The organism is Arthrobacter sp. CG_A4, from assembly GCF_035985125.1.
In the GTDB taxonomy this organism is placed as follows: Bacteria; Actinomycetota; Actinomycetes; order Actinomycetales; family Micrococcaceae; genus Arthrobacter.
Genome location: NZ_JAXCID010000002.1, coordinates 1 through 57,671, shown reverse-complemented (window position 1 = coordinate 57,671; position 57,671 = coordinate 1). Strand labels below are relative to the sequence as shown.

Genomic DNA, 57,671 nt, shown 5'->3' with positions numbered 1-57,671 from the left:
CAGAGTCCCAGATCCTCTATGACCGCAACCCGAAGGACCGGGTGGAGAAGGTGGCGCCGTACCTGACGGTGGACGGCAACGCGTACCCTGCGGTGGTCGACGGCCGGGTGAAATGGATCGTCGACGGTTACACGACCAGCCAGTACTACCCCTACTCGCAGCAGGAGCAGCTTTCGGCGGCCACCACCGACTCGCAGACAACCGCGGGACGCACCACGGCCCTGCCGAACAGCTCGGTTAACTACATCCGCAACTCGGTCAAGGCGACCGTGGATGCCTACGACGGCTCGGTCACGCTGTACGCCTGGGATGACCAGGATCCGGTGCTGAAGGCGTGGCAGAACGTCTTCCCCACCTCGCTGAAGCCGTTCTCGGAGATGTCCGGTGCGCTCATGAGCCACGTCCGCTACCCGGAGGATCTGTTCAAGGTCCAGCGTGAACTGCTGGGACGCTACCACGTGACCCAGGCGGACAGTTTCTACAAGAACGACGACGCGTGGAGCGTTCCGAACGATCCGACCGTCAAGGAGAATGTCAAGCAGCCGCCGTTCTACATGTCGCTGAAGATGCCGGACCAGGACAAACCGGCTTTCCAGCTGACATCATCCTTTATCCCGCAGGTGGTCAACGGCAACGCCCGCAACGTGCTCTACGGCTTCCTGGCCGCGGATTCGGATGCCGGCAAGGAGAAAGGCGTGAAGGCGGAGAGCTATGGCCAGCTCCGGCTCCTGCGGATTCCGCCGGAAACCCAGGTTCCCGGGCCCGGACAGGCGCAGAACAAGTTCAACTCCGATCCCACCGTCTCGCAGGCCCTGAACCTGCTGCGCCAGGGCGCGTCGGCGGTGCTGAACGGCAACCTGCTGACGCTGCCGGTGGGTGGCGGCCTCCTCTACGTCCAACCGGTCTACCTGAAGTCCACGGGTGAGACCTCCTATCCCACCCTGCAGCGTGTCCTGGTAGCTTTCGGCGACAAGGTCGGCTTCGCGGCGACCCTGGATGAGGCGCTGAACCAGCTGTTCGGAGGCCGCTCCGGCGCCACGGCAGGCGACGCCGCCAACAACGGCCAGACGCCGCCCACTTCCGCCCCGGGCGGCGGCGCGACGCCGCCGGTAGCGGGCACGGCGGACGCCAAGGTGGAGCTCAAGGCGGCCCTGGACGAGGCGACCGCGGCTATCACTGCCGGCCAGGAAGCCCTCGCCAAGGGTGACTTCGCAGCGTACGGCGAGCAGCAGAAGAAGCTCTCGGCGGCCCTGCAGCGGGCGCTGGCCGCCGAGGGCAAGGTAGCGGCGACTACGGCCCCGGCACCGTCGGCCACGCCGTCGCCGGGCGGCACCGCCTCGCCGTCGGCCACCCCGTCGCCGACGCCGAGCAGCTAACGGCGGGACATGCTCATTCTTCGCTCCCGGGACTGGGCAGAATGACACTATGTCCGCCGGCTGGCCCCGGCGCGGGGCATGTCCCTTCGGGCCGGTGTCCAGTCCGCGGGGGACATGTCCATTCTTCGCACTCGGGACTGGGCAGAATGACACTATGTCCGCCGGCTGGCCCCGGCGCGGGGCATGTCCCTTCGGGCCGGTGTCCAGTCCGCGGGGGACATGTCTATTCTTCGCTCCCGGGACTGGGCAGAATGACACTATGTCCACCCGCTGGCCCCGGCGCGGAGCATGTCCCTTCGGGCGGCCACCGCGCCCAGACCCCCGGGCCGGTGACTTGACCCCGGCGGAGGGAGATGCACATCACGCCACCTCGATTTGGCCTCCAGTTCACCGGCCGGTAGAGTTGATCTTGCGACGCGGGGTGGAGCAGTTCGGTAGCTCGCTGGGCTCATAACCCAGAGGTCACAGGTTCAAATCCTGTCCCCGCAACTGAAGAGAAGGCCCGGAACACTGGAAACAGTGTTCCGGGCCTTCGGCTTTAAGTCCTTCTGCTTTCAATCATTGTGGCGGCCATGCACCGGGCGCTTCGTCCCCGGGGGTGTGGATGGACGCGTACGCGTACGCGGACGCGGACCCGATGGCCTGAGGCAGTGTGGCGCGGGCGCCGCCAGAAATAGGGTAGTCTTGATCAAGCGACGCGGGGTGGAGCAGTTCGGTAGCTCGCTGGGCTCATAACCCAGAGGTCACAGGTTCAAATCCTGTCCCCGCAACTGAAGAAGGAAAGAGAAGCCCGGATCTGATAATCCGGGCTTCTCTTGTTGTTGGCGGAAACCCTCCCCGGCGCGGCACGGACCACGTGCCCCCGCGCACGCGGCCTACAGATCCGGACCGGCGAACCAGCGCTCAGCCGTCCTTGAGCCGCTGGTAGGTGTCCAGCGCCCGCGCACGTGATTCCGCAAGCCCGACGATCGGCTCCGGGTAGCCGGGTGCGGCGCCGTCGGCCTTCCACGGTTCATGGATTGTCTTGCCGTCCAGCCCGGCCAGCTCCGGGAGGTATTCGCGGAGATAGCGGGCCGCGGCGTCGAACTTCTTGCTCTGCGTGACCGGATTGAAGATGCGGAAGTACGGCGAGGCGTCGGCGCCGGATCCTGCCACCCACTGCCAGTTGGCCGGATTGCTGGCCGCATCGGCGTCGACCAGCGTGTCCCAGAACCAGGCCTCGCCCAGCCTCCAGTCGGCCAGCAGGTTTTTGACGAGGAAGGACGCCGCCGCCATCCGGACACGGTTGTGCATCCAACCGGTCTGCCAGAGTTGCCGCATGCCGGCGTCGACCAGCGGATAGCCGGTCCTGCCCTGCTGCCAGGCCTGCAGTTCGGCGTCCGAGGGGCTCTGCCAGGCGAAGCGGTCAAACTCCGGCCGGTAGTTCCGGGTGGCCAGGTGCGGGTTTTCGTAAAGCAGTTGCCAGCAGAATTCCCGCCAGCCGAGTTCTGAGCGGAAGATCCCGACGTCGGCCGGGGCCTGCCGTGGATAGCGTTCGCGGAGGGTGTGCCAGATCCGGAACGGGCTGATTTCGCCGAAGCGCAGGTGGGGAGAGAGACGGCTGGTGCCCTCGACGCCGGGGACGTCGCGGCCGGTGCCGTACTCCTCGGCCGGGCCGTCGACGAAGTCCACAAGACGGCTGTGGGCGCCGGTTTCCCCCGGGGTCCACGTCACCGCGAGTCCCGCGCTCCAGTCCGGCCGGCGGGGGAGCAGCCCCCAGTCTGCCAGCCTGTCGCCGGCCGGCGGCTGCCCCGTGGCGTCCGTCGCGGGCACCGGCAGGCTCTGCGGTGCGTCCAGCGGCAACCGGGGCTCCGGCGCGTCAAGGCATGCCCGCCAGAACGGTGTGAAGACTTTGTACGGCCCTCCCGCCCCGGTGCGCACAGTCCACGGTTCGAACATCAGGTTGGCCTGGAAACTCGCGGCATTGATCCCGTGCTCCGCCGCCCAGCCCTTGACGCCGGCGTCCATCGCGCGTTCCGGGCCGCCGTAACGCCGGTTCCAGAGCAGCGCCGTGGCAGCCGTTTCCTCGGTCAGCTCCCGGATGATCCCGGCGGCAGGGCCGCGGCGGAGCAGCAGCCGCGAGCCGGCGGCCTCAAGGTCCGCGGCGAGCCCGGTCAGCGAGTGGTGTAGCCACCATTTTGCTGCACCGCCGAGCGGGCGGATGCCGGGGGAGGCCTCATCGAGGATATAGACAACGGTCAGCGGTAATCCCCGCGAAGCTGCCTCCGCCAGGGCCGGATTGTCGTCGAGGCGGAGATCGTCGCGGAGCCAGACTAGGGACGAGGGCGTGGATCCAGAAGACATGAATCCACGGTACACGTGCGGCCGCAGGCAGCGCACGGCAGGCAGCGCACGGCAGGCAGTGCACAGCGCTGCCGTGCACGACGCCGTCGTGGACACCACCGAGGGGGGCCGGGACAGCAGAAGCCGGGCCCCGGAACCGTCGTGTGCCGCTGACGATGGGCCGGGGCCCGGCTTCATGAGCCCGGCCTGAGGGACCGGCGGGAGCCCGCCGGTGGTGTGCCTAGAGCTTGTCGAAGTCGGCGTCGTCCACCGTGGAGGCGGCGGAGCGGCTCTCGCCTGCCCCGATCGCCGCGGGCCCGCCACCGGACTTCAGCGCGGCAAGGCGTGCCTCGATCTCGGTCTGCTCGCCGAGGTCTTCGAGCGAGTTGAACTGCGAGTCCAGGCTGGAGGCGGAGAGTTCCTGCTGGCCGCGGACCTTGGCCTCTTCACGGCGGATCTTCTCCTCGAAGCGGCCCACCTCCGAGGTGGGATCCATGAAGTCAATGCTCTTGAGCGCATCGTGCACCTGGGACTGGGCAGCGGCAGTCTTGGAGCGTGCAACGAGCTCGTTGCGCTTGCCGGTGAGCTCGTTGAGCTTGCCCTTCATCTGGTCCAGGCCGTGCTTGAGTTTGTCCACGACGTCGGTCTGGGACGCGATGCTCGGCTCGGCGGACTTCGCCTCATTCTCTGCGGACATCTGGCGCTGCAGGGCCACCTTGGCGAGGTTGTCAAACTTTTCGGCGTCGGTGACGTCGCCCTTGGCCCGGTACTCGTCGGCTTTACGCGACGCTGCGAGTGCCTTGTTGCCCCAGTCCTTGGAGTTCTTGACGTCTTCGTTGTAGTCGTCCTGGAGCATGCGCAGGTTGCCGATGGTCTGGGCCACCGCGGACTCGGCCTCGGCGATGCTGTTGGTGTAGTCCCGGACCATCTGGTCCAGCATCTTCTGCGGGTCCTCAGCCTGGTCCAGCAGGGAGTTGATATTGGCCTTCGCCAGCTGCGCCATGCGGCCGAAAATGGACTGCTTCATGGTGTTACCTTTCGTCCTGCTCAGTGGTTCCCACTGAAGTCGGTCAACAGTGAAATGTACCGCTTCTATCCGCTGGCGGAGAGATGTCCGCCGGCGCCTAGTCCGTTATGGGTTGTGAGATGTGCATGCTGATCGGCCGGGGGCCGGGGGCCGGAGGCTAGAAGTCGCCGCCCCCGCCGCCGTCGCCGCCCCAACCGCCCCCCGAGTCGCCGCCGCCCCAACCTCCGCCGGAATCCCCGCCGCCGCCTCCCCAGCCTCCGCCGCCCCCGCCGCCGTTCAGGATGGAATTGATCAGGATGCCGCCAAGAATGGCGCCGCCCAGACCGCCGCCTCCGCCGCCGCCGAACATCCCGCCGCGGCCGTAGCCCTGGTTGGCGGCGCCGTCGAACTGGTCCACGTCGGACTGTGCCAGCTGGGCCGCCTGGGCCGCCAGCGAGTGGGCCTGCTGGGCGTACTGAAGCGCAGTGACGGGGTCGGCGCGGGAGACAGAAAGGGCATAGTCCAGGTTCCGCTGGGCCTCGGCAAGCCGGGTGCGGGCCTCGGTGCCCACGCCGCCGCGTCGGGCGGTGATGTAATCGGAGGTCGCGCTGATCTGCGCCTGGGCCGACATGATGCTCTGCTGAAGCGAAGCCTGCGCGCGGCGGGACTGTTCCTGCTGGTCCCGGATGCCTGTGAGGGAAGTGTCCAGCGACTGGCGCGCCGTTTCGACGCGCTCCAGGGTGGCGATCGGATCGATCTTGCCGCCCTGGATCTCTGCTTTGACCTGGGCCAGGGCTGCTTCCACTCCGGCGACCGGACCGGCCAGCTCAGGGTGCGCCCCGGACTGGATCATGGCCCTGGCCTGCGCGAGGTCCTGAGAGACGTCCGCGACGGCGGACTCGAGTCCGTTTCGTGCCTCACCCAGGGCGCCGCCGACCTTTGTGATTGCGCCGAGGAGGACGTTCGTCTGATGCAGGCTCTCTTCCGCGGCCCGGACCGCAACGGCCGCGAGGCCGCCCTCCCCGTCGCTGAGCTTCTCCTGAGCCGTCACGGAGGCGTTCTGCACAAATGCCAACCGCTCCTTGGCCTGGCTGATGTTGTCGGCCACCTGGACAAGGGCACTCTCGGCGTACTTGGCGCGCAGCTCGGTGAGGGACTGTTCGGCGCTGGCGATCCCGGCCGCGGTCTCGCGGGCTCCGGCAGTCACGGCGGCGAGCGCCTCGGGGGCGTTCTTTTCGAGCTCACGGAGCGAATCGAAGTCCGACTTCTGCTCCCGCAGGGAGGCGAGCGCGGCCTCGGACCGGCGGATAATTTCGCCGAGCCAGGTCCGCTGCTGCTCCTCGGTATCCGGGATATGGTCATCGAGCTGCTGCTGCAGTTTGAACGACTCGGACATATGGCCCTTGGCTTCCTGCAGGGCTTTCGTGAAGTTCCCGACGGCGGCATCCCCGTATTGCGCCTGGGCGAAACCGAGCTCCTGCTCGCTGGACTTGATTGCATCGTCCGCCTCGATCAGCAGCGAGCCGGTCTTGCGACGCAGTTCCTCAACTGTGAACCCGGCGAGCGGGTCAAGCTCGGCACCCTGCGGGCCGGAGCCGGCGCCTGCGGCCTGCCCGGCCTTTTTCCGGCGGTTGCGGAAATAGAGGTACGCACCCGCGCCGCCCGCCGCGACGACGCCGGCGCCGACGAGGACGGCGCTCCCTGCGCCGGCCCCTGATGGCACGTTGCCGGCCCCGCCGCCGGCCGCATCGCCGATGGCTGCGGCCGCGTCAATGGCAGCCTGGGCGTAGTCACCGTTTCGCAGCTGCGGATCCACTGCCGTCTTCTCAATGTTGGCGCGCTGGGTATTGGTGATCTTGCTGTTGGACGGCTTGCTTAGCAGGTACTGCTTGGCGTCCGTGGCGACCGTGAGCAACATGGCGTTCGGACCCAGGCTTGCCTTTCCAGCCACCGCAGCCGCCCAGGCCGCCCGGTCGGCAGGATTCTCGAACTTCTTCACGTAAACGACGTGCAAAGTCATGGCACGGTCGGCGCCGAGCTTTTTGATGGCCTGTTCGACGTCGACCTTGCGGTCGCCGAGGACTCCTGCGGAGTCAACAATCTTCGTGGCGGGGTCAAGGTTTACCGGATCTTCGGCCAGGGCCGGAGCGGCGGGAACTGCCAGCAGTCCGGCCACGCCAAGAACAGTGAGGAAACGCTTCAACTTAGACCGCATGTGCAACCCTTCAGCACTTCTGCGACCAGTTCGGCCGAACCAGTCGTCACAGAATGCAGCAGCGCCCCAACGCAAAAGTAAAGCCGCAGGTCGCTGTGGCGATTCCATTTGATTCTATGGTGCACCCAGTTGGCCGTCCACCGAGGGGAATATGCCACCAGCGAAAAGCGCTGAATCGTCCAAAGCGCGCCGCCGGGGGCGCCGGTCCCGGCGTTCAGGAACCTCCCAGCTAATGTCCGCTCTAGTATCAGTGTGAGCGTCCATAGTTAATGCGGACAAGGATGAAAGGAAGTCTGATGACTGAGAACCCAGCGCAGGGCGCCACACCGGAGCCATCAACGCCGAACCGCGAGGCCTCGACGCCGGATGAGGTCACTTCGGGGGACAACCGGGCTGTCCCCGCGCCGGACTCAACGCAGGAGAACCCGACCCTGAGGATGGACCGGTCCGCGGACACCCCGCAGCCGCACTACCCGCAGCATCAGCCGTCCTACGGCCGGCCCGCCGCTCCCCAGTCTCAGGCTTCCCCATCACGGAACGATGCGCCCCACACCGAGGCGCCCCAGATGGGGAAGCCCGGTCCGGAGCACACGGCCGCGTACGGCCAGGGCACCGGCTACTCGGCCTTCAGCCAGCCACACAGCCCCGGCGGCCAGCCGCAGCACGCCCAGGCCCCGTCCGGCTCCTACCCCGGCAACCAGCCGCCGTCGGGTTCGCCGTACGCCACTAATCCGGCCCACGCCCCCAAGCGCAAGGCGGCGTTCGGTGTCCCCACCCTCGTGGCCAGTATCCTGGCCGCCGGCCTGATCGGTGGCGGCGTGGTCGCCGGGACAACCCAGCTGCTGGGCGAGAGCCCCATCACATCCACGGGATCCAGCAACAGCACCCAGGCCGGCCCGGTGATCGTGAACAACAAGGACGACGTCAACGCCATCACAGCGGCGGCCGTGAAAGCCAGCCCCAGCGTGGTAACCATCAAGGCCACCAGCGGCAGCGAGGGCGGCACCGGCTCCGGCATCATCCTGGACGGCGAGGGCCACGTCCTCACCAACACCCACGTCGTAACCCTCGACGGCAAGGCGGCCAGTGCCGCGATCGAGGTCCGGACCAGTGACGGAAAGGTTTACAGCGCAAAGATCGTCGGCACTGATCCGCTGTCCGACCTCGCCGTCGTCAAGATCGACAACCCCTCCGGCCTCATCCCCGCCACGCTCGGCGATTCGGGCAAACTCAACGTGGGGGACACCGCCGTCGCGATCGGATCGCCGCTTGGCCTCACGGGAACCGTGACGGACGGCATCGTGTCGACGCTCAACCGCACCATCAGCGTCGCGTCGTCCGCGGCTCCCAAGGAAGGGGCCGATAACTCCCAGGGCGGCGACCAGGGCTTCCAGTTCGCGCCTCCAGGCGGCGGGCAGGGCCAGAGCACAGCGAACCAGGGATCAATTTCGATCAATGTGATCCAGACGGACGCTGCCATCAACCCCGGCAACTCCGGTGGCGCACTGGTGAACACCAAGGGCGAGATCATCGGCGTCAACGTCGCCATCGCGTCGGCCGGGGGTGACGCCGCGAGCAGCGGCAATATTGGCGTCGGCTTCAGCATCCCGATTAACAACGCCAAGCGCGTCGCCCAGGAGATCATCAAAAATGGCAAGGCAAGCCATGGCCAGTTTGGCGTCAGCGTGAAGCCCAAGACTGCGGGTTCCTCGGCCTCCGCCTTCTCGGTGGGGGCGGAAGTCGCCACCGTGGAATCCGGCTCCGCCGCGGACAAGGCCGGCCTTAGGGTTGGCGACGTTGTCACCAAATTCCAGGACCTGCAGATCAGCGATCCGAACCAGCTCACCGCGGCAGTGCGCGAGCAGGCTGCCGGAGCCACGGTCAAGGTCACGGTCCTCCGGGGCGGGCAGCAGAAGGAACTCGACGTGACCCTCGGCGCAGCAGCAGACCAGTAACAGCCGGGCGGGACCCGAACAGCTGAACCCAAACAGCGGGGCCCAAGCTGCGGAGCCCGGGCAGCAACCCCCGAAGGCCGGGCGGCAGCACATGCCGCCCGGCCTTCGGCCGTCAGCGAAGTCCCCCCGCGCCGGGTCCCGCACTATGGTTAGCTAGGAACAGCCCGGCATCCCGGGTGCTCCATGGCCACGACCCGCCCGGCTGGCTGCCCACCCGCATGGAAGGCTGCTGAACTCACAGTGGAAGAGACTTTGAAGATCATCGTGCTGGTCAAGCACGTCCCTGACGCTCAGTTCGACCGTCACCTTACCGGCGCGGGCCATACCACTGAACGCGCCGAGAGCATCCTGTCCGAGCTGGACGAATATGCCCTCGAAGCCGCTCTGCAGCTCAGTGAGGCCCGTGGCGGGGAAGCGGCCGGCAACAAGGTCATCGCCCTGAGCATGGGCCCCGCCGGTGCTGTCAACGCGGTGAAAAAGTCACTTCAGATCGGTGCGACCGAGGGTGTCCACCTCACGGACGAGGCGCTCGCCGGTTCCGACGCCGCGGCGACGTCCCTGGCCCTGGCCGCGGCCATCCGCCATCTCAGCGCGGACATCCCCGCGGACCTCATCCTGACGGGCATGGCCTCCACCGACGGGGAGACCTCGCTGGTTCCGGCCCAGCTCGCCGAGCGTCTGGATCTTCCGCAGGTGACCTTCGCCTCCTCGCTGGTGCTCGACGGCGCCAGGCTCACCGTCCGCCGCGACGGCGATGCACACGCCGATACTGTCGAGGCGACGCTGCCTGCCCTCGTCTCGGTCACGGACCAGATCAACGACCCCCGCTACCCGAACTTCAAGGGCATCATGGCGGCAAAGAAGAAGACCATCACCACCCTGACTCTGGCGGATATCAGCGTCGACCCCGCGCAGGTGGGACGGTCCGGTTCCTGGACCGCCGTCGAATCCGCGGAGCCACGCCCGGCGCGCACCGCCGGCACCATCATCACCGACGACGGCGACGCCGGCATCCAGCTGGTCGAGTTCCTGGCCGCCCAGAAGCTGCTTTAAGGGGATTTGCATGGCAAAAGTACTGGTATTCATTGACAACCCCGGCCTGGCCCTCAAAAAGGCCAGCCTTGAGCTGCTTACTATCGCCCGCTCCCTGGGCGAGCCCGTGGTGGCCTTCAACGGCGAACTGCACGATGGGGTCGCCGCGGCCCTGGCTGCCTACGGCGCCCAGACGCTGTACGTCCCTTCCGCGACGGACCTCGACAATTACCTCGTGGGTCCCAAGGCGTCCTATCTTGCTGCCGCGGTGCAGACCTCCGGTGCCACGGTCGTCCTGACCGAGAACTCGGCGGAAGCCAGGGAAATCGCGGCAAGGCTCGGCATCAAGCTCGGTGCCGGCGTCATCACCGACGTCGTGGCCGTGGACCCGGACGGAACGGCGCACAAATCCGTCCTGGCCGGTTCCTACACCACCACGGCGAGGGCCACCACTCCGGCCGCGGTCCTGACCGTCAAGTCCAACAGCATCACGCCGGAACCCGCAGCCACCGGCACGGCCCCGGCAACCGTCACCGTGGTGGTGCCGGACCCTGCCGCCGCGGCTTCGGCAAGGATCACGGCCCGCAGCGAGAAAGCCGCCAGCGGCCGCCCGGACCTGACCGATGCGCGGATCGTGGTGGCCGGCGGACGCGGAGTCGACGGCAACTTCGGCCCCGTGGAAGAGCTCGCGGACGCGCTGGGCGCCGCCATCGGTGCCACCCGCGCCGCAACGGACGCAGGCTGGATCGGCCACGACGCGCAGGTGGGCCAGACCGGCAAGACCGTCTCTCCCCAGCTGTATATTTCCGCCGGCATCTCCGGAGCCGTCCAGCAGAAGGCCGGCATGCAGACCGCCGGGCTGATCGTGGCCGTTAATAAGGACGCCGAGTCGCCGATTTTCGAGATCGCCGACTTCGGCATCGTCGGCGACCTCTTCAAAGTCCTCCCGCAGGCCACCGAAGAAATTAAGAAACGCCGGGGCTGAGTCCTTGGAGACCTTCGCCACACAGGTGCACAGCCCGTTCGATCCGGAACATCACCGGATTGAGCGGGTGCTTTGTTTCACCGCCCACCCCGACGACATCGATTTCGGCGCCGCCGGCACCATCGCCGCCTGGACCGCCGCCGGAGTGCAGGTCAGCTACTGCATCATGACCGACGGGGACGCTGGCGGCTTCGACCCTGACAAACGGGAGGAAGTCAGCGGCCTGCGGAATGCGGAACAGCGCCGCGCCGCCGCTCTGGTGGGCGTCACGGACATCCATTACCTCCATCAGCGTGACGGCTATCTTGAGCCCTCGCACGAGGTGATCCGCGAGGTGGTGCGGCTGATCCGCCAGCTCCGGCCCGACGTCGTACTCTCGATGCACCCGGAACGGAACTGGACCCGGATCCAGAAGAGCCACCCGGACCATCTGGCGGTGGGCGAGGCCGTGACACGGGCGGTGTATCCGGCGCTGGAGAATCCTTTCGCCTATCCGGAGCTGGCCGAAGCCGGGCTGGAGGCGTACAAGCTGCCGTATCTGTGGCTCTTCGCCGGGCCGGAGGAACGCGAAAACCACTTCGTCGACGTCACCGGGCAGGTTGACGGCAAACTCGCCGCGATCCACGTCCACGCCAGCCAACACCCCGACGTCGATGCGATGGACCGCACCGTCCGGACGCTGATGCTCCGGACCGCGGAACGCGGCGGACTCCCGGCCGGCCACAGCGCCGAGGCATTCCACGTCGTATCGGTCAACGGCCCGGGGACCATCGCCGGTTTCTAGTGTTGCGCTCTGCTGTCCGCTCCCATAAGCTGGCCTCTGTTTAAATCATATTTAATCGAGGAAGACAGACTTTAATGGCGAAGACTGCGCAGCACCCCGTCCTGGTCATCATGGGCGTCTCGGGATCAGGAAAGTCAACTGTGGCCGGCCTGCTGGCGGGCCGGCTGGGCTGGGATTTTGTGGAAGGCGATGATCTGCACCCTGCATCAAATGTGACGAAGATGCACGAAGGCCGGGCTCTGACCGACGAGGACCGCTGGCCCTGGCTGGAAATCATCGCCGGGTGGATTCAGAGGCACACCGGGTCCGGTGTCCCCGGCGTCGTAACGTGCTCGGCGCTGAAGAAGCGCTACCGGGATGTCCTTCGCGGCGAAGGCGTGGTGTTCGTGTTCCTTGACGGCAGCAGGGACCGTATCTCGGACCGGCTGGCATCCCGGCACAGTCACTTCATGCCACCGGCCCTGCTCGAGTCCCAGTTTGACGCGCTCGAGGCGCCCACGGAGGACGAAAACGCCATCACCGTTCGCGTCGGAGCGACGCCCGCGGAAGAAGCCCAGGAAATAATCGACCGGCTGCAGCTCCTTTCTGCCAGCACCGGCAGGCCCTGAGCGGCGCAGCCAGCCACTCCAGGCCAGCCATCCATGTGTCACCGTTTAAGGAAATCGTTGTGAAATTTCTGCTACCCACCCAGCTTCCGGCTGCCGTCGAGGCCTGGACTGGCTTCGACACCCGCCTTATAGTGGTCTCGGCCCTCGGCCCTCGGCATCGCCGTCATTGTGGTGCTGGCCGCCAAATGGGTGCCCGTCGGCGCCCCGCTATTGCGGGCGGCATCGACACCCGGCACGGCGCCGACATGGAGGGCGTCAAACGCCAGCCGAGCTTCCTCATCACCCTGCTGACCATCATTTTCCCGGTGGTGCTCATGCTCCTCAAGGCCGTCGCGGACACCATCTGGCCTGACGCCGCGACAGCGCCGTGGATCCGGACCTTCGTCGATTTCGTCGGCCAGCCCCTTGTCGCCATGACCCTGGCCGTCCTGCTGGCGATCTTCACATTCGGCTACGCCGTGGGATTCACGGGCAACAAGATCACTGCCAAGATCGGTGCGAGCCTGGGTCCCATCGCCGGGATCATGCTGATCGTGGGCGCGGGCGGCGGCTTCAAACAGACCCTGATCGGCGTCGGCGTCGGCGATGCCGTGAAGAAAGATGCCGTGAAGAAATGGGCCGAAGGCACCAACATATCCGTCCTGGTGCTGGGCTTCATCGTGGCTGACCTGGTCCGTGATGGAGACCCTGATCTCCCTGGTCAGCTTCGGCATCATCATGCTGCTGTCGCTCATCATCTAGCCGGTGTGGACGCCAGCATCCGTTCTCGCCTTTAAACTACAAGCCGCGCAGGCTTTTACCCTCGGAAGGTTCAAGGCCTGCGCGGCTCTGTTGACAGGTGCTCCCGGCGCTATGCGCCCAGCGGGGCGGCGGCCACGGTAGGCAGGGTCGGCGAGGTCGAGCCGCCGGCCGGTTCCACCGTGATGCCCAGAGCCGAGGCGGAACTGATGCCCTTGACGACGGCGGGCTTGGACAGCGCGTCGGCGTCCATCAGTCCCTGCGACACCGGTGCCGAGCCATCCCTGGGGATCAGCCACATCTGGTAGACCTTGCCCGCCGGCGGGGCCGGGACGTTGTTCATCCTGACCACTATGGCATCCCTCGAGCTGGAGACGGACACAGTGGCCGTACCGCCGCCGGCGACGTCGACGGTTGCCTGCCGCACGTCCCCTGCCTGCATCACCTGGTTGAGCGGGTCGTTCTGGTTTGCCATGTACGCGCCGACGCCCACTCCGCCGAAAGCGATCACGGCTGCGGCTGCGGCGCCGACCAGCCAGTTGCGCACGCCCTGCGGCCGGCGTCGTTCTTCGCGGCGCCGGCGGGCGGCGCCGAGCTCGTCGGCGTCGGGCACCTCGGTGACGGGAAGCTCGGAAGGCTCCCGGACGGGCCGGGCCTTGACTGGCGAAACCGTTCCAGGCGCCTGGTCCGGGTGGCCCCCGGGCACCCGCCCGGAGGCCTGGGCCGGCAAAGATACCATGATCCGGTCCAGCAGGCCGGCGGGCGGTTCGTCCTCGGCAGTGAAACTGATGGCGAGCGTCTCCCGGGACTGGCGGACGCGTTCGTTGAAGGCATTCCGCTCCGCCGGAGGGGCTGAGGCAACGTAGTTCTCAATGGCGGTGCGTTCGACGTCGTCGACGGCGTTCAGCGCGAAGATCTCCGCGAGGTCAACCGCGCGGCCGGAGGCGAGGTCGGTGTCGATCTCGGCTGCAAAGCCGCCGGGGACGCGGCCGTTGTTCTGTGCATTCATGTCGGTCATCTCAAATCACCCCCAGGCAGGACTTCAGTCGGATCAGTCCATCGCGGATGCGGGACTTGATGGTGGGTACCGCAGCATTGAGTTTCTCTGCGACTTCCCGGTAGGTGAGGCCGCCGTAGTAGGCGAGCCGGACGGATTCCTGCTGCGTGTCGGTCAGCGTATCCAGGCAGCGGACAACGGCCTCGGCCTCGAGCTGGCTGCCCACAGCATCGGCAACCGAATCGTGGTCGATCTCCTGGCTGCTGGCGCCGTATCTCGCTTCCCGGTCGGTGGAGGACTGGGAGGAGCGGACCTTGTCCACAGCACGGCGGTGCGAAATTGTCATGAGCCACGCGAGCGGGGTTCCGGCCTCGGGATTGAACTTGGAGGCGTTTTGCCAGACCTGGAGAAAAACTTCCTGGGCGGTGTCCTCGCTGAGTTCCACATCGATCAGGACGCGCCGGGCCATGCCGAATACACGCCGCGAGGTGAGCTCATAGAACTCTGCAAAGGCGGTCTGGTCACCCCGGGCGACCTGTTCCAGCAGCGCGCCAAGCCGGCGGTTCACGTCGGCTTGAGTGCCAGGGGGAGCAGCGGCCTCGGGGTTTGGGGCGTTGGGAGTTTCCATCACCTTCAAGCATAAGGTGCCCGCCGCCGATCGTGGGCCAGGGTGGGTTTGTCTTCTGCCGTGGCCGACCGTCGTCCTGTGGGCCGGACGTCTGTCTAACTGCGCTGATATCACCTGCCGATCCTCGCTCCCTTTCCTGCTCTGGGCCCCGTGGCCTAACCGGGCTTCAGAAGTGATTCGGGACGGCGGTGGAGGCGGATGGGCGAACAACGCAAATAGTTGCGCCGGCTAGCGCTTGGCTCCGGCGAAGCCGTTCTGTCGCCACGCCTCATAGACAGCGATGGATGCCGCGTTGGCCAGGTTCAGGGACCGCAGCGCCGGCAGCATTGGCAGGCGGACGCGTGAGGTCACATGGGGGTCGTGCTTGATCTCCTCGGGCAGGCCAGCCGATTCGGGGCCGAACAGAAGCACATCCCCGGGACGGTAGCTGATATCGGTGTAGGACGCCTCGCCGTCGGAGGTGAAGGCGAAGACACGCTCCGGCAGCAGCGCCGCCCACGCCGCGCCGATGTCCGGGTGTACGGTCACGACGGCGAGGTCATGGTAGTCGAGGCCGGCCCGGCGCAGTTTGGCGTCGGAAAAATCAAAGCCCAGCGGTTCGACCAGATGCAGTTCGGCGCCGGTGATGGCGGCCAGCCGGATGGCGTTGCCCGTATTGCCGGGAATTTCGGGGGTGTGGAAGAGGATGCGGAACACGCTCCCATCCTAGCGAGCCGCCGTCGTCGTCCAAGCCGCGGTGAAACCGCGGCCGCCGGCGCTTCTAGTGCATCCCGCGCAGCAGCCGGGCGAGCACCGGGATGTTGACGGTGTTCGGGGCAGGGCCGGAGCCCAGAAACTGCTTGAGCCCGCGTGCCAGGCCGGCGGCGTTGACCACCTGGACCAGACCGTGGCTGGTGCTGTCCCGACTGGTGCTGTCCCGTCCAGGACTTCGGCGGTGGTGGTCGATGACGGGCTCGTGCAGGTTGCCGTCCGTGCTGTGCACCACGGTCCAGCCGGTGACGTTGAGTTCCGGAAAGATGTCCTGCATCCGGCGCACCACCTGGGCCAGCTGGGGCGGGGCGATGGACCGGCCGCCGTGGGTCAGGGTGCTGCCGTTCCAGGCATAGGCGCCCGGCGGCAGCAACATGGAGCCGATGATCGCCATCCGGTAGCCGGACAGCAGAACATGGTCGATGTGGTTGTTGTCGGCGGGGGACTGCAGGCCGTTGACCAGCCGTGCGGCCGGGATTGCGGGGAGGATCTGGCGGCTGATCAGCTGAACGGTCCGCATTTCCCGCTGGATCCTCGCTTCGGCCCCGAAGATGCCACGCTTGCGCGGCATGCCGTGGACCTGCTGGTGGGCCAGTTCCGCCGGAATCAGCGGCACCCAGCCAGCCTGCGCCACCTCCTCGAAGGACGGGACGTAGACGGGGGCATCCGCGGACGTGTTGCGTGGCGTGTTGGGGTGGCGGATAGTGGCCGAGGCCCGGCTTCCGGCCGCCGGGGCGTCAAAATGGGCTCCCTCTCCGGCCGGGCCCGCGCTGAAGTCGCGGGATCCGCTGCCGTAGGACCGGTCGTAGTCGGCGCGGCGCTTTGCATTGATGAGGGTCTCATACGCAAGGGTCACCTGCCGGAAGGTCGCAGGGTCGCCGCCGTGGTCCGGGTGCGAGCCGCGGGCGGCCTTGCGGTAGGCCACCTTGATTTCCTTGTCCGTCGCCGTCACGGGGATCCGGAGGACCTGGTAATGCGAGCTGTTGCCCTGCGTCAAGCAAGAATCCTTTGTATTGGTACTGCCGGTTGATCGCTCCGGTTTATTCTGGCTGTCCGGCTTGGCCAGTTTAACCGGATAGGGGAACAACGACCGCGCGGGCAGGGATGGTTCCCGGCTGCTGGCATAATTCACGCCATGATTATCGCCGTCGCCGTCAACCCGCGGGCATCCTTTGGCCGCGGGTGGCATGCCGGCCGGGAGGCAGCAGACTGCTTCCGCGCCAGCGGGGCCGAGGTGGTGCTCCTGTGCGAGGACAGCTACGCAGAACTCGCCGACGCAGTGGACGAGGTCCTGGCATCCGGGGTGGACGCCCTGGTTGTGGTGGGCGGCGACGGTATGGTCCACCTCGGCATCAATGCGCTGGCCGCTTTCGGTGCCCCGTACGGCTCGGTCCCGCTGGGTGTTGTTCCCACCGGCACCGGGAACGATATGGCCCGCGCGCTGGGCCTCCCGCGGCACAACATCCCCGACGCCTGTGAGCGGCTGCTTGCGGCCCTGGTATCCGGCGGCCGGCTGATCGACGTCGGGCGGGTCAGCTCCGGCGGGGTGTCCTGCTGGTTCGCCGGCGTGGTCTCGGCGGGGTTCGACGCCGCCGTCAACGAACGTGCCAACGCCTGGCGCTGGCCGCGGGGCAAGGCCCGCTACAACTTCGCCATGATCCGCGAACTGGCCTCCTTCCGCGCGATCAACTACACCGTGACGGCCGACGGCGAGCGCTGGCGGCAGGGCGCAATGCTCATCTCGGTGGCCAACGGGCAGTCGATTGGCGGCGGCATGAGGGTCACCCCGGATGCCGTGCTCGACGACGGCTACCTGGACCTGTTCATCGTGGGGCCGCTGTCCAGGCTTGGCTTCCTGGCGGTGTTCCCTCGGGTGTTCTCCGGCGGCCACACCGGACATCCCGCGGTGCACATCCGCCGGGTCCGCAGGGTGGAACTGGCCGCGGAAAACGTTGTGGCCTATGCCGACGGCGAGCGGGTCGGGGCGTTGCCGATTACCATCGACGTGGTTCCGGGCGCTGTCCGGGTCCTGGTGTAGCCGGGCCCCGGGGCCCGCATCGTCGGCGCAGGCCGCGGCGGTGACCGTCTAGAATCGTGCGGAGGCCCGGGCAGATCGACCGGAGGCCCGGGCGGATCGACCGGCAGAGCACAGTGGATGGCGGAGCAGGCATGGGCAGCGGACCGGAAGCAGAAATGGCAACAACAAGCGGCACCGCGCCCGTTGTCCGCCACGGGCAGCTGGCCTATTGCGGGAGAAGCGCGTTTCTGGTGCTGGGCATGGCCGCTGTGCTCGCAGGCTGCAGCGTGGGAGTCCCCGACCCCGCCGCGCCCCAAGCGATTCCGGCCACCCCCACCCTGGCCACCCCCACCGTTACCCCCGGCCACGACTCCGCAGCCATCGCCGCCCGGGACATGCCCTTCGCCGCCGGGGAGGGCCTGGCTGCCGGCGTGGTCGTCCAGCTCTCCGATGGGCTCCGCGAGGCTCCCGGCTGGACGCCCGGTAAGCAGAACGTGGCCGGCGTCAGCGAATATCTGAAGGCAGACGGCTGCGTGGTTTCAGCCAGGGTGCGAGCGAACCAGGGAGCGCTCGCCGTCGCGGGGGATGACAAGGCGTCCACCGAGGCGCTCTTCCAGTACCTGGACCCAAGCATCCTTCCGACCTTCCTGTTGCCGGGCACGCTGCGCTGGGGCGGGGAAACGGGCAAGCCCGCCCCGAGCGTGGAGGTGCTGGTGTTCGACGCCGGCGCCGGCGGACGGTCAACCGCCGTTTATTCCCGGCTCTTCAGCAAGGCGGGCTCCTCCGTCTACATCTCCGTCTCATGCCCGGACGCCGCCAGCCTCGCGGCGGCGCGGGCCGACGTCGCGGCCCGCCTCGCCGTGGTTCCGCCCTCGGACTGAGCCGGACCGGACCGGGCCAAGCCGGACCCGGCCGCGCCGGACCCAGCCGCGCCGAGCCTGACCGAGCCGCGCCGAGCCGCGCTTTGCCTCCGGCTGCCCAGCATCAGGAACGGTTCACCGGGCCCACTTTGGCGACAGCCTGTTCAGTGCCAGCGCCCCGACCAGCAGGCCGAAATCGCGGAGTGCCACGTCAAAGAAGTTGCCCAGCAGGAGGAGGTTGACAATGATCCCCAGCAGCCATACCACCACGAGCAGCGATCCGAAGCGAGGCCTCAGCGCCACCGCCAGACCGGCGACGATTTCCACCACGCCGACGATGTACATGATGGTCTGCGCCGGCATGGGCACCGTGGATGTCACAACCGGCGCCAGGTACATAGTCCAGTCGGTCAAAAGATTGGTGAACTTGTCCAGGCCGAAAATGATGGGCGCCACCGTGAACACCGTCCGCAGCAACAGGAACGCCTGGCGCTCCGGTCCGGCTGGCAGCTTCCTGGCAGTGGTGGTGGGTGCGGTTGTGGATTTCATGATTGGCTCCTTCTAAAAGTAGATAGCTTGATTTTAGAATGGAATAGGCAATTAAGCAATGAATCTTGTTTTTAGAGTTAGGGTGAAGTTATGATCCGAGCCCCCTGGACCCGCAGGATTGCGGCCGTCGCCTCCCTCGGCGACGAGAGCCGCAGGAAGCTGTTCGATTTCGTCGCCGCCGCCCCGGAAGCCGTCAGCCGCGACGACGCCGCAGCTGCGCTCGGCCTGCCCAGGAGCACAGCCTCTTTCCAGCTGGACCGGCTGGTGCAGGACGGGCTGCTGGCGGTGGAGTTCCGGAAGCTGGGCGGCAGGGGAGGGCCCGGCTCGGGCCGCCCGGCCAAGCTGTACGCGGCCGCCGTCCAGGAGATCGCCGCCTCCGTGCCGGACCGCAACTATGACCTGGCCGCCGAGCTGATGGTCTCGGCTATCGAGGAATCGGCGGCCGACGGCGGTTCCGCCCGGGAGGCGCTGTTCCGGGCCGCGTATGCCCGCGGTCAGGCGACGGCCAGGGCGGCAACCGGCGGCGCCGGCGGAGCCATGTTCGCCGAGTTCCTCGCCGCCGAGGGGTACCGCCCCGAGAGCGACGGCGAAGGAGGCCTGGTGCTGCTGAACTGCCCCTTCCACCGGATCGCCGAAGGTCATACCGGGGTGGTCTGCGCCATGAACGGCGCCTTCCTGGGCGGAGCCGCGGCTGGCAGCGGCATCGACCCGGTCCGGGTGCAGGCGCTCGACATCGAGAATCTCCGGGCTGGCGGAACGGCACGGCCGGCGCAGTGCTGCGCCCGGATCAGGCCACCGCAGGAGCCGGGTCTTTAGAAACGCAGGCTCGGGTCGTTAGGGACGCGTCGTTAGGGACGCAGGCGCGGGCCTTTAGGGACGCAGGCGCGGAGTGGCGGGTGCCGCGAGCCTGGCCTGCCCCCTGATACCGGTCAGCAGCACGCCCACTATCACCAAGAGCCCGCCAGCGATCTGCACGAGGCTGAGCGGCGTCCCCAGCGCCACCGTGATGACGGCCGTGAACACAACTATCAGGTTGAGGTAGTTCCCGGCGGTGCCCGGCGGGGTTGTTTTCAGCGCCAGGTTCCAGAACAGGTAGGCCCCGAGAGACGGGAACACGGCAATGTACGCCAGCGACCAGCCCTCGGCCGGGGTATCCGGAAACTGCACCTTCATGGCGAGCGCGAAGGGTGCCAGGGTTACCGTCGCAATCACCACCTGCACGGCGGTGGCCGCGATGGGCGGAACGTCCAGCCTGCGGGCAATGATCGTGTAGCAGCCCCAGACGACGATCGCGCCGATCATCATGACTTCACCGATATTGATGGACAGGCTGAAAACGCGCTGCACCTCGCCCCTGGTCAGAACAAGCAGCACGCCGAGCAGTCCGAGGCAGATGCCAAGCCAGCCCAGGCGTGTGGTCCTCTCGCCGAGCACGACGATCGCCATAACAACGATCAGGGCCGGATTCGCGGCCGTGATCAGGGAGGCATTCATCGCGGAGGTGTAGCCGAGCGCACCGTACAGCAGCAGGGTGTAGCCGCTCATGCCCAGCACACTCAGGAGCAGCAGCACCGGCCAACGGCGCAGCACCGAGCGCCAGTCCGGCTTCTCGATGAAGTGCGCCAGGAGCAGCAGCGGCACGGCGGCCAGCGTCCAGCGCCAGAACGTCAGGTCCAGGGGGGTCATCGAGGCGACGGCGGCCTGGCCCACCACGAAATTGCCGGACCAGAACAGGGTGGCCAGCACAAGGTACAGGGACGCTTTCACCGCTCGAATGTACACCAGTACCGGGTCCTGCCCGTCAGCTCCTCCCCATGCCGGCGCGGGTAGGCGCGGGTAGAATTGCCCTGTGCCCGTATACCTGGATCATGCAGCAACCACCACCCTCGCCCCGGAGGCCCTGGCTGCGCTGACGCGCGAGCTGGCCCGGACCGGCAACCCTTCCTCGCTGCACGGCGCGGGCCGCCGCGCCCGCCGCGCCGTGGAGGACGCCCGCGAGGTCCTGGCCGCGGCGGCCGGGGCACACCCCTCGGAGGTCATCTTCACGTCCGGCGGTACCGAGGCGGACAATCTCGCCGTCAAGGGCCTGTACTGGGCCCGCCGCGCCGAGAACCCGGCCCGCACGCGCATCCTGTGTTCCGCCGTCGAGCATCACGCGGTGCTGGACACCGTGGAGTGGCTGGAACGGCACGAGGGTGCCGAGGTCAACTGGCTGCCGGTGGATGCCAGCGGGGTCGTGGACCTTGCAGTCGTGGCGGCCGAGCTGTCCCGCGATCCGGCGTCCATCGCGCTGGTCACGGTGATGTGGGCCAACAACGAGGTGGGCAGTATCCAGCCGGTCGGCAGGATCGTGGAGCTGGCACACGCGGCCGGCGTGCCGGTGCATTCCGACGCCGTCCAGGCCTTCGGCTCCGTGCCCGTGGACTTCCGCGGCACCGGCCTTGACGCCATGACCATCTCCGGGCACAAGATCGGCGGCCCCGTCGGCGTCGGCGCTCTCCTGCTGGGCCGCGCAGTGAAGCTGACCCCGGTCCAGCACGGCGGGGGGCAGGAACGCGACGTCCGGTCCGGCACCCTGGACACTGCCTCGATCGCGGGCTTCGCCGCGGCCGCCGGAGCCGTCACCGCGAAGCTTCCCGGGGAGGCCGCACGGATCACCGCGCTGCGGGACCGGCTGATAGACGGCGTCCTCGCGGCGGTGCCCGGGGCCGTGCTGCGCGGAGCCCCGGGGGCCGGTCGGCTGCCCGGCAACGCGCACTTCACCTTCCCCGGCTGCGAGGGCGACTCACTGCTCTTCCTGCTGGACCTGGCGGGGGTGGAATCCTCCACCGGCTCGGCGTGCACGGCGGGGGTTCCCCGCCCGTCCCATGTGCTGCTGGCGATGGGCCTGGACGAGGACACGGCCAGGGGTGCCCAGCGCTTCAGCCTGGGCCATTCCTCCACCGGGGCCGACGTCGACGCCCTGCTGGCCGCGCTGCCCGGCGCCGTTGCCCGCGCGCGCCAGGCCGGGATGGCGGGACACGAGTCCAGCATCCAGACCGCCGGAACGGTCGCCCGTGAATCTGCCCGTCAGGCCGCCGGCAGCAGCTGATCCAGCGGGACGGCCGGGTCCGCCAAAACATCAGGACGCAACGCCGACTTTGAGGTGATGAATGACTTGATCATCTTCTGCGGCTTGTCGGACCGCGGCCAGTTCACGCTCATTCCAGCCACCACCCGGCCGTCGCGCTGCCAGAACGCCAGGAATTCCCTGGCCTCGAGCGAGCCGCGGATGGTGGGCGGCCCGGTGATCAGCGTCGGGAAGCCGGAGTACTCCATGCTGACGGCGAACTGGTCGGTGTAGAAGTAGGGGACCGTGTCCAGCACGGCGTCCTGGCCCAGCATGGCCCTGGCGGCGACCTTGCCGCCGTTGAGGGCGTTGGACCAGTGCTCGCTGCGGTGGTGCTCCCCGGTGAACGGGTGCAGGGCGTTGGCGACGTCGCCGGCCGCGAAGATCCCGGGCGCGGACGTCCGCAGCGAGGCGTCCGCGAGGATGCCGTTGTGCAGCCCGATCCCGGCGGCCGCGGCCAGGGAAACCTCGGGGACCACCCCCACGGCCATGACCACCAGGTCCGCCGGCAGGACCTCGCCCGCGTCGGTGACCACGCCGGTCACCCGGCCCGCCCGGCCCGTGATCTCGGCGGCCGAGGCGGGGAGCCGGAAGCGGACGCCGTTGGCCTCGTGCAGCGAACGGAAAAACCCGCCCAGCTCGGGGCCGATCGCCGCGCCCAGGGGCACCTCCTCCAGCCCCAGCAGGGTCACAGTGTTGCCATAGGCGCTCGCCGCTGCCGCCAGTTCCATGCCGATCCAGCCCGAGCCGATCATCACCACGTTCTGGCCGCCGCCGTCGAGCTGCTGGCGCAGGCGGCGGCTGTCCTCCACGGTCCGGAAGGTGCCGACCCCATCAAGGTCGCTGCCCGGCACCGGAATCGCCCGGGGCCGTGAGCCGGTGGCCAGCAGCAGCGAGGCATACTCCAGCCGGCTGCCGTCACCGAGGCCCACGGTGCGGGCGGCCGGATCGAGGGATGTGACGGGGCTACCCAGCCGCAGTTCGACGCCGTTCTCCGCGTACCAGCCCGCCGGCACCACCGGCAGGGCGTCGTCCTGCGCCTGGCCCAGCAGGTACTCCTTGGACAGCGGCGGCCGCAGGTACGGGTGGTGGGTCTCTTCGGCCAGCAGGACCACCGGCCCGGCGAAGCCTTCCGTGCGCAGGGTCTTGGCGGCTATGGCGCCGGCCAGTCCGCCGCCGACGATCACGATATTCTCAACAGCCATGTCCGCTCGATTCCCGCTGGTGCGTGCTTCGTTTTCTAAAACCGGTAATCCTGACGTTAGAAGCGCGGCGCGGTCCCGTCAAGGCCTTTTGGGCAGGATTCGGCGTGGCGATAGAATAGGGCGGCAGGCATGGCGTTGTCCCTGCGGCCCCAGCCGTGAAAAGCAGCCGTCACCAGCATCCTTGAACAGCAGGCCGTGAGCAGGCCGCCGTGCACACTGGCGGCGGCCAGCGGTCGGCCCTGTCTGCCGCACCCCGAACCCTAAAGAAAGCCAGTATGCGAGTTCTTGCAGCCATGAGCGGCGGCGTTGATTCCGCCGTTGCCGCCGCCCGCGCCGTCGAGGCGGGACACGACGTCGTCGGGGTCCACCTGGCGCTGTCCCGGATGCCCGGCACTTTGCGAACCGGCAGCCGCGGCTGCTGCACCATCGAGGACTCCCGCGATGCCTGGCGGGCCTGCGACGTGCTGGGCATACCGTACTACGTCTGGGACTTCTCCGAGCGGTTCAAGGAGGACGTGGTCCAGGACTTCATCGACGAATACGCCGCCGGGCGCACGCCCAACCCGTGCATGCGCTGCAACGAACGGATCAAGTTCGCCGCGCTGTTGGAGAAGGCGATCGCGCTGGGCTTCGACGCCGTCTGCACCGGCCACTACGCCAAGGTGATTTCCGACGCCGACGGCAACCCGGAGCTGCACCGCGCCGCGGACTGGGCCAAGGACCAGAGCTATGTGCTCGGCGTGCTGACCCATGAACAGCTCAAGCATTCCATGTTCCCGCTCGCGGACACCCCGTCCAAGGCCGAGGTCCGCGCCGAAGCCGAACGCCGCGGGCTCTCCGTGGCCAACAAACCGGACAGCCACGACATCTGCTTCATCCCCGACGGCGACACGGCCGGCTGGCTGGCCGAGAAGATCGAGATGACCACCGGCGACGTCGTGGACGAGTCCGGCGCGAAGGTCGGCGAGCACCCCGGCGCCAACGCCTTCACCGTCGGCCAGCGCCGCGGTCTGAAGCTGGGCACGCCAGCCGCCGACGGCAAGCCGCGCTTTGTGCTCGAAATCCGGCCGAAGGAAAACAAGGTGGTGGTGGGCCCCGAGGCCCTCCTGGCCATCGACGAGATCCGTGGCATCAAGGTTTCCTGGGCCGGGCTGCCGATCGCCGAGGTCCCCACCGGCGAGGAGTTCCCCTGCTATGCCCAGGTCCGTGCCCACGGGGATCCCGTGCCCGCCAAGGCGCACATGGAGCGCGCGGACGGGGGCGACGGCGGGACAGGCGCAGTCGCCACCAACGGCGGGCAAGGGAATCTTGTGGTCACCCTGACGGAGCCGTTGCGAGGGGTCGCGCCGGGCCAGACAGTGGTGCTCTACCAGGGCACCCGCGTGCTGGGGCAGGCCACCATCGACACGGCCCGGTCGCTGCAGCGCGCGGCGCTCTAGCAAGCACGCATTGTTCGCAGGAGCACCGCCCATATTCGATGTGCGGTGCTCCTGCCGTCTTAACGCACGTTCCCGGATTCCGGGCGGCTGCCAACTGCCGAAATCCGGGCAGGATCGCTGAAGATAGTGCTGAATTCCGCCGGTTCGTGTAAATTTTGTGTCTCATCTCACAGGATGCGGCGATTCACCGCGTGGTGTCTGGTTGAATCAAGGAATCAGGACAGCGTGCAGCCCGCCGAGTCATGAGCAGAATCGTCTCCGGGCCGCGCACCAGTACTCATCGAACAGAAAGTTCACAGATGGCAATGAACAAAAAAGCCCTGCAGAGCGCCATCGCGCTCGCCGGGGTATCCGCCTTCGCACTGACCGCCTGCACGGGCCCTTCCGGCGGCGGAACACCGACCGGCAGCGCAGCCGGCGGAGGCAACATCACCTACGGCACCACTGACAAGGTAGTTACCCTGGACCCGGCCGGTTCCTACGACGCCGGCTCCTTCATGGTGATGAACCAGATTTACCCGTTCCTCATGAACTCGAAGCCGGGGACTGCGGATGCCACCCCGGACATCGCCGAGTCCGCTTCCTTCAGCACCCCGACGGAGTACACCGTCAAGCTCAAGTCCGGACTCAAGTTCGCCAACGGCCACGCGCTGACGTCCTCCGACGTCAAGTTCTCCGTCGACCGGATCGTCAAGATCGCCGACGACAACGGCCCCGCGTCCCTCTTCAGCAACCTGGCCTCGGTCACGGCCAAGGACGACTCCACCGTGGTCTTCACGCTGAAGGCCGGCAACGACCAGGTCTTCCCGGGCGTCCTTGCCGCCAACTCCGGACCCGTCATCGACGAAGAGGTGTTCCCGGCCGACAAGCTGATGAGCGACGAGGAGATCGTCAAGGCCAAGCCCTTCGCCGGCCCGTACACGATCGAGAGCTACAAGAAGAACGAGCTCGTCAGCCTCAAGGCGAACCCCGATTACAAGGGCCTGCTCGGCAAGGCCGCCAACGACAGCGCCACGATCAAGTACTACGCGGACTCCAACAACCTGAAGCTGGACGTCCAGCAGGGCAACATCGACGTCGCCGGCCGCAGCCTGACCGCGACCGACGCCGCTGATCTGGAGAAGGATTCCAAGGTCAAGGTCCACAAGGGCCCCGGTGGCGAGCTGCGCTACATCGTCTTCAACTTCGACACCATGCCGTTCGGCGCCAAGGCCCCCGACGCCGATCCCAAGAAGGCTCTCGCGGTCCGCCAGGCGATGGCCAACATCGTTGACCGCGACGCCATTGCCAGCCAGGTCTACAAGGGCACGTACCTGCCCGCGTACTCCGTTGTTCCCGACGGCTTCGTCGGAGCCATCAAGCCGCTCAAGGACATGTACGGCGACGGCAGCGGCAAGCCCAGCCCGGACAAGGCCAAGAAGGCCTTCACCGACGCCGGCGTCACCGCTCCGGTCACCCTGAAACTGCAGTACAACCCGGACCACTACGGCAAGTCCTCGGGCGACGAGTACGCCATGATCAAGGAGCAGCTCGAAAAGTCCGGCCTGTTCAAGGTGGACCTGCAGTCCACCGAGTGGGTCACCTACTCCAAGGACCGCACCAAGGATGCCTACCCGGTCTACCAGCTCGGCTGGTTCCCGGACTACTCCGACGCCGACAACTACCTCACGCCGTTCTTTATCCCCGGCAACTTCCTGAAAAACCACTACGAGAACCCCGCCGTCACCGATCTGATCGGCAAGCAGCTGACCACCGTAGACAAGTCGGAACGTGAAAAGGTGCTCGGCGAGGCCCAGACGGCCGTCGCTAAGGACCTGTCCACGCTGCCGCTGCTGCAGGGCGCCCAGCTGATGGTCGCCGGCAAGGACATCAAGGGTGTTGAGAAGACCCTGGACGCTTCCTTCAAGACCCGTCTTGGTGTGATTTCCAAGTAGGTCCGATTCCCCATCCGGTTCTGACCAGCACGCAAGGCGGGGCGCCAGCACGGCGCCCCGCCTTTCGTGCTGGGACAGGACACACAGATTCCGGGGCTCCTTGGCGCCCGGAGACACACATTTAGGTACCAATGACAACACTTATCGAGGCGCCGCCAACCGACGCCGACGGCCTCCTGCCGTCGAAGAAGAAGTCGTCCGGCGGGGGACTGGGCCAATACATCCTGATCAGGTTTTTCCTCATCTTTCCGACCATTCTCATCCTGGTCACCATGGTGTTTTTCCTGATGCGGATCACCGGCGATCCCATCACGGCAGCCCTGGGCGGCCGGCTCCCGCCGGAACAGCTGCAGGAGCGCATCACCGCTGCCGGCTATGACCGGCCCATCCTCGTGCAGTACTTCGAGTACCTCGGACAGCTGATCACCGGCAACTTCGGCACCACGCTGTCCGACAACCGCAGGGTCTCGGAAATGCTCACGACCTACGGCGCGGCTACCCTGGAACTCTCGATCAACGCCGTGCTCGTGGCGCTGCTCGTCGGCATCCCGCTCGGCATGATTGCCGCGCACCGGCGTGACAAGGCCGCCGACGCCGTGCTGCGCATCTTCGCGATCCTCTGCTACGCCACTCCGGTCTTCTTCGCCGGGCTACTGCTCAAGCTGACGTTTGCGGTCTGGCTGGGCTGGCTCCCGGTGGCCGGACGCGCCAAGACCTCGAGCGAACTGGCCCTCACCGCACTGCAGGCCCCGACCGGCATCTACTGGCTGGACGCCATCCGCAGCGGAAACGTAGCCGCCCTGGGTGATGTGATGGCGCACGCCGTGCTGCCAGCCCTCGCCCTTGGCCTGCTGACCGCCGGCATCTTCCTGCGCCTGGTCCGGACCAACGTGATCGGCACCCTCGGCAAAGACTATGTGGAGGCCGGCCGTTCACGCGGCGTCAGCGAGTTTCGGCTCGTCACCAAGCACGCCTACAAGCCGGCCCTCATTCCCATCATCACCGTGATGGGCCTGCAGATTGCCGTCCTGCTGGGCGGTGCCGTGCTGACCGAGACCACCTTCGAATGGAAGGGCCTCGGCTTCCAGCTGGCCACCTACCTGACGGCCCGCGACTTTGTCGCCGTCCAGGGCATTGTGGTCCTCCTGGCAGTGATCGTGGCCGTGACCAACTTCATCGTGGACATTGTCGCCGCGCTGATCGACCCCCGCGTGAGGTACTGACATGAGCACCGCTCCCACAATCGAAACCGGCGCGGACCGCCGCGCACCCTGGTTCCGGCGTCTGCCGGTCATCTCGCATTTCAACAAGAGCGTCGGACTGCAGCGGGGTATGCTCGTCGCCGGACTCGTCCTGACCGGTATTTTCCTGCTGACCGCGATCTTCGCGCCGCTGATTGCCCCTTTCGGCTTCTCCCAGATTTCCGACGCCGGCGGAAGCTTCCCCGCGCAGGAGGCCCCCGGCGGCAAACACCTGATGGGGACCACCGTGGGCGGCTACGACGTGTTTTCCCGGGTCGTCTGGGGCTCCCAGACCGCCATCCTGGTGATCATCGTGGCCGTGGTCATGTCAATCTTCATCGGCGTCGCACTGGGCCTGGTCAGCGGCTACCTCGGCGGCTGGCTGGATCGGATCCTCGTGGTGATTGCCGACGCCGTCTACGCCTTCCCGTCGCTGCTCGTCGCGATCGTCATGGCGATCGTCATCAGCGGTGGCCGGTCGAGTCTGTGGGGCGGAATCCTGGCAGCGGCGATTTCCATCACCGTCGTCTTCATCCCGCAATACTTCCGCGTCATCCGGGCCGAGACCATCCGGCTCAAGGCCGAACCGTTCGTGGAATCGGCAAAGGTGGTGGGCGCCTCCAATATCCGCATCATGCGCCGTCACGTCTTCAAGAACGCCACCCGTACCCTGCCGCTGATCTTCACGCTCAACGCCTCCGAGGCCATCCTTACCCTGGCCGGCCTGGGCTTCCTCGGCTTCGGCATTGAACCGACCTCGGCCGCGGAGTGGGGCTTCGACCTCAACAAGGCGCTGGCGGATACCACCTCAGGCATCTGGTGGACGGGGGTGTTCCCGGGCCTGGCGATCGTCCTCACCGTGCTCGGACTGACGCTGGTCGGCGAGAGCATCAACGACCTCAACGATCCCCGGCTGCGGGGCCGCAAGGCAGCCTCCGCCGGAAAAGGCGGCCCCGATTCCACCACCGCCGCCCAGGCAGCACTCGCAGGAGAAGTGAGAAGCTCATGACCACCAACATTGACAAGCACGGCACAGGCGCCGGACCTGTCCTGGACATCGACCACCTCAAGGTCACCTTCGCCACCGACGCCGGCGACGTCTACGCCGTCAAGGACGTAAGCCTGGCGGTCAACCCCGGCGAAGTGGTGGCGATCGTAGGCGAATCCGGCTCCGGCAAGACCGTCACCGCGAAGACCATCCTCGGACTGCTGCCGGAAACCGCCATCAGCTCCGGAGCGGTGCTGATCAACGGCAACAACGTGATCAGCGTCAGCGCCGCGAAGCTCCGGCAGATCCGGGGCCGGGACGTGGCCATGGTCTTCCAGGAACCGTCCACCGCGCTCAACCCCGTCTTTACCGTGGGCTGGCAGATCGCCGAGGGCATCCGCGCCCACGCCGGCCACGGGGGAACCGGTAAGGTCAGCGCCAAGGAAGCCAAGTCCCGCGCCATCGAGGCGCTCCGCAAGGTGGGTATCCCGGATCCGGAAACCCGGGTCAATTACTACCCGCACCAGTTCTCCGGCGGGCAGAAGCAGCGCGTGGTCATTGCCGCGGCGCTGGCGCTTAACCCGGGGCTGATCGTCGCCGACGAACCCACCACCGCCCTGGACGTCACCGTGCAGGCCGAAATCCTGGAGCTCCTTCGGGATCTCCGGGACAAGTACGGCACCTCGATCGTGCTCATCACCCACAACATGGGGGTGGTGGCCGACCTCGCCGACCGCGTCGTCGTGATGTACCAGGGTGACGTCGTCGAAGAGGCGTCCTCGCGGGTTCTCTTTGCCGAACCGAAGCAGGACTACACCAGGAAGCTCCTGGCCGCGGTTCCGCACCTGGGCCGGAACTCGGCCTCGGAAGGCATGACCGAGCGCGCCCACCAAGGCGGGGAGGTCCTCGTCGAGGCCAGGAACCTGACCATCGAGTACCCCGGCCGGCTGGGAAGCCCCGCGTTCAAGGCCGTCGACGGCGTCAGTTTTACGCTCTCGGAGGCCGAGGTGTTCGGGCTCGTTGGCGAGTCGGGTTCGGGCAAGACCACCATCGGCCGGGCCATAGCGGGCCTGAACCGGACCACGGGCGGAAGCCTGAAGGTGCTGGGCTACGAGATGCTCAATCTCAAGGAACGCACCTTCAAGCCGCTGCGCAAGCAGATCGGCTTCGTGTTCCAGGACCCGGCGGCGTCCTTCAATCCGCAGCTGACCATCGGCGACTGCGTCGCCGAGCCGCTCATCATCCACAGCAACCCGACGCCGGCGCAGGCACGCCAGCGGACCCGTGAGCTGCTCGAATCCGTGCAGTTGCCGGCGTCGTACGCAGAGCGGTTCCCGCACGAACTCTCCGGCGGGCAGCGGCAGCGCGCGTCACTGGCGCGGGCGCTGATCCTGAACCCGAGGCTGCTGATCGCCGATGAGCCCACGTCGGCCCTCGACGTCTCGGTCCAGGCGAAGGTGCTGGAGCTGTTCAAGGAGCTCCAGGCCGAGTTTGGGTTCGCCGCCCTGTTCATCAGCCACGACCTCGCCGTCGTGGATATCCTGTCCCACTGGGTCGGGGTGCTCTACAAGGGCAAGCTGGTGGAGCAGGGCCTGGGTAGCCAGGTGATGGGCAATCCGCAGCACGCCTACACGAAGAAACTCATTGCGTCCCTGCCGGTTCCTGACCCGGATGAGCAGGCCCGGCGCCGGGAGGCATTCCGCGAGGTGCTCCACAGCTAGACCGCCGCCGGGGATCCGCTGGCCGGACATGCCCGCCGTTCGCTTCCACGCGGAATACCTCCACAACCATGGATCTTCCTGCTTTCACCGGCGTCACCTCAGGTGGGGACCCCAGCGGTTCGCCAAAGATGGCCGCTGTGGGGCGTCCCGGGGTGCCGGCACGACGCTCCTGCCCAGTTACTTCCACGCGCGCCGGCCGGCACCCGCGGGATCCTGCGGAATTCCACGGAATTCCGCAGTTCACGGGGGCCGAGTCGGGTTCCGGAACGGAGTAACTGGGCTGGAACGTCATCCCCCGGGGAGCAAGGACGAACGCAGCCGCTCCGCCACTGGACATGCCCAGCGGCGGGGGCTTCGTGGTTTCGGGTCGGCAGGTCCTTCGGGGCAAGGCGGGCACGGCGAGCACGGTGGGCAACGGGTCGCCCACCATGCCGTCGATTTGCCACAGATGGCCGGGATGACGGTCCTAATACCGGCCATTTGTGGAGAATGGGCGCACGCGGGCGTACGCAAATGCACGCAAATGCACTCAAAGGCACTCAGAGGCACTCAAATTGCGCACTCAAATTGCGCACCCGGGCAGGCACCCGCACACGACGCCGGGAAAGCGCCCGGCAACGCTTCGGGAAAGCGCACCGGAAGGCACCGGGGCAGGCTCCCGCACCAGCCGGCCCGGGCCGCGTTGAACGGTTTGGAACGAGGGGTACCTAGACTGGGTCAATGACCGAGCAGAACCAGACTCATCCCGACGCCGACGCCGACGCCGACGCCGACACCGACGCCGACACCTATGACCCCGGGGCCAGCTCACTGGCCGGTCAGGTGGATCCGGCGGTGATGGCGGAACTGCTGTCAATCCGCTCCAGCATCGACAATATCGATGCCACCCTCGTGTACCTCCTCGCGGAACGCTTCAAGGCGACGCAGAAGGTCGGATTCCTCAAGGCCGGGCACAAGTTGCCAGCTGGCGACCCGGGCCGGGAAACCGCGCAGATTGCCCGCCTGCGCCGGCTGGCCGCCGAGGCGCACCTGGACCCGGCCTTCGCCGAGAAATTCCTGAACTTCATCATCGGGGAGGTCATCCGCCACCATGAGGCCATCGCTGAGGACCACGAGGCCGCAGCCCAGGCTGCCAGTTCCCAGACCGCCAACGCCCAGAGACGAGTCGCCGTGGACCCTGCCGTCGCCGTGGACCCTGCCGTCGCCGCGGACCCTGCCGTGTCCGAGGAAGCCTAGCTGTGGCCGCCCCCAAGCGTCCTGAGCCGGGCGAGGTCACCGCCACCGCCCTAGGCCCCTGGCCCGGAGAGGACCCGGTCGAGGCGGCACGGATCATCCGCGGCGAACTCGGCAGCCCCCATCTGCCTTTCCTCGCCGAGCTCCCGGACCGCGGCGTCGGATCGGACGCCCTCGGCCGGACCGCCTCCCTGCTGGTGGACCTGTCCGTCGACGTGCAGCCGCATGGCTGGCGGATCGTGGACCGGCCCGGCCAGGATCTGAAGCGGGCGCGCTCGGCCCTCTCCACCGACATCAACATCCTGGCCGACGTGATCGGAGCGGAGGACACCCCCGCCACGGACATCAAGATCCAGCTGCGCGGCCCGCTCAGCCTCGCTGCCGGCCTGCATCTGCACAACGGGGAGCGCGCCCTCCTCGATTATGGCGCCCGCCGCGACCTCGCGGCTTCCCTGGCGGCGGGTGCCGGCAGCTACCTCAGCCGGGTTGCCTCGGCGGCACCCGGGGCCCGCATCGTGGTCCAGATCGACGAGCCGGAGATTGCGTCCGTGCTGGCCGGCACCATTCCCACTTCCAGCGGCTACCGGACCCTACGCTCGGTTCCCGGCCAGGAAGCCACCGACTCCTGGCAGCTGGTCATCGACGCGCTGCGGGCAGCCGGGGCCGTTGAAACCGTCGTCGCGGTCGCTGAAATCGAGGCGCCGTTTGACCGGATCCTCGCGGCCGGAGCGGACGGGATCGCCGTGCCGCTCCGTGCTCTGACCTCCCGCCAATGGGAGCAGCTGGCCGGCGCGGTGGAGGGCGGCAAACGGCTCTGGACCGGCGCCCTGGACGTGGCCCGGCCCGCCGCGGCACTGCCCCGCGTCGCCGACGTCGTCGAGTCCGTCTGGCGGCCGTGGCGGCAGCTCGGCCTGCCGGCGTCCACGCTGGGCGCGTTGCGGGTCACGCCGTCGGCCGGGCTGGAGGGGCATTCGCCTTCCGCCGCGACCGCGGTGCTCGCGCGGCTGACCCAGGTGGCTGACGGCCTCAACCAGCTTGCCCTCGGCTAGCCGTTCTCGCCAGCCATAAGCCTGCGCCGGAAGCCTGCGCGCGAAAGCTCCGCCGTCAGACGCGCCGCTCCCAACGGTCCGGACGGGCGCGCTCGGGAAGGTAGCCCGGGGCCGTGATGCCGCTGGGGTAGGGCTCCAGCCGGTAATCGAAGAGGCCGGCATAGACCAGCACCAGGCCGATCTGCGGCTGGATCACCTTGACCTGGATCCGGTGCTTGCCTGTGCCGCCCTGGCCCGGCTCCCACCACTGCTCGGCGTAGGCCTTGGCATCGAAGGCAGCCGGCAGTGGAATCCGCAGCGGCGCCAGGAACAGCCGCGAAGACTCCGAAACACCGCGCAGCCTGCCGCCGGCGGTGACGCTGAGGTTGAGGTCCGTAACGAGTCGGCGGTACCGGCCGACATAGTCCACCAGCCCCTGTCGGCTGCCCGAATCGTCGAAGCTGGTGGTGTCGTGGAAGAGCCGGGTGATGCCGGGGAAGAAGATCTCCCGCCGGGCCGTCAGGCTGGACCGGCCGAACGGGTCCAGATGGGCGTGGTTCTCGATCCGGAACGGGATACCTTCGCCGTATTCCGGGAAGAAGGACTGCTCCCCGCTGGCGAGGCGCAGCAGCGGACGCAGCCAGCGCTGCCGGCAGCCGACAACCTCGAATACGCCCTCGCCCACACCGTAGTGGCCGGATCCCGGGGCGAGCGAAAAATAGGTTTGCAGTTCCGGCTGCAGGCGGGCAAAGTCGCGGCCGAGCGCGCGCTCGTAAATCGGGGTGCTCACGGGATCCTCCTGGTCATTCCGCTCATCCTGGCCGGATAAGTGCCTGTCCACAGCATGCAGGACAGTCCGCGGATTGTCACAGCCGGGCCTGCCGATTGTCACAGCCTGGGCCTCCGCGGCCAGGTCCGGCAAGGCGGACACACCGGCGCGCCGGCAGACCGGCCCGCCCGCCAGCCTCGGCACACGCCATGCCGGTGAAGCGCCGAATACGACAAAGCCAATTCAATAGGGGAATATATAACTATGAAGGCACGCATTCTGGTAGTGGACGATGACGAGGCGCTCGCCGAGATGATCGGTATTGTGCTGCGCAACGACGGGTTCGAACCCGTCTTCTGCGCTGACGGCGGGCAGGCCCTGGAAGTTTTCCGTTCCTCGAAGCCGGACCTTGTGCTGCTGGACCTGATGCTTCCCGGCATCGACGGCATCGAGGTGTGCCGCCAGATCCGCGCCGAGTCGGATGTGCCCATCGTCATGCTGACGGCTAAGTCCGACACCTCCGACATCGTGCGGGGCCTGGAATCTGGCGCCGATGACTACGTGCCGAAGCCCTTCAAGCCCGCCGAGCTTGTGGCCCGTGTCCGTGCGCGCTTGCGCCCGGGCGACCAGAAGGCGCCGGAAACCCTGCGCATCGCGGATGTCACCATCGACGTCGCCGGCCACCTCGTCAGCCGGGGCACCGAGCGGATCTCGCTGACTCCGCTGGAATTCGACCTGCTGGTGGCCCTTGCCCGCAAGCCCTGGCAGGTCTTCACCCGGGAGCTCCTGCTGGAGCAGGTCTGGGGCTACCGCCATGCCGCCGATACGCGGCTGGTCAACGTGCATGTCCAGCGGCTGAGGTCCAAGATCGAACGTGACCCGGAAGCCCCCGAAGTCGTATTGACGGTCCGTGGTGTTGGTTACAAAGCAGGTTCCTGACCCCTCGGACGGCACGCCTAGGGCACCGGGCGGGCAGGCACCGGGCGGGCAGGCACCGGGCGGGCAGGCACCGGGCGGGCAGGCGCCGGGCGGGCAGGCGCCGGGCGGGCAGGCACCGGGCGGGCAGGCACCGGGCGGGCAGGCACCGGGCGGGCAGGCACCGGGCGGGCAGGCACCGGGCGGGCAGGCACCGGGCGGGCAGGCCCTGCCGGCGAACGCCACCCGCACTCCGGCTGGCACACGCGGATCCGACGCCGCACCGCCCGCCGTCGGACCTGACGCGGCACCGCCCGCCGTCGGGCCTGACACCGCAGAGGAACCAGGCGCCAACCCTGAGCAGCACCCTGCCGGCGGCGTAACTCCGGCCGCTCAGTCCGTGGCGTTCCGAACCCGGATCTGGGCCCGCCGGGCCCGCGTGGTGGGCGTGCGGGTCGCGCGGCTGGTGCGCACCGGTGTGGCCGGACTGGTGCCCGGCAGCCGGCACGTGGTGCGTGCAGTGCACCGGAAGTGGCGCCGGTCCCTGCAGTTCCGGACGGTGCTGACCACCCTGATGCTCGCCATCGCGTCTTTCGCCGTGGTGGGAGCGTACTTGTCCAACCAGATTGCCAACAACCTCTTCCAGGAGCGTCTCGCCCAGGCAGAGTCGGAGACCCGCTACAACGTCAAGCAGGTCCAGGACACGTTCGACGGCGCGCAGGTCACCGACCAGTCCAGCGTGATCACCCTGGTCTACGACACCCTTAACGCCGTCGAAGGCCGCGGATCAGTGATCCAGCGCTACGTCTTCGAAGCGATGCCCGATCAGACTAAACCCCGGAACCGCTGGGTCGAATCCCGGGCCTCGGACCAGCTCACCATCAGTGTCATTCCTACCGAGCTGCGCACCGCCGTGCAGGATTCGGGCAAGGAGCAGTTCTGGGCGTCCACGGAGTTCCCGGTGGGCACCCAGGACCGGCCCGGCATTGCCGTGGGCAACAAGGTCACCTTCAACGGCACCGTCTACGAGCTCTATCTCATCTACGACCTCAACACGGCCCAGAAGACCCTCGATGAGATCCAGAACGTCCTGCTCGCAGGCGCCGCGGCGCTCGCGCTGATGATCGGCGCCGTCGCCTGGTATGTGACCCGGAACGTCGTCAGCCCGGTCAGCCATGCCGCTCTGGTCTCCGAAAAGCTGGCCGCCGGACAGCTGCAGGAGCGCATGGTGGTCAAGGGCGAGGATGAAGTGGCCCGCCTCGGCGCCTCGTTCAACCACATGGCCGCGAGCCTCCAGGAGCAGATCACCCAGCTCGCCACACTGTCCCAGATGCAGCAGCGCTTCGTTTCCGACGTCTCCCACGAACTGCGCACCCCGCTGACCACTGTTCGGATGGCCGCCGAGGTGCTGTACGACGCCCGCGAAGAATTCGACCCGATCAATAAACGCTCCGCCGAGCTGCTTTACCATCAGGTGGAGCGCTTCCAGTCCCTGCTCGCGGACCTGCTGGAGATCTCCCGCTTCGACGCCGGCGTCGCCATGCTCGACGCCGAACCCACCGACATCGTGCAGGTCATATCGCATGTGCTGGACGGCGTGGCCCCGGTCGCCGCCGAGTACGGCTCCAGGGTCACGCTGAATGCCCCCGCCGAGAGCATCATCGCGGAGATGGACGACCGGCGGTTCGACCGGATCCTGCGCAACCTCGTCCTGAACGCCCTGGAGCACGGCGAGGGCCGGCCCGTGAGCATCTCCGTGGCGGCCAACGACACGGCTGTGGCCGTAGCCGTCCGGGACCACGGAATCGGCATGAGCCAGGCCGAGGCAGCCCGCGTCTTTGACCGCTTCTGGCGCGCCGATCCCGCCCGCGCCCGGACCACCGGAGGCAGTGGCCTGGGCCTGTCCATCGCCGCTGAGGACACCAAACTCCACAACGGCTGGCTCCAGGCCTGGGGGAAGAAGGGGAGTGGCGCCAATTTCCGCCTGACGCTTCCGCTGCACCAGGGCGGGATCATCACCAAATCCCCGCTGCAGCTGGAACCCGCCGACGTCGGGATCCCCGGTACCGGACGGGAACGGACCCTAGTCCTGCTGGACCCTTCGGTCCCGGAGCCGCGCCTTGCCGTCGGGAAGCAGCACGGTGACGGGCTGCCAAACGTTGAGGGCGATCCCGACGGCGGCGCTCCCGACGGCGGCGCTGCCGACGGCGGCACTGCGACCGGTACAGCGGACGCCGGCTCCACCGGGTCGACCGGCGCCGGAACGAAGGAGTGGTCATGAGTATCGGCTCGAGCAAGCTCACCCGCACCGGCGCAGCGCTGCTGGCGGTCCTGTTGGTGCTGCTGACGTCCTGTGCCCAGATCCCGCGCTCGGGACCGGTCGGCAAGAGCACGGACGAGAGCGCCGGGAACCCCAAGAATGCCCCGGTGTTCTTCCCGTCCGCGCCGCGCCCGGGCGCCGGGCCTGAGACGGTGATCGAGGACTTCTACCTCGCCGGCAGCGGCTACGAGGACGACTACGCGGTGGCCCGCCAGTACCTCACCCAGGCATCGTCGGTCACCTGGAAACCCGACCAGCGGGCGCTCGTCTTCCGGTCCGCCCGGGTGGTGCCCACCGGCGTCGACAATGTCTTCAACTATGAGCTGGACCTTGCATACACGGTCGATGCGGACGGCATCGCCACCCAGCTGCCCGAGGGGACCAAGGAGAACATTCCCGCCACGCTGACCCAGGTGGACGGTCAATGGAGGATCGCGGAGATCCCGGACGGGACGGCAATCCCGGAGGAAACCTTCAAAGTCATCTACGGGGCCTATCCGATCTATTTCTATGACCCCACCTTCACCTATGCGGTCCCGGATATCCGGTGGTTCATCGCGAAGAAGACCGTTAAGGCCATGACCAGCGCCCTCCTCGGCGGACCCGCCCCCTATCTCAAGGGCGCCGTCGTCAGCGCTTTCCCGTCCGGCATCAGGCTGGCCCGCGAATCGGTCCCGGTAGTCTCCGGCGCCGCTCAGGTGGACCTCACCGCCAAGGACCTCGTGGAGGCCTCGAACGAGGACCGGCTGCGGATGCAGACCCAGTTGGCCCTGACCTTCCGCAGCCAGCCCGACGTCATCAACGTCGAGCTCCGAGCCAACCAGGACCTGGTCCGCGTCGAGGACAACGGATCGGTCCTGCCGCCGATCCGGGACACGAACGTCCCTTCGCACCAGATTGCCGTCAGCAACAACGACCTGGTCCGGTACGAAAACAACCGGATCTCCCCGCTGCAGGACATCCAGTCCGTCTCCGCTCTGGCACCACGGGCTCCCGCGGAATCTCCGCGTTCGCAGTCGGCGGCGTTCCTGGACGCGGCCCGGACCACCCTGTACTCCATCGTGCCCGGGCAGCCCGCCAGGGCGCTCTCCACCCGTGCCAGTCTGACCCGGCCCTCCTTTGACCGGTACGACTGGGTCTGGACGGCCGGCCCCGGGGCCAGCGGCGCCACCGAAGTGATTGCCTACCGGCCCGCCGGCGTGGCCGAGGCTGCCCCGGTGCCGGCCGTGACGCTGGCGCCCACCTGGCTTGCCGGCAGGACCATCAAGGAGTTCAGGGTATCCCGTGAGGGCGCGCGGGCCCTCGTCATTACCGAGCAGAACGGCAAGACGAGGGTGCAGGTGACGGGCGTCGTCCGGGCGGCAGACGGCACGCCGAAGGACCTCACCGCGCCGATGACGCTGCTGACCTCCCGGGGGGCCGATCAGGGCGTGTGGGTGGACGACACCACGGTCGCGGTGATGAAGGGTTCCGCGGGTGAGAGCGTCACTCCCGAACTGCTGTCGCTCGCTTCCGCCACGCCGCAGCAGCTGGCGCCGTGGCCCGGGCTGACCGCCCTGAGCGCAGGCAACGGCCCCGAGGAAATCTTCGCCCAGTCCGCGGATGGCATTTTCCAGCGGCTCGGAAACGGCTGGTCGCCGCAGCTCAAGGGCCCGATTGATCCGTCCTTCCCGGGCTGAGCCGGCTCCGCGGCCGACCCTGCAGCCGGCCGACCCGTTTTTCGGAGAGAGCGGGTTTCCACAGCGGGTTCCCCCAGCGGGTTGTGCACTGAGGGTTCTGCACTGAGGCTTCTGCACAGCGAGTTGTCCACATAGGGCCCGCAGCGGCTTCCGGGGTTCCCGGCGCCGGGGGAACCTTGTTGTATGGAAACACCCGAGGAGCCGCATGTCGGGGACACCGGCACGGGCGACGGCACCGCCGTGGACCCGGATCTGGTTCCGGCGGCACTGACGGCGGCCAAACACCGCGGAGACTACCGCCGCCCGCTCCTGCGGATGGCGGACCGGGCCGGCGCGGCGGCGGCTGAGCTGCTGGCTCTGGCGGTACCGGTGGACTGCGTCTGCTGCGGCGCGGAGGACCTGGCCCTTTGCGGCGGCTGCGAGCGGCAGGTCCGCCTCCTGACCCGAACACCCTTCAGGGCGGAGGCGCAGGCACCCGCCCTGATGGACGTGGACGGCTCGGTACTCCTAGCTGTCGTGGCCGCCGGCGCCTACCGCGGGGAGCTGGCGCAGGCACTGCTGTCCTTCAAGAGCCGCGGCCAGGGGCAGCTCGGGGATGTGCTGGCAAGGGGCCTTGCGCGCGCTCTCAGGGCTGCGGCAGAGGATGCTGGGGGACTGGTGCTGGTCCCGGTACCCACGAGTGGCGGCGCCTACCGGAAAAGGGGCTTCAGCCCGGTCCACGTCCTGCTTGGCCGGCTCGGCAGGGACAGCCCCGAGGGGGCGTTCAGCGGATTCACGGTCGTCGACGCCCTGCGCAAGGCCGGCCCTAGGGCCCAAACCCGGCCACGTGCCGGGGCCGTAACGCTGAGCGGAAGGCTGAGCGGATCGCTGAGCGGAAGGCTGAGGGGGACATTGACAGGAACAATTGCGGGAACAATGGCAGGAACCGGGGCGGGACCGGCCGGCGGACAGAAAGGACTCGGGCGCGGCGCCCGCGGGCAACGGGTGCGCGGATCCATGCGGGCCAGGGGAGGACTGCGCCCGCCGGACATCCGCGGCCGGCACTGCATCATTGTTGACGATGTGCTGACCACCGGGGCAACGCTGGCCGAGGCGGCCAGGGCGGTGCGGGCCGCGGGTGGTCTGGTCAGGGGCGCCGTCGTCCTCGCTGCGACACGCCCGCCGGTCGCAACGGAGTTCGGTGCCGGTGGCCGCACGGGGGCTGGAGCGACGGGCGGCAAGGAAAAAAATAAACCAAAAAAGGATGAATAAGAGATGGCTATGAACTAACGTCGAAGATGGGTACCAAGAACAGATGTACCTGTCGATAGCGGCTCGGAAAGGGGCTCGACTGTCAGTCAGATCAGCCCCAGGATGTGCCGCTGTCGTGTCACCGAAGTCATTTGGAGGGCACCATGGAGTTCATGATCAGCGGACGCAATTTGACGGTCTCAGACCGGTTCCGCGAGTACGCCGACGAGAAGATCTCGAAGATCGCCTCGTTGGGGGACAAGGTCCAGAGGGTGGACGCAAAGGTCTCGAAGGAGACGAAGGCCCGGCAGACCGATGAGATGCTCACGGTTGAGCTCACAGTCCTGGGCCGCGGCCCCGTGATCCGTGCCGAAGCCAGTGCCGCAGACAAATTCGCCGCGTTCGATCTTGCCTACAACAAGCTTCTTGAACGCCTGCGCCGGGCCAAGGACCGCAAGAAGGTCCATCACGGCAGGCACACCCCCAAGTCCGTCACCGAGGCGACGGCAACCCTCGAACCGGCCAGTACCAGCGAGCCCATCTACGAGGAAGCGAACCACTGGCAGGAGCCCAAGGCGGCTCCCGCCGAGAAGTCACCCTATGAGGTCGAGAACGACATCCCGGCCGGAGACTCACCTGTGCTGATCCGCCGGAAGGTCTTCCCCGCGGCATCCCTGACTCTCGACGACGCCGTCGACAACATGGAGCTCGTCGGGCATGACTTTTACCTTTTTGTGGACAGAGAAACCAAGGCGCCGTCGGTGGTGTACCGCCGCGAAGGGTGGACCTACGGTGTGATCTCCCTGGACCAGACCTGCCAACCGGGCCAGGCGAGGCTGGACGAACGGATCATGGCATACCGTTCCGAGGATGAGCCGGCCAGCGCATAAGGATAGTGCAGACTATCCGACGAAAGGACTGATGTGAACGAATCGCTGAGCCTCAGGCAGGCTCGGCGGATCGCACTGGCAGCCCAGGGATTGGACAAGGTACGGCCCGCCGGACCCGTGACTGCACGGGCGGTGGGCCGTACCTTTGCCCGCCTGCACCTGGTCCAGATCGACTCCGTCAATGTGCTGTCCCGCAGCCACTACCTGCCGTTCTTTTCCAGGCTGGGGAACTACGACCGCTCGGTCCTGCAGCGGTTGGCCGGCACGCATCCCCGCCGGATGATGGAGTACTGGGCCCACGAGGCCAGCTTCATCCGGCCGGACCATTTCCAGGACCTGGTGCTGTGGCAGAGCCGGAAATGGGTTGGTGCGCACGCCATGGACCCGGCACTGCGGGGCGACGTTGCGTCCCGGGTGCTCGCCGCGCTCGCTGCGGGGAAACCGATGACCGCGGCGGAACTCACGGCCCGGCTGGGCCATGTCGAGGACCGGCAGCAGGAGAACTGGGGCTGGAACTGGAACGCCGTCAAGAGGGTCCTGGAGCACCTCTTCGAGCAGGGCCTCGTCTCCGCGGCCTCCCGCACAGACTCGTTTGAACGCCGCTACACGCTGACCGCCAGGGTCCTTCCCCCGGGCCCGGACGCCCAGTCCGGCGCGGAGCCTGACCCTGCGGCTGCGATGGACCGGCTGATCGATGCCGCCGCCCAGGCGCACGGGATCGGGACGGTGCGGTGCTTTGCGGACTATTTCCGCTCGCCGCTGCGGCCCGCCGCCGTGGCCGTCGGCAACCTGGTCGAGGCGGGCAGGCTGAGGCCGGTGCAGGTGGCCGGCTGGAACAGGCCCGTGTTCCGGCACGCCGAGGCCAAACTTCCGCGCAGGGCGAGCGGCCGCGCACTGCTGGGCCCCTTCGATTCCTTGGTTTTCGAGCGCCGACGTCTCGAGGAGCTGTTCGGATTTCACTACCGGATCGAGATTTACACCCCCGAGCCGAAGCGCCGCTTCGGCTACTACGTGCTGCCGTTCCTGCTCCGCGACGGCATTGTGGCCCGCGTCGACCTCAAGGCAGACCGCGCCGCCGGGCTGCTGCTGGCCAGGGCCGCCCACGCCGAGCCCGGCGCTCCGGCCGACACCGCCGTCGAACTCGCCGCGGAACTGCGGCTCATGGCAGAGTGGTTGGGACTGGACCGGGTTGTTGTCTCCTCCACGGGGGACCTGGCCCCGGCGCTCGCGGACGCCGTGTCCGGGACACGCAGCGGCCTATCCGCTCTGAGGGAACAGGCGTAACCGGCGCTTTGTCTCTCCCGTAGACTAAACACGCCAGAATTCGGCAGCTTGAGACTGGGAGCAACTTCACGTGGCATCACTTATCGAAAAACTTCTCCGCACGGGTGACAAAAAAACCCTGAGGCAACTGCGGAACTACGCCGATTCCATCAATGCCCTTGAAAGCTCGTTCCAGACCTTCACCGACGCCGAACTGCGCGAGGAGACGGACCGTCTGCGCGCACGGCATGTCGACGGCGAGAAGCTGGATGACCTCCTGCCCGAGGCGTTCGCCGCCGTCCGTGAAGCGGCCTCCCGCACCCTCGGCATGCGCCACTTCGACGTCCAGCTTATGGGTGGTGCCGCCCTGCACCTGGGCAACATCGCCGAAATGAAGACCGGTGAAGGCAAGACCCTGGTGGCCACCGCTCCGGCCTACTTGAACGCCCTCGCCGGCAACGGCGTCCACGTCATCACCGTGAACGACTACCTGGCCGAATACCAGTCCGACCTTATGGGCCGGGTGTACCGCTTCCTCGGCCTGAGCAGCGGCTGCATCCTCTCCAACCAGGATCCAGCCGTGCGCCGCGAGCAGTACGCCTCGGACATCACCTACGGCACCAACAACGAGTTCGGCTTCGACTACCTGCGCGACAACATGGCGTGGGACAAGTCGGAACTGGTCCAGCGCGGCCACCACTTCGCCATTGTCGATGAAGTTGACTCGATCCTCATCGATGAGGCCCGCACGCCGCTCATCATCTCCGGACCCGCGCAGGGCGACACCAACCGCTGGTACGGCGAGTTCGCCAAGGTGGTCATGCGGCTCAAGGCCGAGACCGACTACGAGGTCGACGAGAAGAAGCGCACCGTCGGCGTCCTCGAATCCGGGATCGAAATGGTCGAGGACTACCTCGGCATCCACAACCTGTACGAGTCCGCCAACACCCCGCTCATCGGCTTCCTGAACAACGCCATCAAGGCCAAGGAACTCTTCAAGCGGGACAAGGACTACGTCATCCTGGACGGCGAAGTGCTGATCGTCGATGAACACACCGGCCGCATCCTCGCCGGCCGGCGCTACAACGAAGGCATGCACCAGGCCATCGAAGCCAAGGAGGGCGTCGAGATCAAGGCCGAGAACCAGACGCTCGCCACCGTCACGCTGCAGAACTACTTCCGGATGTACGGCAAGCTAGCGGGCATGACCGGTACCGCCGAGACCGAAGCCGCCGAGTTCATGAGCACCTACAAGCTGGGCGTCGTCGCCATCCCCACCAACCGGGACATGACGCGGCTCGACCAGGCGGACCTCGTCTACAAGAACGAGGCCGTCAAGTTCGACGCCGTCGTGAAGGACATCGCCGAACGGCATGAGAAGGGGCAGCCGATCCTGGTCGGCACCACCAGCGTCGAGAAGAGCGAATACCTCTCCCGGCTGCTGGCCAAGGAAGGTGTCCGGCACGAGGTCCTGAACGCCAAGAACCACGCCCGTGAAGCCGCGATCGTGGCCCAGGCCGGCCGCAAGGGCGCCGTGACTGTCGCGACCAACATGGCCGGCCGCGGTACCGACATCATGCTCGGCGGCAACGCCGAGTTCACCGCCGTCGCCGAGCTGGCTAAGCGCGGACTGGATCCGGAGGAGAACTCGGAAGAATACGAGGCCGCCTGGCCCGCAGCTTTCGAGGCCGCCAAGCAAGCCGTCAAGGACGAACATGAGGAAGTCCTGGAATCCGGAGGCCTGTACGTGCTGGGCACCGAACGGCACGAATCACGCCGCATCGACAACCAGCTGCGGGGCCGCTCCGGCCGGCAGGGCGACCCGGGCGAGTCCCGCTTTTACCTGTCCCTGACCGATGACCTGATGCGCCTCTTCAACTCCGGCGCGGCCGAGCGGCTCATGAACAGCTCGGTGCCGGACGACGTCGCGCTCGAATCCAAGCTCGTCTCCCGCGCCATCGCCTCGGCCCAGGGCCAAGTGGAGGGCCGCAACGCCGAACAGCGCAAGAACGTCCTGAAGTACGACGACGTGCTGAACCGCCAGCGCGAGGCCATCTACGGCGACCGCCGGCGTATCCTGCAGGGCGGCGACCTGCACGAGAAGGTCCAGTTCTTCCTCGAAGACACCATCAGCGCCCTCATCGACGAAGCCACCAGCGAAGGCAACGGCGACGACTGGGACTTCAACTTGCTTTGGACCAACCTCAAGACCCTCTACCCGGTGACCGTCACTCCGCGCGATCTGATCGACGAGGCCGGCGGAAAGTCACGCATCACCGTGGACTTCCTCAGGGAAGAGATCCTCTCCGACGCCCGCCTGGTGTACGGGGCCCGGGAGGATGCTATCGGCCCGGAGAGCATGCGGGAGCTCGAGCGCAGAGTTGTCCTGTCGGTCATCGGGCGCAAGTGGCAGGAACACCTCTATGAGATGGACTACCTGAAGGAAGGCATCGGTCTGCGCGCGATGGCCCAGCGCGATCCCCTGGTGGAATACCAGCGCGAGGGCTTCATCATGTTCCAGGCCATGATGGAGGCCATCCGCGAGGAAAGCGTCGGCTTCCTGTTCAACCTGGAGGTCGAGGTGACCCCCGCCGAGGACGTGGTCATCGCCGACGCCGCGGGCGAGCACACGGAGCACCACGAGCCGCGGATTCGCGCTGCCGGACTCGAGGCGCCGGAGAAGCCCGCCCAGCTGCAGTACACCGCTCCCGGCGAGGACGGTTCGGCCCAGACCCGGGTCGAGGCCAAGGCCTCCGGCCGCTCCGGCAACCCGGCCAAGGCTGCGGCGCAGGACACTCCGCGCCGGGCCGGCAAGAAGAAGCGGCGCTAGGCAGGGGCGTTCAGCCGGGGCCCGACAGTGCGACGGTTACTGCCTTGCGCTGCTGACCACGTGATCACCTGAAAGAGGACCGGAACAGTTGTTCCGGTCCTCTTTCGTTTGTCCGTCTCCTCCTTCCTTCAGCCCCCAGCGTGTTTTACGACGGGCCGCCGGCACGTCTGCCGCCGGCCCGAAACGGACGGTCAGCCGATCTCCAGGGCGGTGACGCGCCAGACCAGCTTGGTGCGCTCCAGCCGCAGGGCAACCGCGCGTACCCGCGACTCCTCGACCACCACGGCGCTGGCCTCATAGACGTCCTCGGAGACCCGGCAGGCCCGGACCGAACGGACCGAGGGGTTCCCGTGTAGACGACCCGCGGTCGGTGAGCTCCCGGACGGCATCCGCCGGGTCAGGGCCGCCCGGTGCTGCAGGGCCGTAAGGCAGCGCTGGTCCAGCCGCCGGGCGAGCTGCTGGACCGGCCGTGTGCCGCCCAGTACCTCAATCGCGGCCTGGACCGTGCTGCGGGCAATCGCGCAGATCTCGCGGCCTTCGTCTACCACCCGCAGGGCCGGTGCCGCCGGGCTGTGCCCGGTGGGCCGGGTGGGCAGGGTTGTGTCCTGGCCGGAGGCCTGGGTGGCTGCGGGGACGGCCCCGCCGGTGGCCTGGGCCGCCGCACCGGATACCAGGCGGAGGGGTGCCGCGGGTGAAACGGGGGTCTCCGCGGCGCGGATCCCGGTCATTGCGCTCATGGTGGTTCCTTTGCTGGTGGTTGATGATGTCTCTTGGTGCTGGAAATACTGCTGTTGCTCTGCGGTTGCTCTGCTGTTGCTCTGCGGTTGCTCTGCGGTTGCTCCGCCGGAGCGCGCCCCGGGAGTCAGTCCCCGGGCGGAAGCCTGAGTACCTGGCCGGGCCGCAAGATATGGGGGTTCCCGCCGATGACGTCGCGGTTGGCCCGGTACAGCCGGGGCCAGTCCATGGCGATGTCGACGTCGGAGGCGAACGGTCCCAGCCGGGCTGCGGAAAGGCTCCACAGCGAGTCCCCGGCCAGGACGGTAACGTGGGTGCGCCGTTCCGTAGGCTCCTGGCCGCGGAGCTGTTGTCCTGCCAGCGGCCCCGGGTCCACCACCGGGCTGTGCGGCGTCCACTGAGGGTCGACACCGGCAGTCGGCGCTGGGTCCGGGGCCGGGGCGGGGCCCGACTCCGCTGAAGGTGCGGGAACCGCCGTCGAAGGTGCGGGAACCGGCGTCGGGGTCCAGGCGGCGGAGACCGCCGGTTGAGCGGAGCCGGCGTCGGGGACAGCAGGCGCGGCCGCGGTGGCCAGCGGCGCGCCGAGCAGTTGAAGCCCGACGGCGGCTAGGGCGAGGCGGCGCATGAACGCGGGAGCGAACCCGCCGGCCGCTGAAGCTGCCCGCGTCCTGCCGCCGCGTTGAAGCAGGGCCGCGGACACCGCGGCCGCAAGGGACATAATCCACCACGTGATGACGATGAGGCCGGCGGTGTTCGCCACGATGCCGAGCTGGTCCTCGAAGCCGAGAGACTGTTGCCGTGCGGCGGAGGACCGCCAGCGCTGCACGAGGGTGTTGCCGGTTCCGGCCAGGAACAGGCCCAGCAGCAGGATGGCGGCGGCCATGAACGCGTCGGCCCGCAACGGTTGCCGGGTCCCGGAGCTAGCTGCCGCTGCTGTAACCATGGTCTTCACTTTCGCTCGCCTTGAATGCAGTTTGATGTATTTTGATGCTGTTTGACTTATTTAGTGTCAGTTTGAACCCGTCTGGCATGTTTGTCTAGAGGTGCCGGCATCGGGGTGTGCATTGACCGCGGCGAAGCGGCCGCCTACGCTGTCGCCATGCGCTGGGATGCCCTGTTTGGCGATATGGAGGCACAACTCGCCGCCACCGTGCGGCTGGAGCTTGACGCGGAGACCGCGGAGCGGACACGGGCGGATGCGGCCGCGGTGGAGCTCACGGACCGGCTCCGCGGTTCGCTGGGGCTCCTGATCGGCGTCCAGCTGGCGTCCGGGTCCATGGTCGAAGGGGTCTTGAGTCATGCCGGCAGCCAGGCACTGGTGCTCAACGAACCGCGGCACCAGTTGCTGATCCCGTATTCTTCGGCCGTGCGGTATCTCGGGCTCTCAAGGCTGGCGGTAGCCGAGCCGTCCAGGGTCCGGCAACGGCTCGGACTCGCCAGCGCCCTTCGTGCCCTGGCGAGGGACCGGGCGGCACTGGCTATCCTGGTCCTGCACGGGTCAGCGGCGGACGCCACGCTCCACGGCGTGATCGACAGGGTGGGGCGCGATCATCTGGATCTGGCCGTCACCGGGGAGGGCGAGGACCGGCGCGCGGCGAATGTCCGGCAGGTGACGACCATTCCCTTTGCGGCCCTGGCGGCGCTCAGATCTGTCCGTTCGCCGGAGGACTAGCGGGCATTTCGTTAGTTCGTCGGGGGTCCGGGCGCGGTGGCCGGGCGCAGGGGCATGCCCCGCGGCGGGGCCAGCGGATGGACACAGTGCCATTGTGCCCAGTCCCAGGTGCGAAGAATGGGCATGTCCCCCGACGAACCAGCGAAAATGACCACTCGCGGCGCAGTCCCACCCGCGCCAGGTGAACCGCTGTGGACCTAGACCGACTTGGACTTGGCTTCCGCGATCATGCGGCTTGCCTCGGCGTAGCGCTCTTCGATGTACTGCTCGAGCATCTTCTCCTCCACGCGCCACTGGCCGCGGCCACCCACCTGGATCGCCTTGATCTCGCCGCTGCGCACGAGGGCATAGGCAGCCGGAGCGTTGATCTGGAGCTGCTCGGCCACATCTGCGAGGGTCAGGAATCGGGGCATGACTTCATTTTGCCACCGATGGGCCCGGCTGGTGCCGTTATCCACAGTTTGCATTTGTTTGCCTCAGCATCTTCCCGTCCGGGCCACCAAGACGTCACAATGATGGTGCCCGGCACTGACGCCCGGGCGGCGGCTACAGGGGGAGTGGGGCGCATGAGTGCAGGCACGGGGTCCGCCGGGGCGCGGCTGAAGAAGCCTTCGTGGAAAGACCCCCGGCTCCTGGTCGGAATCCTGCTGGTCCTGGCCTCCGTCGTCGGCGTCATCTCCCTGCTGGGAGCCGCAGATCAGACCACGGAAGCCTATTCGGCGCGGGAATCGATAGCCGTCGGCGAGAGGCTCACCACGGATAAGCTCAACCGCGTCAAGGTCCGCCTTGGCGACGTGGAGCAGCACTACCTCAATCCTGAGTCGGGACTCACCGAGGGGCTGGTGGCCGTCCAAAGAATCGGCAAGGACCAGTTGCTGCCCCGCGAGAGCCTCGGACGCCTTGATGCGCTGGACCGCAAACCGGTGGCGGTCACGATCGATGAAGCCCTGCCCGGCCAGGCCGTGGCCGGTTCGCGGGTGGACGTCTGGGTGGCCCTGCCCGACACCCGCAACGGCTTCAGCGAGCCCACGCTGCTGCTGCCGGGGGCGGAGATCGCCCAAGTCACAACGGGCAGCGCCGCGCTCGGTTCCGCGCGGTCCACCGTGGTCATGGTCCTGGTTCCGGACGAGCAGATGCCCAAACTGCTGGGCGCCCAGGCAAACAAAGCGAAGATCTCGGTGGTCTGGAATCCGGGCGGTGCGGGCCGATGAACATCCCGGTGGTGACCGTCGGACACTCCAGCGATGACCTGGTGGGCGGTCTGGAGCGGCTTCACGGCCCGGTGTCCGTGGTCCGGCGGTGTGGCGAACTCGCCGAACTGCTGGCGGCCTGCCAGAGCGGTCTGGCCCGCGCCGCGATCGTGGCGGAAGACAGCGGGGAGCTGACCGCGTCGCTGGTTGACCGGCTGGCCGCCGTCGGCGTTGCGGTGCTCGCATTGACGGACAGCCCGGAGGAGATGTCCCGCCTGCGCGGGATCGGCGTCGCCGCCGAACCGCCCAGCGTCGGTGCCGCCGCGCTGGCGAGCCGCATCACCGCTGCCGTAGCCCAGCTCGGCGGGGACAGCACCCGGCCGCGTTACGGCGCCGATCTCGCCTTCGCGGATGCCGCTTTCGCGGATACCACCTCTGCCGATGCAGCCTTCGCCGACGGCGAGCGGTCCGGCGGCGAACGGGCCGACGGCGGGCGGTCCGACGGCGGAACGGGCGTCGCGCCGGAGCGCGCCGGGACCGGGCAACTGATCGCAATCTGGGGCCCGGCCGGTGCGCCGGGCCGGACCCTGGTTGCGGCCAACATCGCGGGTGAATTGGCAGCCGAAGGTAAATCCGTGCTGCTGGTCGACGCGGACAGCTACGGTGCCAGCGTGGCCGCCCTGCTCGGCCTGCTGGATGAGGCCGCGGGCCTGGCACAGGCCTGCCGGCTGGCGGACCAGGGCCTGCTCGACGGCGCGGCGCTGCTCAGGATTGCCACCCCGGTGGCCACCCGCTCGGGGACGTTCCGGGTACTCACCGGGATCACGCGCGCGGACCGCTGGACCGAACTCCGCGCCGCCGCACTGTCCCGGGTACTGGGAAGAGCGCGGCAGATCGCCGACGTGACGGTGATCGACACCGGTTTCTGCCTGGAATCCGACGAGGAGCTGAGCTTCGACACGATGGCGCCGCGCCGCAACGCCGCGACGCTGCGGAGCCTAGAACTGGCGGACACAGTTTTCGCGGTCGGGGCCGCCGACTCCATCGGGGTGCCGCGGCTGGTCCGGGGCCTGGCCGAGCTGGAAGCCGCCGTCCCCCAGGTGTCACCGCGGGTGGTGCTGAACAAGGTCCGCGCGGCCGCCGTCGGGCGTTCGCCCGAGCGGCAGCTCCGCGATGCGTGGGAGCGGTACGGCCCGACGGCGCCCGTCTCGGCCTTCCTGCCGGCGGACGCGGCGGCGTGCGACGCGGCGCTGCTCGCCGGGTCGCTGCTGCTCGAAACGGCCCCGGACTCGGCCCTGCGCAAGGCAATCGCCGGACTGGTTTGTGCACCTGCCCAGCGAACTCGCCGATCCTCTGTCTTTTCTTCCACAGCAATGGGCCGCCTAAAGCGTTAGGCTCGCCAGGAGGACCGCAAAGATGCGGCCATGAACTTTTTTGATGGAGGCGTTTGTCGATGTCGTCTGGGTCCAGCGTGCAGGATCAGCCCGTTTCGATTGGTGCCAGGGAAGGCTACCTCGGGGACTACTACGAGCACCTCGCGGACGATGACGCGCGGGGATACGCCCACGATGTGCTGACCGCCAGGGCCGAGACGCACCGGCTGGGGGCGGCAACGCGGCTGCCCGGAATCGCCAACATCACCATCAACGACGAGCCGGACTGCAGCGTCGTCTACATCGTCACCGACGATATGCCGTTCCTGGTGGACTCGGTCAACGCCGAACTGGTCCGCCAGAAGTCCCCAATCCACCTCGCCATGCACCCGCTCTTCGTTGTGACGCGGAACCGCGGGACCGGCGAGCTGGTCAAGGTGGCCCGTGTCCCCTCCCATCTGGGCATCTCCAGCGGCGACACGGCTGCGATGCCCAACCTGTCCCACCTCATCGCCGAGGGCGACAACGCCTCCCACATGGAATCCTGGATCGCCGTCGAAATCGACCCCGTGGACGATGAGAAGCGCCGGCAGCTCGTCGAAGGAATCGGGCGGGTCCTCCGTGACGTGCGGGCCGCCGTCGAGGACTGGCCGAAAATGCGGAACAAGGCACACCAGATCGCCGGGGACCTCGACAAGGTGGCCAACCCCGCCCAGATCGCCGAACTCCGCCAGGCCCAGGAGCTGCTCCGCTGGCTCGACGACGGAAACTTCACCTTCCTCGGCTACCGCGAGTACGACCTCAAGACCGAATCCGACGAGGATGTGCTCGAGCCCAGGGAAGACAGCGGCCTCGGATTGCTGCGCGGCAGCGCCGAAACCCGCCACCACATCCAGCACCTGACCGAGACGGGGCGCAAGAAGGCGCGCGAGAAGCGTGCCCTCGTGATCACTAAGGCCAACTCCCGCTCCACGGTGCACCGCTCGGCGTACCTGGACTACATCGGGGTCAAGAGCTTTGACGCGGCCGGAAACGTCAACGGCGAGCGCCGCTTCATCGGGCTTTTCGCGACCACCGCCTACGCCGGCTCCGTCCGCGACATCCCGGTGGTCCGCGAGAAGGTCGCCGCCGTGTTGAATGACGCGGGTTTCCCGCCGGATTCCCACTCCGGGAAGGACCTCCTGGGTATCCTCGAAACGTACCCCCGCGACGAGCTGTTCCAGATCGAGGTCCCTGACCTTGCCGCCATCGCGACCGGGATCCAGCGGCTGCAGGAACGCCGCCGGACCCGGCTGTTCCTCCGGCCGGACATCTATGGCCGGTTCATGTCCGCCGTCGTCTACCTTCCCCGCGACCGGTACACCACCAACGTGCGGCTGCGCATCGAGCGGGAGCTGCGGCAGACCTTCGACGCCGTGTCCATCGACTATGAGGCCCGGATGACCGAATCCGCGCTGGCGCGCCTGTTCTTCCGGATCCGGCTTCCCAAGAACGCTGATGTCAGCAACATCAACGCCGATGAGCTGGAAAAGCGGCTGGTCCGCGCGGCGCGCTCGTGGAGCGAAGGCATCACCGAAGTCCTGCGAGCCCGTGCGGAGGGTGACGGGGCGGCCACCGCAGGGGCGGCCACTTCCGGGGCGGCCACCGCCGGGGCGGCCACTACCGCTGAGGCCACCGCAGGGGAGGACGCCGCCAAGAAACTCGCCTCCGTGTGGGCCGAGGCCTTCCCGGCCAACTACCGCATCGACTACGAAGTGGAAGACGCCCTGGAGGACATTGCCCGGTTCGAGCGGTACGGCGCTGCCGCCGAGCTGACGGGCGATGCTGTGCGGGAACAGCCCGGCGTCCACGTGTACCTGCCCGAAGGCGCCGGTGCCACGCTGGAAGAGGATGCACGGGTCAAGCTCTACATGCTGGAACCCAAGAGCCTGAGCCAGATCCTGCCCTTCTTCCACAACCTCGGACTCGAGGTCCTGGACGAACGCCCCTTTGAAATCGAGACGGCCGACCACCGTGATTTCTTCCTCTACGACCTTGGCCTGAAGTACCCGGCCGGGGTGGATCCGCAGGCCACCGGCCAGCTGCTGGCGAACTCCTTCGGGGCGGCTGTGACCGGCGCCGCGGAATCGGACAGCTTTGACCGGCTGGTGCTGCGACAGGGGATGCACTGGCGCCAGGTCATCGTGCTGCGGGCCTATGCCAAGTACATGCGGCAGATGGGAAACACCAACTCCTTCGGCTTCCTGGCGGACACCCTGCTCGCCAATCCGGAGGTGACCCGCGGCCTGAACGCCCTGTTCCAGGCCCGCTTCGACCCGGCGCTGGACGGGGCGGAACGCCTCGCCGGGCAGGACGAGGTCCGTGCCGCGCTCGACGCCGCCATCGAAGAGGTGGCCACTCTCGACGCCGACCGCGTGCTGCGCACCTTCAAAAACCTGATCCAGGCGACGCTGCGGACCAACTATTTCCAGGCCAAACCGCACCTGAGCTTCAAACTGGACCCCGCCCAGATTCAGGGGCTGCCGTTCCCCACCCCCATGTACGAGATCTGGGTGTACTCGCCCCGGGTCGAGGGCGTGCACCTCCGCTTCGGCAAGGTGGCCCGCGGCGGCCTGCGCTGGTCGGACCGCCGCGAGGATTTCCGCACCGAAATCCTCGGCCTCGTCAAGGCCCAGACCGTCAAGAACGCCGTGATCGTCCCCACCGGCGCCAAGGGCGGCTTCTACGCGAAGCAGCTCCCCGATCCGGCCTCGGACCGCACCGCGTGGATGGCCGAGGGCATCGAGAGCTATAAGACGTTCATCCGCGGCCTCCTGGACATCACGGACAACCTCATCACCACGACGGCGGGCGAAACGCTCGTGCCGCCGGCCGACGTCGTCCGTCACGACGACGACGATTCCTACCTGGTGGTCGCGGCCGACAAGGGAACTGCCTCGTTCTCCGACATCGCCAACGGCCTCGCCGCCGAGTACGGCTTCTGGCTCGGCGACGCCTTCGCCTCGGGCGGTTCCGTCGGCTACGACCACAAGGCCATGGGCATCACCGCCCGCGGCGCCTGGGAATCGGTGAAGCGCCACTTCAGCGAGCTGGATCTGGACACACAGTCCGAGCCGTTCACCGTCGTCGGCGTCGGGGACATGTCCGGCGATGTTTTCGGCAACGGCATGCTGCTCTCGAAGCACATCCGCCTGCTCGCGGCCTTTGACCACCGGCACATCTTCCTCGATCCCGCCCCCGACGAGGCGGTCTCCTTCGCCGAGCGGGAGCGGCTCTTCACGCTTCCCCGCTCCTCCTGGGACGACTACAACAAGTCGCTGATCAGCGAAGGCGGCGGCGTGTTTGCCCGCCAGGCCAAGGTCATTCCGGTCTCCGCGCAGGTCCGGGCCGCGCTGGGGCTGCCCGAGGGCACCACCCAGCTGAGCCCGCCGGAACTGCTGCGTGCGATCCTGCTGGCCCCCGCAGATCTGCTGTACAACGGCGGGATCGGCACCTACGTCAAGGCGTCCACCGAAACCAACGCCGAGGTGGGGGACAAGGCCAACGACGCCATCCGCGTCGACGGCCGCGAACTGCGCGTCAAGGTGGTCGGTGAAGGCGGCAACCTGGGCATGACGCAGCGCGGACGCATCGAGGCGGCGCTCCAGGGCGTCATCCTCAACACCGATGCGATCGACAACTCGGCCGGCGTGGACTGCTCGGACCACGAGGTCAACATCAAGATCTTCGTCGACCGGATGGTCGCCGCAGGCAAGCTGGACCCGGCCGAGCGTGCGGAGTTCCTCGCCTCGATGACGGACGAAGTGGGCCGCCTGGTGCTGGAAGACAACATTGACCAGAACATCCTGCTGCTCAATGACCGCATGCGGGTGTCCGAGTGGAGCCCCAGCTACGAGCGGCTGATGGACTGGCTGGAAAAGTCCGCCGAGCTCAAGCGCGACCTCGAGGCGCTGCCCACCACGGAGACGCTGCGCGAGCGGCTGGAGCAGGGACAGGGGCTGACCTCGCCGGAGCTTTCCGTGCTGGCGGCCTACGCCAAGATCGAACTCACCTCGTCACTGCGGGACAGTGATCTCGCCGACGACCCGTGGTTCCGGGACACGCTGCGGGCCTACTTCCCGAAGCAGCTGCGGGAACGGTTCGACGCCGAACTGGACACCCACCCGCTGCGTCGGGAAATCATCGCGACCGTGGTGGCCAACGACATGATCAACATGGGCGGCATCACCTTCGCGTTCCGGGCCATGGAGGAAACCTCGGCCACCGAGGCCGCCGTCGCCAAGGCCTTCGTCGCGCTCCGTGAGGTCTACGAACTCGACGTCATGGTGGGGGAACTCAACGAGCTGCCCGCGTCCTTCCCGACGGAGCACTGGAGCACCGTCCACCTGGACATCCGCCGGCTCCTGGACCGGGCCGTCCGCTGGGTCCTGAGCCAGAGCAACGCGGCCCGGCCGATCGCCGGGATCGTGGCGGAGTTCAAGCCCCTGATGGACCCGATGCGCGCCCGGCTGCTGGACTACCTGCGCGGCGACGACCGTGCACGGGTGGCCGATTGGCTCGAGAAGGCTCGCGGCTGGGAACTGCCCGAAGACCTGGCCCACCGCTGGGCGGAGCTTTTCGAGAGCTTCGTGCTGCTGGATATCGCCAAGATCGTCCATGTCAGCCCCGAACCGGTGGAGAGCATCGCGCACGTCTACTACACGGTGTTCAACCGCTTCCACGCCGATTCCCTGCTGGAACGCATCACCAAGCTGCCCAGGAAGGACCGCTGGCAGGCGCTGGCCCGTGCGGCGCTGCGCGATGACCTGTACTCGACCGTCTCGGACATGACCACGGCGGTGCTCGAGGCGACACCTGCCGGGATGCCGGCGGATGAACGGCTGATTGCGTGGGAACGGCAGAACGTGGAGCAACTGGGCCGTGCGAAGTCCATGTTTGACGAGGTCAACGCGCTCGAAGCCGATGACATGGCCTCGCTGTCGGTAGCATTGAGGCTCTTGAGGTCAATCGTTCGACGCTAGGGGACGGCTGCTCCCGGCGTCGCAAATGGAGGTGCTGTGGCAATCTTTACGGACCCTATCCGGGAGCATGCTGACTTCGGGCCGGGGGATGCCGAGTGGCTTCACCTCCTCGTGGGTGACTGGCAGATGGTGGCCGACCTGGCGTTTGCCGACCTGGCGCTGTGGTTTCCGCATCCCGAGCTCGGCTATGTGGCGCTTGCCCATGTCCGCCCCTCCACCTCGCATACGGTGTTCCACGCCGACTTCGTGGGGGAACGGATCAGGTCGGACCTGGTGCCGCTGGTGGACAAGGCGTGGGAGAGCCGCACGATCGAGCGCTCCAACGAGACGAACTGGAGCAGCGACATGGCCCTGCGGGTCGAGGCTGTGCCGATGGTCCGCAACGGCCGGACCCTGGCAATTGTCACCACCCATATGGACCTTTCCAGCTCGCGAATGCCATCCCGGCTGGAGCTGACGTACCGGCAGTGTGCCTACGATCTGCTGCGGATGGGCACCCTGGGGCTCTGGCCGGACTTCGCCTCGCCCACCGGTTCGCGCCGCGGCGCGCCGCGCGTCGGCGATGGCCTGATCAGGCTCGACGCCGAGGGAATCGTCCAATATGCGAGCCCCAACGGCGTGTCCGCCTTCCGCCGGCTCGGCGACGGCGAGTCCCTCGAGGGCCGCAGCCTGGCCGAGGTTACGGCCGGGCTGCTCAAGGACCGGCGCCTGGTGGACGAGACGCTGCCGCTGGTGGTCACGGGCCGGATGCCGTGGCGGAGCGAGATCGAGTCGCGCGGGGTCAGTCTTTCCCTGCGCGCCATACCCCTGCGCGACGAACAGCACCGCTTCGGCGCCCTGGTGCTCTGCCGTGACGTCTCCGAGCTGCGCCGGCGGGAGCTGGAACTCGTCACGAAGGACGCCACGATCCGCGAGATCCACCACCGGGTAAAGAACAACCTGCAGACCGTCGCGGCCCTGCTGCGCATGCAGTCACGCCGGATGGTCAGCGACGAGGCCAAGCAGGGGCTCGAGCAGGCGATGCGGCGGGTGGCAACCATCGCCCTGGTGCACGAGACCCTGTCCCAGGGGCTGACCCAGAGTGTGGACTTCGACGAGCTCATCGGCCGCCAGTTCCGGCTGTCGGCCGAGGTGGCGTCGCCGTCGCAGCAGGTGAAGACGCAGCGCTCGGGGCTGTTCGGCGAGCTGCCCAGCGACTTCGCCACTCCGCTGGCCCTGGTGATCAATGAGCTGGTGGCGAACGCCGTCGAGCATGGGCTGGAGGGCCGGACTGGTACGGTCTGGCTGATCGCCGACCGCTCCGAAGGTGAGGACGGGGAGGAGCTGCTCACCGTGACCATCGCGGACGACGGCGTGGGGATCCCCGCAACCCCGTACGTCGAGGGCCTCGGCCTGCAGATTGTCCGCACCCTGGTCACGAGCGAGCTTGGCGGGACCATCCGGTGGAAAGCCAGGGACGGCGGCGGAACCGCCGTCCAGATCGTCCTGAGCCTCGCCCCGCGCTAAGCTCCGCCGGTCCGGGGCGTGTTGCTTGGGGCGTTAAACCGCCAATGGCCGCGGACTGGATCGTCCGCGGCCATCGTCGCTGTAGCAGCCCTTAAGCTTCTGCTTGTGGATGCTACCCACTCATCATTTCAGCCCGGCGTCCACCGCGAGATCCGCCATCGAGACGCTAAAGTGAAGCCCCGGTTTTTAGCAGAGCCGGCGCTTCATCACGGATGACTTAGCACTTTGTGGGAGTTGGGAAGCCTGCCGCCCGCCATTGAGCGTAACTGACGGCCCCCGCGTCCGAGGGTCCGTAGTAGTAGATGTTCGAGGACCAGCCGTATTTGCAGAACTCATCATTGGGGAATCTCGTCACCGTCTGCGGCGTCGGGAAGTCTTGTTTTTTCCACTCCGCATAGGACACCGGGTAACCGCTGCCAGCGGCGGTTTCATACATTTTCGCGACTGATCCGCTCCAGCTTAGCTTTTGGAATCCCTCATTCGCCCTGTTTGTCGCCGGCATATAGCCAGATGCGACCCACTCTGAGTAGTTCATTTTGTGGATGACGCCATCAGGGGCAGTCGCGAAAATTTCTGCGCTGGTACCCCACGAGTGATATTCAGTTCCGTCAACGTGACCCGCGATCGTAGCAGACGGGGAACCGGCTCGCTGCCAGTCAGCGTAACCAAGCTGGGTCGTCAGAGTGCCACCTGGAAAGTAGGAGACGGCGTAGATCGAGGCCGAGTATGAGTACCTGACGTACTCTGTCGGAGCTCTGTATGGCGCGGGAAAACCGTCGCTCTGCCATAGGTTGTAGGAAGCTGCGATGTAGTAGTTGTGTTGAGAGTAGTAGAGCGTTCCGGAATATGGGACGCTGTAATACCCTTCCGGCTGGTTGGCCGAGGCCTGCTGCGGTGAGGCGCTCAAAGCTCCCACAGCGAGAAGAAAACCGACCAGCAGCGCGATAGAAGTGCGCTTGGCGGCGTCCAGTGGGTTCGGGAGGACAAGGGATTGCGAAGCTTTCATGCGGGGTCCTAATCAGTCATGGTGAGGGAGCCTGATCCGGGTGCACCGCTGGCATACCGCGACTATCTTCCCCACGGTTGAGCAGCGGTTGCTCAATATTCAGATGAACTGATGATAAGGCCAATACACGGTTTTACCAGTATGCGCGTTGACTCATAGAAAATGCGCGCGAAGCAGGTATCGAAGAATCATTTGAGAATGCGCGCGTAGCGGTGCGCCTGTCCGTTCCGGTTCGCCGGTGGCGGTAGGCCTTCGACTATGGAGCTGACAATGAGTCAACGCAAGGCTGTGACGAAGAAGCTGGCATTGGAATACCGGCGGGCCTCCAAGGCCGGAAAGGGCTTGATCCTTGACCAGGTGTGCGGGCTCAACGGGTGGCACCGCAACCATGCCCGTAAAGCTCTCACTCAGGCGTTGACCATCCGGGCGGTCAAACCGCGGCCGCCGAAGCCCCCGCTGGGTATGGCATCCTGAAATGGCCCCACTTGTAGGGCTTTTAGTCGCTTGAATTGGCCCCACCCTCGACCCGCCCGTAGCGTTCCCTTTGTCGTC

At 67.4% G+C, this 57,671-nt stretch carries 46 protein-coding genes and 2 tRNA genes (1 of these 48 running past the window's edge); 33 read left to right on the top strand and 15 right to left on the bottom strand.

Going from position 1 to position 57,671, the window contains the following annotated elements; all coding sequences use genetic code 11:
- The 3 genes from RCH07_RS01570 to RCH07_RS01560 all read left to right on the top strand — a co-directional run.
- A protein-coding gene (locus RCH07_RS01570; RefSeq protein ID WP_326965708.1) for a UPF0182 family membrane protein crosses the window boundary here: on the top strand, positions 1-1,376 show its final stretch. The gene continues 1,648 nt to the left of window position 1, outside the view; the window shows 1,376 of its 3,024 coding nt (coding positions 1,649-3,024); its start codon lies beyond the left edge, outside the window; its stop codon occupies positions 1,374-1,376.
- A 415-nt stretch (positions 1,377-1,791) separates the two neighbouring features.
- Positions 1,792-1,865 (top strand) — tRNA-Met (locus RCH07_RS01565).
- Positions 1,866-2,072: 207 nt separating this feature from the next.
- Positions 2,073-2,146 (top strand) — tRNA-Met (locus RCH07_RS01560).
- A 133-nt stretch (positions 2,147-2,279) separates the two neighbouring features.
- On the opposite strand, the gene RCH07_RS01555 is transcribed toward RCH07_RS01560, so the two are convergent.
- The 3 genes from RCH07_RS01555 to RCH07_RS01545 all read right to left on the bottom strand — a co-directional run bounded on the left by RCH07_RS01555 (position 2,280) and on the right by RCH07_RS01545 (position 6,919).
- Positions 2,280-3,719: a cryptochrome/photolyase family protein gene (locus RCH07_RS01555; protein WP_326965707.1), complete on the bottom strand. Its 1,440-nt coding sequence runs from the start codon at positions 3,717-3,719 to the stop codon at positions 2,280-2,282.
- A 220-nt stretch (positions 3,720-3,939) separates the two neighbouring features.
- Positions 3,940-4,725: a PspA/IM30 family protein gene (locus RCH07_RS01550; RefSeq protein ID WP_326965706.1), complete on the bottom strand. Its 786-nt coding sequence runs from the start codon at positions 4,723-4,725 to the stop codon at positions 3,940-3,942.
- Between the two features lie 157 nt (positions 4,726-4,882).
- On the bottom strand, positions 4,883-6,919 hold the full coding sequence (locus RCH07_RS01545) for a TPM domain-containing protein (RefSeq protein ID WP_326965705.1): 2,037 nt from the start codon (positions 6,917-6,919) through the stop codon (positions 4,883-4,885).
- 296 nt (positions 6,920-7,215) lie between these two features.
- Between RCH07_RS01545 and RCH07_RS01540 the strand changes: the two genes are divergently transcribed.
- From RCH07_RS01540 to RCH07_RS01515, 6 genes are all read left to right on the top strand, one after another.
- A complete protein-coding gene (locus tag RCH07_RS01540; RefSeq protein ID WP_326965704.1) occupies positions 7,216-8,874 on the top strand; it encodes a trypsin-like peptidase domain-containing protein in 1,659 nt (552 codons plus the stop codon).
- A 252-nt stretch (positions 8,875-9,126) separates the two neighbouring features.
- Positions 9,127-9,927: an electron transfer flavoprotein subunit beta/FixA family protein gene (locus RCH07_RS01535; RefSeq protein WP_326965703.1), complete on the top strand. Its 801-nt coding sequence runs from the start codon at positions 9,127-9,129 to the stop codon at positions 9,925-9,927.
- A 10-nt stretch (positions 9,928-9,937) separates the two neighbouring features.
- On the top strand, positions 9,938-10,891 hold the full coding sequence (locus RCH07_RS01530) for an electron transfer flavoprotein subunit alpha/FixB family protein (RefSeq protein WP_326965702.1): 954 nt from the start codon (positions 9,938-9,940) through the stop codon (positions 10,889-10,891).
- Between the two features lie 4 nt (positions 10,892-10,895).
- Positions 10,896-11,675, top strand: a complete 780-nt coding sequence (locus tag RCH07_RS01525) for a PIG-L deacetylase family protein (RefSeq protein ID WP_326965701.1) — start codon at positions 10,896-10,898, stop codon at positions 11,673-11,675.
- A 74-nt stretch (positions 11,676-11,749) separates the two neighbouring features.
- A complete protein-coding gene (locus RCH07_RS01520) occupies positions 11,750-12,283 on the top strand; it encodes a gluconokinase (protein ID WP_326965700.1) in 534 nt (177 codons plus the stop codon).
- A gap of 59 nt (positions 12,284-12,342) precedes the next feature.
- Positions 12,343-13,059, top strand: coding sequence for a GntT/GntP/DsdX family permease (locus RCH07_RS01515; RefSeq protein WP_326965699.1), 717 nt, complete (start codon positions 12,343-12,345; stop codon positions 13,057-13,059).
- Between the two features lie 74 nt (positions 13,060-13,133).
- Here the strand turns inward: RCH07_RS01515 and RCH07_RS01510 are convergent, their stop codons facing one another.
- The 4 genes from RCH07_RS01510 to RCH07_RS01495 form a co-directional block, all read right to left on the bottom strand.
- The gene (locus RCH07_RS01510; RefSeq protein WP_326965698.1) at positions 13,134-14,030 is read right to left on the bottom strand and encodes an anti-sigma factor; all 897 of its coding nucleotides are present in this window, start codon (positions 14,028-14,030) and stop codon (positions 13,134-13,136) included.
- 10 nt (positions 14,031-14,040) lie between these two features.
- The gene (gene sigK / locus RCH07_RS01505; protein ID WP_326965697.1) at positions 14,041-14,646 is read right to left on the bottom strand and encodes an ECF RNA polymerase sigma factor SigK; all 606 of its coding nucleotides are present in this window, start codon (positions 14,644-14,646) and stop codon (positions 14,041-14,043) included.
- Positions 14,647-14,874: 228 nt separating this feature from the next.
- The gene (locus RCH07_RS01500) at positions 14,875-15,342 is read right to left on the bottom strand and encodes a tRNA (cytidine(34)-2'-O)-methyltransferase (RefSeq protein WP_326965696.1); all 468 of its coding nucleotides are present in this window, start codon (positions 15,340-15,342) and stop codon (positions 14,875-14,877) included.
- A 64-nt stretch (positions 15,343-15,406) separates the two neighbouring features.
- Positions 15,407-16,393 carry a J domain-containing protein gene (locus tag RCH07_RS01495; protein WP_326965695.1) on the bottom strand — a complete coding sequence of 329 codons (987 nt, stop codon included), beginning with the start codon at positions 16,391-16,393 and terminating at the stop codon, positions 15,407-15,409.
- Between the two features lie 138 nt (positions 16,394-16,531).
- Here RCH07_RS01495 and RCH07_RS01490 point away from each other — a divergent pair, with 138 nt between their 5' ends.
- Together RCH07_RS01490 and RCH07_RS01485 are read left to right on the top strand one after the other, a co-directional pair.
- Positions 16,532-17,434 carry a diacylglycerol/lipid kinase family protein gene (locus RCH07_RS01490; protein WP_326965694.1) on the top strand — a complete coding sequence of 301 codons (903 nt, stop codon included), beginning with the start codon at positions 16,532-16,534 and terminating at the stop codon, positions 17,432-17,434.
- Positions 17,435-17,589: 155 nt separating this feature from the next.
- Positions 17,590-18,294 (top strand): hypothetical protein, encoded by a 705-nt coding sequence (locus RCH07_RS01485; protein WP_326965693.1) that lies wholly within the window; start codon positions 17,590-17,592, stop codon positions 18,292-18,294.
- A 114-nt stretch (positions 18,295-18,408) separates the two neighbouring features.
- On the opposite strand, the gene RCH07_RS01480 is transcribed toward RCH07_RS01485, so the two are convergent.
- A complete protein-coding gene (locus RCH07_RS01480) occupies positions 18,409-18,822 on the bottom strand; it encodes a hypothetical protein (protein ID WP_326965692.1) in 414 nt (137 codons plus the stop codon).
- A 90-nt stretch (positions 18,823-18,912) separates the two neighbouring features.
- Here RCH07_RS01480 and RCH07_RS01475 point away from each other — a divergent pair, with 90 nt between their 5' ends.
- Entirely contained in the window at positions 18,913-19,638 is a 726-nt protein-coding gene (locus RCH07_RS01475) for a helix-turn-helix domain-containing protein (RefSeq protein ID WP_326965691.1), read from the top strand.
- 54 nt (positions 19,639-19,692) lie between these two features.
- Here the strand turns inward: RCH07_RS01475 and RCH07_RS01470 are convergent, their stop codons facing one another.
- Entirely contained in the window at positions 19,693-20,589 is an 897-nt protein-coding gene (locus RCH07_RS01470) for a DMT family transporter (protein ID WP_326965690.1), read from the bottom strand.
- Positions 20,590-20,671: 82 nt separating this feature from the next.
- Here RCH07_RS01470 and RCH07_RS01465 point away from each other — a divergent pair, with 82 nt between their 5' ends.
- Positions 20,672-21,913: a cysteine desulfurase family protein gene (locus tag RCH07_RS01465; protein WP_326965689.1), complete on the top strand. Its 1,242-nt coding sequence runs from the start codon at positions 20,672-20,674 to the stop codon at positions 21,911-21,913.
- Here RCH07_RS01465 and RCH07_RS01460 read toward each other — a convergent pair.
- Positions 21,892-23,136, bottom strand: coding sequence for an NAD(P)/FAD-dependent oxidoreductase (locus tag RCH07_RS01460; protein WP_326965688.1), 1,245 nt, complete (start codon positions 23,134-23,136; stop codon positions 21,892-21,894). The two genes, RCH07_RS01465 and RCH07_RS01460, sit on opposite strands and share 22 nt — an antisense overlap.
- A 275-nt stretch (positions 23,137-23,411) precedes the next feature.
- Here RCH07_RS01460 and mnmA point away from each other — a divergent pair, with 275 nt between their 5' ends.
- The 7 genes from mnmA (at position 23,412) to RCH07_RS01425 (ending at position 32,741) form a co-directional block, all read left to right on the top strand.
- Positions 23,412-24,575, top strand: coding sequence for a tRNA 2-thiouridine(34) synthase MnmA (gene mnmA / locus RCH07_RS01455; RefSeq protein WP_326965687.1), 1,164 nt, complete (start codon positions 23,412-23,414; stop codon positions 24,573-24,575).
- A gap of 299 nt (positions 24,576-24,874) precedes the next feature.
- On the top strand, positions 24,875-26,509 hold the full coding sequence (locus RCH07_RS01450; RefSeq protein ID WP_326965686.1) for an ABC transporter substrate-binding protein: 1,635 nt from the start codon (positions 24,875-24,877) through the stop codon (positions 26,507-26,509).
- Positions 26,510-26,640: 131 nt separating this feature from the next.
- A complete protein-coding gene (locus tag RCH07_RS01445; RefSeq protein WP_326965685.1) occupies positions 26,641-27,732 on the top strand; it encodes an ABC transporter permease in 1,092 nt (363 codons plus the stop codon).
- 1 nt (position 27,733) lies between these two features.
- On the top strand, positions 27,734-28,759 hold the full coding sequence (locus RCH07_RS01440) for an ABC transporter permease (RefSeq protein ID WP_326965684.1): 1,026 nt from the start codon (positions 27,734-27,736) through the stop codon (positions 28,757-28,759).
- Positions 28,756-30,459, top strand: coding sequence for an ABC transporter ATP-binding protein (locus RCH07_RS01435; RefSeq protein ID WP_326965683.1), 1,704 nt, complete (start codon positions 28,756-28,758; stop codon positions 30,457-30,459). Before RCH07_RS01440 ends, RCH07_RS01435 begins: the two co-directional genes overlap by 4 nt.
- Before the next feature lie 720 nt (positions 30,460-31,179).
- Positions 31,180-31,695, top strand: a complete 516-nt coding sequence (locus RCH07_RS01430; protein ID WP_326965682.1) for a chorismate mutase — start codon at positions 31,180-31,182, stop codon at positions 31,693-31,695.
- A 2-nt stretch (positions 31,696-31,697) separates the two neighbouring features.
- A complete protein-coding gene (locus RCH07_RS01425; protein ID WP_326965681.1) occupies positions 31,698-32,741 on the top strand; it encodes a hypothetical protein in 1,044 nt (347 codons plus the stop codon).
- A 55-nt stretch (positions 32,742-32,796) separates the two neighbouring features.
- Here the strand turns inward: RCH07_RS01425 and RCH07_RS01420 are convergent, their stop codons facing one another.
- Entirely contained in the window at positions 32,797-33,510 is a 714-nt protein-coding gene (locus RCH07_RS01420; protein ID WP_326965680.1) for a DUF4166 domain-containing protein, read from the bottom strand.
- A 243-nt stretch (positions 33,511-33,753) separates the two neighbouring features.
- On the opposite strand from RCH07_RS01420, the gene mtrA reads away from it, so the two are divergent.
- From mtrA to secA, 7 genes are all read left to right on the top strand, one after another.
- Positions 33,754-34,428 carry an MtrAB system response regulator MtrA gene (gene mtrA, locus RCH07_RS01415; protein WP_326965679.1) on the top strand — a complete coding sequence of 225 codons (675 nt, stop codon included), beginning with the start codon at positions 33,754-33,756 and terminating at the stop codon, positions 34,426-34,428.
- 376 nt (positions 34,429-34,804) lie between these two features.
- The gene (gene mtrB, locus RCH07_RS01410; protein ID WP_326965786.1) at positions 34,805-36,685 is read left to right on the top strand and encodes an MtrAB system histidine kinase MtrB; all 1,881 of its coding nucleotides are present in this window, start codon (positions 34,805-34,807) and stop codon (positions 36,683-36,685) included.
- Positions 36,682-38,403 (top strand): LpqB family beta-propeller domain-containing protein, encoded by a 1,722-nt coding sequence (locus tag RCH07_RS01405; protein ID WP_326965678.1) that lies wholly within the window; start codon positions 36,682-36,684, stop codon positions 38,401-38,403. The genes mtrB and RCH07_RS01405 overlap by 4 nt, the downstream gene beginning before the upstream one ends.
- Before the next feature lie 183 nt (positions 38,404-38,586).
- Positions 38,587-39,654, top strand: coding sequence for a ComF family protein (locus RCH07_RS01400; RefSeq protein ID WP_326965677.1), 1,068 nt, complete (start codon positions 38,587-38,589; stop codon positions 39,652-39,654).
- A 143-nt stretch (positions 39,655-39,797) separates the two neighbouring features.
- The gene (gene hpf, locus RCH07_RS01395; RefSeq protein ID WP_326965676.1) at positions 39,798-40,523 is read left to right on the top strand and encodes a ribosome hibernation-promoting factor, HPF/YfiA family; all 726 of its coding nucleotides are present in this window, start codon (positions 39,798-39,800) and stop codon (positions 40,521-40,523) included.
- 33 nt (positions 40,524-40,556) lie between these two features.
- Positions 40,557-41,807: a winged helix-turn-helix domain-containing protein gene (locus RCH07_RS01390; RefSeq protein ID WP_326965675.1), complete on the top strand. Its 1,251-nt coding sequence runs from the start codon at positions 40,557-40,559 to the stop codon at positions 41,805-41,807.
- 70 nt (positions 41,808-41,877) lie between these two features.
- Positions 41,878-44,616: a preprotein translocase subunit SecA gene (gene secA / locus RCH07_RS01385; protein WP_326965674.1), complete on the top strand. Its 2,739-nt coding sequence runs from the start codon at positions 41,878-41,880 to the stop codon at positions 44,614-44,616.
- A gap of 191 nt (positions 44,617-44,807) precedes the next feature.
- On the opposite strand, the gene RCH07_RS01380 is transcribed toward secA, so the two are convergent.
- Positions 44,808-45,353, bottom strand: a complete 546-nt coding sequence (locus RCH07_RS01380) for an Rv3235 family protein (protein WP_326965673.1) — start codon at positions 45,351-45,353, stop codon at positions 44,808-44,810.
- A gap of 125 nt (positions 45,354-45,478) precedes the next feature.
- On the bottom strand, positions 45,479-46,294 hold the full coding sequence (locus RCH07_RS01375; RefSeq protein WP_326965672.1) for a LysM peptidoglycan-binding domain-containing protein: 816 nt from the start codon (positions 46,292-46,294) through the stop codon (positions 45,479-45,481).
- 114 nt (positions 46,295-46,408) lie between these two features.
- Between RCH07_RS01375 and RCH07_RS01370 the strand changes: the two genes are divergently transcribed.
- Positions 46,409-47,023 (top strand): hypothetical protein, encoded by a 615-nt coding sequence (locus tag RCH07_RS01370; protein WP_326965671.1) that lies wholly within the window; start codon positions 46,409-46,411, stop codon positions 47,021-47,023.
- A gap of 197 nt (positions 47,024-47,220) precedes the next feature.
- Here RCH07_RS01370 and RCH07_RS01365 read toward each other — a convergent pair whose 3' ends face one another.
- Complete coding sequence (locus tag RCH07_RS01365) at positions 47,221-47,436, bottom strand: helix-turn-helix domain-containing protein (RefSeq protein ID WP_326965670.1); 216 nt, start codon at positions 47,434-47,436, stop codon at positions 47,221-47,223.
- Positions 47,437-47,589: 153 nt separating this feature from the next.
- On the opposite strand from RCH07_RS01365, the gene RCH07_RS01360 reads away from it, so the two are divergent.
- Genes RCH07_RS01360 through RCH07_RS01345 form a run of 4 tightly spaced genes read left to right on the top strand, consistent with a single transcriptional unit; the run spans position 47,590 to position 56,113 of the window.
- Complete coding sequence (locus RCH07_RS01360) at positions 47,590-48,234, top strand: hypothetical protein (RefSeq protein WP_326965669.1); 645 nt, start codon at positions 47,590-47,592, stop codon at positions 48,232-48,234.
- Positions 48,231-49,607 (top strand): AAA family ATPase, encoded by a 1,377-nt coding sequence (locus RCH07_RS01355; protein ID WP_326965668.1) that lies wholly within the window; start codon positions 48,231-48,233, stop codon positions 49,605-49,607. The genes RCH07_RS01360 and RCH07_RS01355 overlap by 4 nt, the downstream gene beginning before the upstream one ends.
- Before the next feature lie 59 nt (positions 49,608-49,666).
- Positions 49,667-54,607, top strand: coding sequence for an NAD-glutamate dehydrogenase (locus RCH07_RS01350; protein WP_326965667.1), 4,941 nt, complete (start codon positions 49,667-49,669; stop codon positions 54,605-54,607).
- A 36-nt stretch (positions 54,608-54,643) separates the two neighbouring features.
- Positions 54,644-56,113: a sensor histidine kinase gene (locus RCH07_RS01345; RefSeq protein ID WP_326965666.1), complete on the top strand. Its 1,470-nt coding sequence runs from the start codon at positions 54,644-54,646 to the stop codon at positions 56,111-56,113.
- 217 nt (positions 56,114-56,330) lie between these two features.
- Here the strand turns inward: RCH07_RS01345 and RCH07_RS01340 are convergent, their stop codons facing one another.
- The gene (locus RCH07_RS01340) at positions 56,331-57,119 is read right to left on the bottom strand and encodes a hypothetical protein (protein WP_326965665.1); all 789 of its coding nucleotides are present in this window, start codon (positions 57,117-57,119) and stop codon (positions 56,331-56,333) included.
- A 270-nt stretch (positions 57,120-57,389) separates the two neighbouring features.
- Between RCH07_RS01340 and RCH07_RS01335 the strand changes: the two genes are divergently transcribed.
- A complete protein-coding gene (locus tag RCH07_RS01335) occupies positions 57,390-57,593 on the top strand; it encodes a hypothetical protein (protein WP_326965664.1) in 204 nt (67 codons plus the stop codon).
- Positions 57,594-57,671: the final 78 nt, after the last annotated feature.

What these genes read in the sequence shown, in the direction of transcription:
- RCH07_RS01555 (WP_326965707.1), bottom strand. Translation starts at nt 3,719, where the DNA reads ATGTCTTCTGGATCCACGCCCTCGTCCCTAGTCTGGCTCCGCGACGAT.
- RCH07_RS01550 (WP_326965706.1), bottom strand. Translation starts at nt 4,725, where the DNA reads ATGAAGCAGTCCATTTTCGGCCGCATGGCGCAGCTGGCGAAGGCCAAT.
- RCH07_RS01545 (WP_326965705.1), bottom strand. Translation starts at nt 6,919, where the DNA reads ATGCGGTCTAAGTTGAAGCGTTTCCTCACTGTTCTTGGCGTGGCCGGA.
- RCH07_RS01540 (WP_326965704.1), top strand. Translation starts at nt 7,216, where the DNA reads ATGACTGAGAACCCAGCGCAGGGCGCCACACCGGAGCCATCAACGCCG.
- RCH07_RS01530 (WP_326965702.1), top strand. Translation starts at nt 9,938, where the DNA reads ATGGCAAAAGTACTGGTATTCATTGACAACCCCGGCCTGGCCCTCAAA.
- RCH07_RS01520 (WP_326965700.1), top strand. Translation starts at nt 11,750, where the DNA reads ATGGCGAAGACTGCGCAGCACCCCGTCCTGGTCATCATGGGCGTCTCG.
- RCH07_RS01510 (WP_326965698.1), bottom strand. Translation starts at nt 14,030, where the DNA reads ATGAATGCACAGAACAACGGCCGCGTCCCCGGCGGCTTTGCAGCCGAG.
- sigK (WP_326965697.1), bottom strand. Translation starts at nt 14,646, where the DNA reads ATGGAAACTCCCAACGCCCCAAACCCCGAGGCCGCTGCTCCCCCTGGC.
- RCH07_RS01490 (WP_326965694.1), top strand. Translation starts at nt 16,532, where the DNA reads ATGATTATCGCCGTCGCCGTCAACCCGCGGGCATCCTTTGGCCGCGGG.
- RCH07_RS01485 (WP_326965693.1), top strand. Translation starts at nt 17,590, where the DNA reads ATGGCAACAACAAGCGGCACCGCGCCCGTTGTCCGCCACGGGCAGCTG.
- RCH07_RS01480 (WP_326965692.1), bottom strand. Translation starts at nt 18,822, where the DNA reads ATGAAATCCACAACCGCACCCACCACCACTGCCAGGAAGCTGCCAGCC.
- RCH07_RS01475 (WP_326965691.1), top strand. Translation starts at nt 18,913, where the DNA reads ATGATCCGAGCCCCCTGGACCCGCAGGATTGCGGCCGTCGCCTCCCTC.
- RCH07_RS01460 (WP_326965688.1), bottom strand. Translation starts at nt 23,136, where the DNA reads ATGGCTGTTGAGAATATCGTGATCGTCGGCGGCGGACTGGCCGGCGCC.
- mnmA (WP_326965687.1), top strand. Translation starts at nt 23,412, where the DNA reads ATGCGAGTTCTTGCAGCCATGAGCGGCGGCGTTGATTCCGCCGTTGCC.
- RCH07_RS01450 (WP_326965686.1), top strand. Translation starts at nt 24,875, where the DNA reads ATGGCAATGAACAAAAAAGCCCTGCAGAGCGCCATCGCGCTCGCCGGG.
- RCH07_RS01445 (WP_326965685.1), top strand. Translation starts at nt 26,641, where the DNA reads ATGACAACACTTATCGAGGCGCCGCCAACCGACGCCGACGGCCTCCTG.
- RCH07_RS01440 (WP_326965684.1), top strand. Translation starts at nt 27,734, where the DNA reads ATGAGCACCGCTCCCACAATCGAAACCGGCGCGGACCGCCGCGCACCC.
- RCH07_RS01435 (WP_326965683.1), top strand. Translation starts at nt 28,756, where the DNA reads ATGACCACCAACATTGACAAGCACGGCACAGGCGCCGGACCTGTCCTG.
- RCH07_RS01430 (WP_326965682.1), top strand. Translation starts at nt 31,180, where the DNA reads ATGACCGAGCAGAACCAGACTCATCCCGACGCCGACGCCGACGCCGAC.
- mtrA (WP_326965679.1), top strand. Translation starts at nt 33,754, where the DNA reads ATGAAGGCACGCATTCTGGTAGTGGACGATGACGAGGCGCTCGCCGAG.
- RCH07_RS01405 (WP_326965678.1), top strand. Translation starts at nt 36,682, where the DNA reads ATGAGTATCGGCTCGAGCAAGCTCACCCGCACCGGCGCAGCGCTGCTG.
- RCH07_RS01400 (WP_326965677.1), top strand. Translation starts at nt 38,587, where the DNA reads ATGGAAACACCCGAGGAGCCGCATGTCGGGGACACCGGCACGGGCGAC.
- hpf (WP_326965676.1), top strand. Translation starts at nt 39,798, where the DNA reads ATGGAGTTCATGATCAGCGGACGCAATTTGACGGTCTCAGACCGGTTC.
- RCH07_RS01380 (WP_326965673.1), bottom strand. Translation starts at nt 45,353, where the DNA reads ATGAGCGCAATGACCGGGATCCGCGCCGCGGAGACCCCCGTTTCACCC.
- RCH07_RS01375 (WP_326965672.1), bottom strand. Translation starts at nt 46,294, where the DNA reads ATGGTTACAGCAGCGGCAGCTAGCTCCGGGACCCGGCAACCGTTGCGG.
- RCH07_RS01365 (WP_326965670.1), bottom strand. Translation starts at nt 47,436, where the DNA reads ATGCCCCGATTCCTGACCCTCGCAGATGTGGCCGAGCAGCTCCAGATC.
- RCH07_RS01360 (WP_326965669.1), top strand. Translation starts at nt 47,590, where the DNA reads ATGAGTGCAGGCACGGGGTCCGCCGGGGCGCGGCTGAAGAAGCCTTCG.
- RCH07_RS01355 (WP_326965668.1), top strand. Translation starts at nt 48,231, where the DNA reads ATGAACATCCCGGTGGTGACCGTCGGACACTCCAGCGATGACCTGGTG.
- RCH07_RS01350 (WP_326965667.1), top strand. Translation starts at nt 49,667, where the DNA reads ATGTCGTCTGGGTCCAGCGTGCAGGATCAGCCCGTTTCGATTGGTGCC.
- RCH07_RS01340 (WP_326965665.1), bottom strand. Translation starts at nt 57,119, where the DNA reads ATGAAAGCTTCGCAATCCCTTGTCCTCCCGAACCCACTGGACGCCGCC.
- RCH07_RS01335 (WP_326965664.1), top strand. Translation starts at nt 57,390, where the DNA reads ATGAGTCAACGCAAGGCTGTGACGAAGAAGCTGGCATTGGAATACCGG.